Source organism: Vibrio sp. Vb0667 (genome assembly GCF_033391095.1).
On sequence record NZ_JAWPOL010000027.1, the window covers coordinates 1 to 54,295 of the forward strand.

Consider the following 54,295-nt stretch of genomic DNA (forward strand, 5'->3'; position numbering starts at 1 on the left):
CTACACGTTGGTTTTAGTGTTTAAGGTGGTATGCGGCGGCTTTTGTATTGCGTTGCTCACCCCTTAACAGGGCGTTATGTTGTCAAAGATTAAGTATGAAGATTTTAATATTATTTATAGCGGCATTATTGTCTGGCTGTGCTGGTTTAATTGAAAGTGCTAGTTCCCCAAATTATCGAGAACACAAAGCTCGGGACAGTGTATCGCCTAGGAATCATAAAGGTTCAAGGAAAAACAAATTAGTCGGTACTGTTGTACTCACGTTTAATATTAATAGTCAGGGTGATGTGATTGACATAATAGTTACTGATTCTGTACCTAAAGGAGTATTCGATGCTGAAGCTGTGCGAATATTATCAAAACGGAAGTATGCGCCTTCCGAAAAAGGGGAAACTGGCCCTAAAAAAGCTAAGTTCGAGTTTAAAATTTGACACATAACAAACTGCTTAAGAGGGATTCGCAACGCGTGGCATTTTTGCTATGCGTTGATTTTAGTGCTTAAGGTGGTATGCGGCGGCTTTTGTATTGCGTTGCTCACCCCTTAGCAGGGCGTTATGTGCAACGAGGTTAAATGCACCTTGAGTATGTAGTAATATTAGTTTTGTGGCGTACTCTGGGAAAGAAATAATGAAGTGTGGTATTAAGTTTGAGCTTTTAGTTCAATCTCTTTACGAAGAAATGTTACTAGAGGATGAGCAAAAAATCGACATCAGGCACAATCAGAAAGTGCAAGGAGCCTCTGGTCAGAAGCATCAAATTGATTTGCTCTGGCACACGACTGTTGCTGGGGTGAAGCAAATAGTTTTAGTTGAATGCAAAGATTATAAATCTAAGGTTTCCATTTCCAAAATTCGTGATTTCTATGGTGTAGTTCAGGACGTTCCCGGTAGCATAGGTGTTTTTGTCTGTTCAAGTTCATATCAAAAAGGGGCTATAACGTATGCTGAATCTAAAGGGATTCAACTTTTTTCTGTTGAATCAATCATAGAATCACAACGTTGCTATACATCTATCCTTACAGATTTTAAATTCTATCACGTCAGTACACCGGTTATAGAGCCTTTGGTTGATATCGAGTGGTTCAGAAAAAATTATGACCAAACGGTTCTTTCTATCTTTGAACACGCTAATAGTGTTCGAGTTATCGACTCAAAACACCAATTAATAGCAACAAGCGAAGATATTGTTAAAAATATAGATCGTTCTAAACCTGATGGTAACTATGAACAGTATGTCGAATATAAAGATGCATACATCCAAATATCTGGAGGAGAATGTCCCTTAATAAAAATCAAGGGTGTGACAATAAAGTACTCGCTTTATACAACGCGACACGCAGATGAAATACGGTTGCTAGCTAGGTATATCGTAAAAAATGTCATCAGTGAGGCTGAGCGCTATTTAGGCAAAATCGTACAACGAACGTAGCACATAACAAAGCGTTTAAGACGGATTCACAACGCTCGGCATTTTTGGTTTGAATCAGCTTTAGTGTTTACGGCACAATAGTTTAGGTTGGGGGGCTGCGTTGTTCACCACTTAACGCAGCGTTATGCCTCCGAGTGCATCAGGAATAGATAGATGAAACAACATGAAATAGAACAAAAAACTTACATACTGCTCAATGGCATAGAAGTTAGCTCAGATATATTACTTTCCGATAGTATGAAGTTGATGCCCGCAGACACATCGCACCTTGATTTTAATACAGCGCTTTCAGCATGCTCGCAAGCGGATGACATAGCTGTTGTTGCAGCATTTATCCCTAGGATTACTGCTCAGCTTGAAATAAAAGCGGCTACACAAAAAGATCTAGCAATTAAAGCTTGGAACTCTTCGTGGGATATACTTCTACTTAGTGCTATCTTCAACTCTGAGATAGGGTTTAATCTTCAATCGAGTTCGGAAGCAAGTCTAATCTCTGAAAAAACTAATCTGCGTGCGACGAACCTATACTTTAAAGGTTTAACTCAAGCTTTACCGTATCAGTTGAGTGCCGAAGACACTGAATGGGTTATAAATCACTTTCATGACGCTCGATTACTATTGGATAATGATAAATTTCAAACGGCTGTACATTGTTTAGCATCTTATAGGTGGCACTCCATGCCAAGAATACAGATGGCTGTTCTATGGGCTGGTATTGAGGGGATGTTTGGGGCTACCTCTGAAATTAGGTTTCGAATTAGCCTTTATATAGCACGTTTTCTTCATCCTAATGATAGTGATTTACGAAAGGAAAAATTTGAACAGGTAAAAAAATTATATAATTCAAGGTCATCTGCAGTCCATGGCTCAAAGACTAAAGGCGATCTTGCACAATCTGTGGGTGTTTCAGCTGAGATTCTGCGAGATCTTATTCGTCAAACTGTATTACATAAAGCACTACCTAAAGAAAATGAGCTTGTGCCATAAATATTAGAGGCATAACAAAGCATTTAAGAGTGATTCTCAACGCTTGGCATTTTTCATTCCATCGTTGAGTATTGTGTTTACGGTGGCATGGTTAAGTTTTGTGGTCGCGTTGTTCACACCTTAATGCGGCGTTATGTGCTTTGGTGGAAATGAATATGGAAATCACAATCAGGCGTATTGAAACAGAAAGCATTGAGGGCAAAAGTATATTCGAGACTCTGTTCAAAGAGTATCTATCTGGATTCTCAGTTGAACTAGATCTCTCAGTAATTGCTCAGCTATTTGCGTTGCCTTATTTCCACGGATTTATCAGTTTTGTCGACAATAAGCCTGCTGGTTTTGCAGTTTGCTTTGAATCGTTCTCAACTTATCGTGCGCAAAGAGTGATGAATATCCATGATTTTATGGTGTCGGACAACTTTCGTGGTAAGGGTGTTGGCAAGGCGCAACTGAACGGTATCGAACAGTATTGTCGTGATAATGATTACCTCAAAATCACATTAGAGGTCGGTGATGATAATTTTGCAGCTAAAAAGCTCTACAGCTCATTGGACTACGAAGATTACAGAGTAGTTTTGAAAGGGCAGCAGCATTGGCAAAAGTACCTCAATTAGCACGCACATAACAAACTGTTCAAGAGGGATTCGCAACGCGTGGCATTTTCACTATGCGTTGGTTTTAGTGTTTAAGGTGGTATGCGGCGGCATCGGTATTGCGTTGCTCACCCCTTAACAGGGCGTTATGTGCTAGGAGTAAAAATGAGTATTCCAGAAAAATTATATAAATATGAATCTGTTAGTGTGCAGTCACTATTGAATCTAAAAACTCAAACGGTGTATTTCGCTCCTCCATCGGGTTTCAATGATCCCTATGATTGCGCTATTAAGGCTCAAGTTGAAGAGCCTTCGACAGAAGAGCTCGAACAGCTCAAAAGCATCTTTTTAACTAAGCCTTGGCCTGCCCATGTACTCGACAAACTTGCGTCGACACCAACAGAAGAGTTGCGCCCCATGTTAATGAGAGCAACGAGAGAAGCAAATGAACAAGTAATAGATAAGTTTATCGAAAACCGAGGTGTATCGTGTTTTTCTGAAGTAAATGATGAGTTGTTAATGTGGGCTCATTATTCCGATAAATATACTGGTTTTTGCCTTGAGTTTGCTACAGACAATGAATTGTTCTCAAAAGCCAATAAAGTTAAATATGTCGATGAACTTCCAAAGCTAAATGCGTTAAGTACTTATGGCATAAACGATCGCTCAGATGTACTTGAACTTTACTGTACGAAGTCAACATCTTGGAAGTATGAAAGAGAGTGGCGTTGTATTCATAACGAAGCTGGGACGGCATATACATACCCAAGAGAGGCACTGACAGGTGTTTACTTTGGCCCAAATATTAATCCAGATATGATCGAAATTATCTGTTTAATTTTACAAGGACAGAATCCAACGGTTAGATTTTGGCGAGGTAAACGCAGTGAAGTTAGCTTTAAAGTTGAGTTCGAGGAGTTTTTTTATACATCGTCACTGAAAGCTGAAGAGCTTGGGCTACGCACATAACAAACAATTTAAGAGGGATTCCCAACGCTTGGCATTTTTCATTCCATCGTTGGGTTATGTGATTACGGTGGTATGGTTGAATTTCGTGGTAGCGTTGCTCACCCCTTAATTGGGCGTTATACGATTTAATTTGAAGCATGAGAGATTCTTAGCAGAAATGGAAAAAATACCAGAATTAGATACTTCAAAACAGGATTGGGCTACAGAGTTTCTAGCGAATACTGACAGTGTCTCTACATTTATATTACCAGCATCAATCTCGGGAAAGTCTCTTTCGGAATATATCGCTGGTTTAAGTAATACAAATGGTGGATGTATTCTGGTTGGCGCATACTCTGAATTTGGTCTAGGCTCTGGGTTCCAAAACGTATCTCCGGAACTAATTAGAGATGCGGTCGAGCGCCTCACAAATGTCCCACACGACATCGAAGAGCATACTCCAAGATTCCAGACAGTTTACTTATTAAAAGTGTACCAATCTGAATCATTAGCCTTGTCTGATGGTAGAGCTTTCATTATCAAAGACGGTAAACCTATGTTAATGCCAGAAAAAACGTTGCTTAATCAACTTGGCTTAGGTGTCGATTCTGCATTAATCAATATGCTTTCTAACCAAATTACTAATCAGTCATTGAAACTAGATGAGCAATCTGAACACATTAGTATACTTACTCATGATCTTCGGGAGAAAGCAAAGCTAAAAAATCAGTTGTTAGGATTAACGGTTGGTGGGGTAATCGGTGCAATAATTGGTTGGGCGTTATCTATCGGGCTAGATAAATTGTTCGGCATATCATAGTGTTAGCTATTGGGTAAAATCGTATAACAAACTGTTTAAGAGTGATTCGCAACGCGTGGCATTTTCACTATGCGTTGTGTTTAGTGTTTAAGGTGGCATGCGGGAACTTCGGTATTGCGTTGCTCACACCTTAACAGGGCGTTAGGCTATTGAGGAGAATTTGAGCTTGAAAACAGTTTGCGTAGCTCTAAGTATGTTGCTTATTTCATCGCTTGTATATGCATCAGTCGTTCCTAGTTTTCAGGGGCATTATGAGCGGTATAACAATGATCAATTGGATACTGACACTGCCTTTATTGACTTAACTAAGGTGGGTTCGAACACATACGAACTATCTGGCACATCAGTTTGGGTAGGTGACTCTTCTTCTGGCCTTGTGAATTTTGGAGAAATCGACGGAGTTGTAACGTTAAAAGGTAATCAAATAGACTATGACGTTGACGGCTGTACTCTCCAAGTTTTGTTAGATCAAGATACCCTCGTAGTTAGCAAAGACAACGGTTGTGGCGGGTTAAATGTCACCTTCAATGGGACGTATGTGAGAATCTCAGAGGGTCAATAGCCTAACAAACTGTTCAAGAGGGATTCACGGTTTTACCATAAGATACTGTTTTATAGGTTCTTTTTTCTTTATGTCACCCCCTGGGGGAACATTGAGGGGAACAGCGGAAAATAACTCTTAATTGTGATTTAAATCACTATTTTTGCTTATTTTTGTTTCGGCTCTTCACCGAATAGCCTCTCAGAGCAAAATGTGCTCAAGAGGAGCAATTCAAGTTTGTGGAACTAGCTCAGGCTTCGAGATACTTTTTAAGATAGCGCCCAAGCTTTTTAAAGCGGTAGCTCTTGCCCCATTTCGTGCTGGCAACAAGTAAGAAACCATTACCAGTTGCTTTCCAACTCAAAGCAATTCTTTAGTTGTTGCGTCCGCTGTAACTGTGACAAGCTCTGCCCCGAAATGAGCTAGCTAGTTAACTGCCTTACGGCTATAGGTTAATTGAAACAACTTATTTAGAGTAGTGGGTAAATGTGCAAGCCACTAGCTTATAAGTCTTTGCCCCTTTTTGTCCTGGCAACTAGAAAGGTATCCTTCTCGGTTGCTTTCCAGCTCTAAGAAACACTTAGTAATTGCGTCCTCGGCCGCTGTAACGAGCCTATGCCCCAAAATGCGCTAGCTCCAGATCTATGACTAATCTCTCGCGCCAGTTCTTGACCTACTTTTCCTAATAGCAGATTATAAAACAAGTTGATCAAATGAAATTATACAGACAAAGTCATGGAACGAATTGAACCATTCAATGCACAAACTTTAGAGGCAGCTTGCCGAGTGCTTGCTGACACTGAAAGAGGCTTAACAGGAGCAGAGTTAGGATATTTAATTCAGGATTGCAAAATCCTTGATATCAGCCCAACGATGACCAAATGGAAGAGGTTGTTTAACGCTTTAGTTAGTGCTCAAAATACGTATCAAGTTGGTAACCATCTAATTATGTTTATTAATCGTGCATTGAATCCTGTTAACTATGCTCGTGATAAAGAAAAATTTGAATGGCGTCGGTCTGAGCTGAATGTGGTTCTGTCTTTCTCTGGTTTTCATGTCCGAGAGGATGGAAAAACTATCCGAACAGACAAAGAGACGACCCTTAAAGGAGCAAGAGAGAGAGCTGGAGCGCTAAGAGTAAAGCTTGAAGATAGAGGTGCTCACACTGAAGTGTTTAAGTATTGCCGTGCTGAATTACTCGATGAAAACTACTTTCATGCAGTTCTAGAAGCCATAAAAGGTATAGCGCAAAGAATTCGGGATATGTCCCTATTAACAACTGATGGTGCTGAACTCGTAAATACAGCATTTTCTGTTAAAAATCCTGTACTAAAAATCAACTCTTTAACTACAGAAACAGAAATAAGCGAACAGAAAGGCTTTAGCAATATGCTTGTTGGACTTTTTGGGGCAGTGCGCAACCCAGTTGCTCATGCACCCAAAATGTACTGGGTAATGAGCGAACAAGATGCCTTAGATGTTTTGTCTACCACATCATTCATACATAGGAAATTGGATATTGCTGTGAAAGTATAAATTCACTTTGGACTCATAGAACAAAAATCCCCCGCCCACTATTGATACATTATTCTCTAGCGCCTAAATTCCCTTTGTATAGGTTCTTGAGTGGAGAAAAAGCTCTAAGATCATGATATAGTGAATAAAAATATATTCGAGTGTATTATGACTGTACAAGCAATCAAAATTACTAATTTACTATCATTCGATGAACTGGTCGTCAATAACTTGAATGATATGAACTGTATTGTTGGTAGGAACAATGTAGGTAAATCTAATTTACTTAAAGTCTTAAAGTTTTTTTACAACAAATTAGAAGGAAAAGAAGAGTTGCCGCCCAAGCTCAACTCAAACTATTCATATAAAGGTTCGATATCAATAACCTTTGATATGACTAGAATCTTTAGAATCGCTAGGAAGCAACCAACCAACACGTATTTCGCATTCATCATTAGAAAACTCGTTCCATTGCATAAACGAAGTATGTTTACATTGATGCGATACGATAACGACCATACTACTTATACGTTAACGTTGAATATATATAACGATGGAAAGGTAAAGTGGTCAACAAATGATAAGCAGACGCTAAATCTGATTTTATACCTTTTCCCTTTTTTCCATATTGAACCTAGGCATATGGATCTACATGAATGGGATAGCTTATGGGATCTTATATCACGATTGAAGTCATTCAATCTGTCAAAAATAGATGATCAAACTATAATTGACTTTTTTGACAAGTCCATTAACGCTGATGGTGAAAGTTCATATAAAAACTATATATCCGAACTAAATAGCACGATTTCTACCAAACCGAGCACACAAAAAGAAAAATTATTAAGCTATATTAAGGCGGGCTTAAAAGGATATCGATTTGAGATAGATGAAAATGATCTTAAATATCACTCAGATGGTACAAATTCATTTCATTTCATTAAGACGTTTTTAAAAATATTAATTACAATTTCGCGAAGGGAGTATATAACACCGTTTGTATTTATTGACGAACCTGAGCTTGGGCTTCATCCAAAAATGAATGAGGTGTTAATTCACGATATCTATAACAGCTATAAGTACAATAACGGTCGTGATCATAAAGTAACAAGACCAAGAGTGTTTTTGACTACGCATTCACCAAATATTGTAAAAGAGATAATCAAGAAATTTCGTGATTATCAACGAGTATTTTGTTTTCAAAAGAGAAGTGACTCAACAACATCGATTCATACTCTAAATTCAACGTATGATAGTGAAAGCTTTATTAACACATTTAGCGATAATGAAGCTAGATTATTTTTTAGTGATTATATTCTATTTGTTGAGGGGGAAAGCGAATTAGAAGTATTTGGCAATATGAGGCTATCAGAGCACTTTCCACATCTAAGAAATATCGATATATATAAGAGTAGTAGTAATGTCATTGGGGAGAGAGTTAACCCTTCTTACTCTAACTCCGCGATCCCCTACATGTTTCTCTTTGATGCTGATAAGGCTATATCAGTTAAAGGTCAACCGAATAGTTTTGAATTGAAACTACAAAAAAACGGTAATTATTTTAACTTCTGGAAGAAGACTTTAGAGGCTGAGTTTAATAAATACAAACTCGGATTTAGTAAAAAACAAAAAGACAAAATGAAGAATGTTAAATATTTATTGTCGTGTGATAAAAAGAATCTTAAGGTTGATCCTACAAAACAAGATTTCTTAAAGGAAAGTGATTTTGATAAAATTTTTTCCGCCGTAAAAAAACGCTTATTGGAAAAAAATATCTACATTAATAGAACAACTTTGGAAGGATGTCTAATTCAGAAAAGCAGTGCTGAGGTTCTATATGGTTGGTTAGACAAAAAGTATGGCACTAATACTCAATCAATTATAATTAGGATTAATAATAGTAAGTTCATAACCGAAGATATGTTAATTGATTATATACGAGTTATTTTCAATGGAAAGTCTAAAGCTCTTACTGACTATAGTCACTTTAATGTTGAAGCGTACAAACAAACCATGCAAAAAGGTAATAAAGTAAACGGAAACCTAAGATACACATCTAGACACGCTAAATTGCTAATGGGTTTACTAGAGCAAGCCACTGTTAAAAATAAAGATCTCGAGAAAACAGACGGATGGACAACTAACTTTATTAACTATGCCGTTGAATATATAGAAACTCAATCTTTGCATAAGAATCAGACATTTGGAAGTACCTTCAAGGTTTACTTCCCTGAGCTTTATGATATTATTCGTATGCTTCAACCCGATAGTAGAGGGGAGATATGAGTTTTCACGAGTATCTGAGGGCTTGCCCCTCCCTCTCTTTGTTTCTGGGAGTTCGTCTTCCAGTAACTTTGAGTACAGTCCCAATAGTTACTAATCTGGTCGCGCTGATTAATGTGTCTGATAGTACACACCTACGGTGTAATAGTGTTCTTTTGTATCGGGTTGAAGCAATATAATGAATAAAAAAGTTAGTGATGAATTCTTTAATAACGCCATTCTAAAAGGTAATGTAGCACTATTAGATGATTTTTCTACCAGTGTCATTGAACGAAAGTCTGGGGCTGATATATTTTTCGAGATATTAAAAGATTCTGATCACAAAATCGTAAATGATAGAATTACAAGGTTTGTTCTATCCAAGATTCCTGTAAACTCTTCTGCTTGCGGTTTTGTCCCTGGTAAGTCTTATTATGACTTTCTAAGACCACACATCAGTGGTTATTACTTTTTAAGACTCGATATAAAGAAGTTTTTCCACTCCATATCTGTGTTGGAAGTTAAAAACCTCCTGAGTCAGTACTTCAGTGATGACAAAAAAGGTGCAAAATACTCGGCATTAGACATTGCTTATATGTCTATTACTCACAAAGTTAATAATAATTTCGACGATGATGACATAAAAGGAAAAGAAATACTTCCTATTGGCTTTTCATCTTCCCCTGTCGTTTCTAATATAATTTTTAGAAGAATCGATATTTTGATCCAGAAACTGTGTGAAGATAAAGGGATTGTATACAGTAGATATGCAGATGATATGCTTTTTTCATCGAGCAAGAGTCGATACCTCCATTCTGAGCAGTTTGAAAGAGACATCTCTATATTTGTCTCCACTCTTTCTCTTAAGTTAAAAAAAAGAAAAAGAAAGGCAGTAGAGAATACTATATCGCTTAATGGGTATGTAATTCAGAATACCAAGTTAAAGAAAAACCTGTTCTTTAATGTTTACAAACAAGATCCCATTGGTTCAATTAGACTCTCTAATAAAAAACTAAAACACTTAAAAAAACTATCTGCACTTTTAAGAAAAAATAGAGATTCTGTCTATATCATGGAGAGTATTTTTCAGTTGAACTATAACAAATTTAAAATAACATACGGCGAAAACATAAACTTCTACAACCAGTACTCTGATGACCAGTTACAAAATAAGATAAAAGGTTATCGGTCATATTTGGTTTCCTTGATTAAATACAATGAAAAATACGGATGTGTAGCCAATAACTGTATTGTCAAAGTAAAAGAGTTAGTTCGTGTTTTCGAGTCCAATATAAAATAGTTAAAGATAAAGGCGCTAGCTTAATAGCTAACGCCTGTTGCAGTCCTTGTAGTGGTTCCGTAACATTGAACATGAGTATAGATGTTATCCATATATTTTTTCATCCGAGTCGAATGCATATTGATCCTATTCGTAACACGAAAATGTCCAAAGGTGTACTAACGCAGCTCACAGAAAATACACCTTTGTTAAGAATTGAACTGTTAACACCTTACTTTAGGTATATCTAGCCAGTTGGTTGTATATTGCGGAGTAAGCATTTCTCTCCGCATGCTCCATTTCTGCTCTATGCCTTGGGAACCAACAAAAAGCGTATCAGTGCCATACCGATTATTAAGACTATCAAACACTTTCATTAACTTATCATTACTCGGAGTTTGATTTAACAGATCTAATTGTTCGTGCTGCCCATTAACTAGATCGATCAAACCGATGCCAATTTTGTAATAACGTACACCTGGTTTGAACAATTGTGTTGCTGCCTTCGTAGCAATTTTGACCAACTGCATTGAGTCAGCAGTTGGATATGCAAAATGATGAACTATACGGAAGCTCTGAGGTTTATCATCAAATGGGGAGTTGGAAGCAAAACAGAGCATAGCTTTACACAGCGACTTTTGATTTCGTGCTTTACGTGCTGCTATAGCGGCGTGTTTACTTAGTGCTTGCTTCAGTAGTTCAAGGTCGGTGATTCTTGTTCCAACACTACGAGTTGAGTAAATCTGCTTTTTATCAGCTCTAGCTGTGTCCCAGCCCTTGCAAGCGACACCATTTAATTCACGAACGGTTCTTTCAATTTCTACTGAAAATTCCCGACGTGCTTGTTCTGGGGCATACTGAGACAAATCATAAGCCGAGTTAATCCCCATATGTTTTAATCGTGTTGATATTTTTTTGCCCACTCCCCATACATCACCAACTTCTAGCTGCTTTAATATAGAGGTACGCTGATGTTCATTGTCGATAACGCAAACGCCCTTACAGCCTTGAATTTTTTTAGCTGCATGATTGGCAATTTTGGCGAGGGTTAGCGTTGTTCCCATACCTATACATACTGGTAATCGACACTCTTTCCAAACGGCTCGTCGGATTAAAGAGCCATGTTCTCGTAAGTCTTTAATGGCAGGAAAGCAGCGATGAAAGGAAAGAAATGATTCATCAATGGAGTATACATATTGCTCAGGCGCAAACCGCCCGATAACATCCATCATTTTGGACGACAAATCTGCGTAAAGTTCATAATTAGATGATAGAGCAATTACACCTTTCAACTCACACAATGCTTTGACTTCAAAGTAAGGTTTAAACTTTGCTATACCTGCTTCTTTAGCCTGACGATTAGCTGCAACGACACAGCCATCATTATTCGACAGAACGATTACGGGCTTACCTCTCCACTCGGGTCTAAAAACTTGTTCAGCACTACAATAAAAGGAATTAGCATCAACTAGGGCAAACATTATTTTCTACGAGATAAGAGTAAATAGCTTGGGCGGTGACAACGGATAGATCGAATCACTACACCTTCAATCGAAAATGTATCTTGAGCATGAATACAGATAGGCATCATTGCTTTATTTGCAGATAAGAGTGATCGACGTGTCATATCTAGCATTTTACAAACGAACTCACCATTATAATTGGCCACGATTACATCAAGGTTTTGGACGGCAACGTGACGATCTACAATCAACAAGTCACCATCAAAAATGCCAATCTCTTGCATAGATTCCCCCATTGCTTGTCCGATGAATGTAGCACTTGGATGCTCAACTAGCAGTTCATCAAGGCTCATTCCCAGTTGTCTGTATTCAGCAGCAGGGCTTTCAAAGCCTGTAATACCAGCGCTTGCTAAGATAGGGATAACTTTCATAATTAAGATAGCTGTACATATATACAGTTATTTTGGGGCTAAACAGTTTGATCGTCAAGGGCATTAGAGAGAAAATAACGCACTTATCCTACTAAGTGTTTAGGATGTATCGGGTCGGCAGTAGAGCTACCTATCGTGCATAATTCGCCAATTTCATATACATACACCGATAAAAATGCTTGAAAAGAGGGTAGGGTGTAAAGGGACTTTCTTTACGCTTCAGGTTAGTCGTCGATTGCTATTGTAGAGTTTTGATACTGAGAGTCTGGCTGAAGCATTTATGCCCCCATTCTTTGTTAATGCTATTACTCAGTAGCGAACCCTTCCATGAAAATGGTACTTGTATTCATCACAGAAGGGATGAAAGGGATCTCCCGCAAACGGTATTTTGGACGAGTCACTTTCGTGCGCATGGTTATGCAAATCAACAGAAAGGCATACCCAAAAATGGAACAACCTGTCTTTTGTCCTAACCTTAAATTTATATCTAACCACGATGGCGAATTGAAATGATTAAGCCGCTCACTACCAATTTCGTTGGGACTCTTGTTTTAGTCTATTTATCTGGCTGTAGTTACAATTCTTTTATAAATGATCAGGAAGACTATGTAGAGGAATTCGAAGACGCCTTATCTGTACTGTCAGGAGATGAAGCATTCGTAGCTAGAGCAAAAGACAATAGTGTTGTCATATTAGTTGACGAGTTTAATCATACGGAATATTTCATCGGCTTTTCGAAAGCCGACATTGTAAAGAGAAACTTAACGTGGTTTTCTGCTCGAGAGCGAATGGGGTCACTCTTCTACTATCAAGACCGTGATCGGCGAGTCAGTCCTACCATTGAGAAGTTGGAAACGGTGCTTAAGCACTTTGAAGAAGCTCAAAAAATTGCAAGAGTTGAAGAAGCACTCGCGTCCCTAGATGAAGAAATATCGGATACGCGAGTTAACGTTTTGCAAACCATGAAATTGGCTACCTATAATGCTGTTCTGCTAGAGGAGTTGGAGGCTCAGATAGATACGTTGACTTTGAAATTAAAAGGGCTGAATTCGATTATGGGTCGTGAGTCCGAGGCTATGCAATTATCTAACTCTAAGATAGAGAATCAACTCAAAACCATACAAGTTGAGTTGGCGAAAATTGATAAAGCTCTAAGTGAATTATGATGCGATTCCATTTTGTCTTTTTATTTGTCGTATTGGTACTGATGCCTGTTACAGCGCTACCTGATGTTGTTGAGAAGGAATGGCGAAAATATCAAAAAGATCTTCAGGATAACATAGCTCATCGACAAAAAATTTATAAAAATCTGTACCCAGAAACATGGAGCGATAAGTTGGCGAAGCTTGAACGTGCTCGAGATAAAGCGCTTGTCGAAATGTCTCGCTCTGCATCGGAGGCAATACTTAATCAACTAGGCTCTATGGAAGTAAATAAAAAAGCAGCACTCAAAGCAGTTGAAGCCGCTGCGTCATTTGCAGAAATGTCCAAACTGACAAACGAACTAATCAAGCATGCTAATAGCAATGGCAAGGATGCTAAACAAATTCAACGGGAGCAAACCACGAGGCAACTGATAAAAGAGCTAAATGCTGTGAATGCTATCGTTCGTGCAATTGCTCTTAGCAATCAGACTTATATTCAGTCTGCGACTGAGGCAAGTCAAAGTGCAGTGGAAGGCACTATAACCATCCAAACCCAAAGCGTTCAAAAGGTGAAGGAAATACAAGAGAAGAGGGAGAAAGCAAGAAAAGAAGCAGAAAAAGAGAAAGAAAGTGACTCAAAACTTGAAATTGATCGCACTGAAGGAAGACCTGAAAGGAAGGAATCACCGCCACCGCCGCCACCGCCACCGCCGCCACCGCCGCCGCCACCGCCGCCGCCGCCACCGCCGCCGCCACCGCCGCCGCCACCACCGCCGCCGCCATTAACGTAGTTTCGCTTGTGCTTCCCCACGCTATGCACAGTTCTAAGTCCATTCGAACTTGTCCTATATTTCTTAGGTTACGTGGTCTAACAAAGAAGGGAAGTATGTACCTCAGGGTAAATCTTACTTTGCATGTACTTTATAAAAACCTGCATGAAGTGAATTTGATATCGTAGCTCTAGGATGGGGGCTGTAGGGTATCTATTCTGAGTCGTTTTTGTCCACTTTCGAGTTAGCGAGGTTAAGCTTGATTGGTCGGACTATAGGTCAGCACAAGCACTTGTTGCTTGTGCATTCAGAAAAGTGCATTTTTGTTAGGTTATATATATAAACTGAACAAATGCACTTTTTACATTAACTGAAGCTCTTTCACCAACACACTCACTCTTTGCCTAGAGAGTCCCATTTCTCTGGCAATTTGGGATAAGTTGACTCGTCCGTTATCTTCTAACTGCTTACGGTAGAGTACACGCAAAATTTCTCTGCGCTCCACGTCTGCACCATAGCCTTTCATAGGACCCGACTTCAACGGCCGATATATGCGCTGCGTAGCTTCATACCTCGCTAAAATGCTCAGAATAGCAAACCTCAATTGACCGTTATTGAAATGATTTAATTCTTCAGAAGCTTCCCATCGTGAAGATTCACCCTCCGAGTCATCGAGGCTTTCGATAACTATGAATCCCCAACGTAGAAGAGAATTAAAATTGGAGAATTGAGTTAAATTATCGCTCTGTTGTAAGCGATGAAAGCTAGTAGGGTAGTTATTTTTAGCATAGAGAATTATCGATTCGGCATATGACTCCCAGTGTTCATCGGTTTGATAACTGAGAACATCAACTACCGCTGGGATGCTATCGTTCACCATGCTGAACAACTTAGCAGCTAGGCCTCTTTGCTTTCCGTTCTTCTTTCTATATGCATTGGAAAAATCTTTTAACTCTGAATTAGAAGAGTGTCTTTCCGTAAATGATAGAACCTTTCGTACGGCCGAGTTGTACGCTTTTTTGTTGTGAATGGAATGGTGCTCTTTACAATAGTAACTGGATGAAAATGTCCGTTTCCAACAAACAGCACACATAGGCAAACGAGTTTTGTATTGGGACTCAAAAAGATTTAATCGACCTTGCTCTTGAGCGATTTCAAAAGGTATCCATTTTTTAGTTTGGTTAGTTGCACTCCTTGCTTTTAGCAAAACGCTTTCTAACGAAAAAAGTAAGAACTCTAAATCATCATCTACTTCCACCCTCATCGGTAATTCGAATTCGTAAGCATATTGGATGTTATTTATAGCTGTGCTTAGTCCACCACAGTAGCGTATTAACTCTTCAACACTTTGTGGCTTCAGGCCTTCATATTTCCTGCAAAAAGGAATGGTATCTGAAATTAAGCTTGAATAATGGGCTGACAATTGTGGTTGAGAAAATGCTGTTGAAACCAGAATTCCCGAACTCTTGTGACACTTCTTTTTGAGGAGGTTAAACCCTTTGTGAGATGCACTAGCTTTGAGTTTTTCAAGGTTGGACATTAACTCGGTTTCTAGTTCTTTATATCTCATGTCAATAGGGTTATGTGGTTATTTGGTTGTTTTGTGCAGGATACAGAGATTCTAAAGTGAAGTCATGTTCAACACATAAGTCGAAAAACAAAAATGAAAAAACAAAATTACAACCAAACAATGTCAGTCAGCGAGCAGACTATAAGTAACTTACTTACTGACGGACATACCGAACAGACTGACCAAACTTACTTGCTGATGGAAGCATCGTTTTTAGAGAAACTGAAATTGTTGGGGTATAGCCCCAAAAAAGGAAAGCCATTTTCAGATTACTACAAAGCAATGAAAGAGGGTGAAAACTCAGGGGACCCAATTGAAAACATGACCCAATTGAATGAAGCGGTCGGCGGTAAGTTCAATAAATCTAGAGCGGCTTATGAAGCGTACTGGGAGTTCCATTCTCCAAACCTGCCGTCAGAGCCAGTTCCGCAAGATTTTTCTCAAAAACTAATGGGTTCGATTCAAATTGATATTAAAAGTATTTGGCGGCAGATACAGGAAGAAATTAACAATGCCCTAGCTGAAAAATCTGCTCAAGACGAAGATGAAAAATCAATGCTATCACTTAAGTTGATAGAGAGTGGTGAACTCATCGATGAGTTGAGGGGCCAGTTAGTAGTATTGGAAGGGAAGGCGATTGAGTCTCAAGCAAAGATGGAAGAACTTTTTGAGGCTAAAGCTCAGCTCATGCAACTAGAGCAATGTCAGATAGAAATTGAAAGCTTACAAGACAGAGATGCTGAAAATCAGAGAGTGATAACTGAGCTTAATGTCATGAATCGACAGCTAGAAATTCAAGCTCATCAACTCATGGAGCAAAACCAAAGGTTACAACAAGAATATGAGTTCTCAATGGCAGAGAGGTACCGTCTCGAAGGCCGCTTAGAACAGCATTTATCTGAACAGATATAGAGCAATCAACATAGATATACAGGCACTCAGTGCCTGCTTCAAAAAACTAGAATAAGAATAAAAATAATGAAACTAGTAGCTAAAAATCATAATTTTGCTCATTTAGTTGAGCAAGAAAGACAAACGAAAAGTATCGTTGTTAAGGCATCAGGCAAAATCAATTTCCAGTCAGAAACAGCAACAATCGTAACCCCTTTAGATAAAAAAAATCTCCAGAAAGTTTGTGAGTATTATCGATATGCAAACTATCGTGTAACCATTGCTATTGACAGCCAAAATTTTCGCAAAGACGCAGTCAGGATATTACAAGAGAATTACTTAGGGCTAGGTTGTTCTGTGTTTGATTTGTCAATTTCTGAGTCCCTCCCGCATCCTAAAAATGCAAAGCTTGAGTACTTATGTAAAGCATTTGAGTTAACGCGCTCTGGAAACCTTGCTCAGCTAGCAGCGAAGATAGCGATCATAAAAATTCCGTTTGTTTTTTCTTGTGCTAAACAGTGTGCAGCAGCATATATTCAGGATGATAGTTTGAAAGCACCTTTCATTCGATGTCTTGAGCGCAAGATAGAAAGGGTGAAGGAGGCTGTAGAGCGTGACTTTAAAATCAATTCATCTGATAACTATCAGCGAGTAGACAGCTTGAGAGGTTTAGAACTCTCTCAACTCCCGTCAACCACGGCAATTATCGCTGCGACGGGAGTGGGTAAAACAAGCTATGTATATACTCCTATTGCTCGTAGCGCTTCGGCAGATAAAAATGTGACTTATATTTCGCATTTGATTTCGTTAGTGGAGCAATTTTGTTTGGAAGTAAGCTGTGCGTCCTATCAAGAGCAAGATCTAATGAAGTTAGGACAAGCCAACAGCATGGGGAGTGTAATTAATAGTATTTGGAAACCCCATCTCTTCGAGAAGATATGCTCATCACATACTTTACTTATCGATGAGTTTGAGAAGGTCTACAAGACTCTCGTATGTAGCGAGAACAGTCGAACGATGCAAGCAGATAGAGTGTTTGATGCACTAGTTCATATTTTAAAAACTGTACCAAGGGTAATAGTAGCTGACGCTGATCTTACAGATAACTCATTATCCTTTCTCAAGCAAATTCGTGGGGAACTGTCAGTAATTGAGTGCGCAGAAAACCCTTATAAAACCCTTAACGCAACGATCTTGAACAAAAAGGAACTTTTAAATTCTAAGCAGATTCGAACTGTATTAGAGCGGGATAAAGTGTTTCTGTTTGACAATCTTCAAACACTGAAACAAGTCGTTGGTCAGCTAGGCTATCAAAATCATCTGGGTTTAGATTGCGAAACGAAAGCTTTAAATGACGGTGTACTTGTGCTGCATAGTGATAATCGAGATATGCCAGCTCAGAAAGCTTTTCTAAAAGATCCAAATCGAGAAGTGACAAAGTACAAAGCTGTCATTGCATCTCCATGTTTAGGTGCTGGTTTTTCGATTATTGAAAACTATACCAACACAGTGAATGTCATCTGTGAATCCACCTTGATACCAAGAGAGTTAGTTAATTTCTCGAGGCGATTTCGATGTGCAAAGGAATATAACTTTTGGTGTGGCGATTTGAAAAGCTCTCGTAATAACCAATCTAACGACTGTCTTGAAAAACACCGCCACTCACATCTCGGGCTACGTTATACAGAAAGGTTGAAATTCGAAAGGCAAAAGCGAGAGCTTAATGAGCATCTAGCTCTATCAATGCGATTTACACTAGAAAAGCTTGGCTTTGCAGTCTCTTGTGAAAATTCTATGCAGCACAATACTGCCGTTTCCCAACATAAAAGGCAGTTTGATATTGAATTCAAAGCCCAACAGCAAATTGCAGTCGTGAAAGCGGTTGATATAACATCGACGGAATTTGCCACCAAACAACGTTGTAATGCACTATCGTCAATAGCTTTAGCAGAGGTCAGAAAGTTTGAGATCAAAATGATCTACAACTTAGACAAAATCAATGTAGAGCATGTAAAGTTTGATGATAACTTCGATAGAGAGCTATTTGCTCACCTCCCGTTTGTGTTGGACAAATCGAGTCTTCTAAAGCTCGGTATTTATTCAAGGCAGAAAGAATACATAGCGAATATGATTTATCTCGTAGTGTTTGATGGCTATAACTTCGAAGAAGAAAAGTCGAATCACTTCTTATTTAAATCTTCTGTAGCCGACGTATTGAGAAAGATGGATGGTGATGGCCTTGGCCTCTATTTCCCACCGCACTTGAAATTCCCCAGCTTAGATAAAGCGGAGCAGACTTACAAAGCAACAAGTTATTTAAAAGCAGTGCTGGCTAAGCTTGGGTTTGTGCTTGGAAGATACGGAGGAAAGGAGCAAAAAACCAGAGTATCGGTGTCACCTCTAGCAAAAGAGTACAAAATATGGTTGCGTCGAGCCTCACTGAAGCCTGTTGCTGGCTATGAATCAAGTGATTAATGTATTAGCTATACTCGGTTTTTCTAGCACAAGTAAAGCGATGAAAGATAGGACAGAAACAATACTGTCTGAGCAAGTTCAGTTCGGTCATTTGGAAATAAAGGGCGGCACCTACCAAGTTGCTTAGTATGCTTTTAGCCATATTCCACTGAGTTGTTGCTCAGTGGAATCCTTTTACTTTTTTAAGCATAGCAGCACGTTATGCTTATCGATAGACTATCGGATTCATATGTTGATTACGGTATACTGATTAGAAAAGATAAACTGAGCGAACGCACAAAATGGTCACCAGAATCAACAAAGCTAAGCTATATAAAATTGATATTATAACTAGGATTATTCTGTCTGCGTTTAAAGAGTCAGTGATACTATGCGACCAACATAAAGCTCGCTTAAAAGAGTTTCAAGCTACTCAACTGTATCTAACTGAAGCTATTATTGAGCAGGTGGCGTAATTATGGCAATTGTCTTTAATCAACCTCAAACCATTGCACAGTTGTTGGAGCAAAAACTCACGATTCCTGAGTACCAACGCCCATACAAATGGCAGCCAAAGCATGTTAACCAACTGATTGATGATATTTTTAACCATCGTACTAAGCTTTGTTATCGGCTTGGTACGGTGGTACTGCATCAAGACAAAGATTCAGAAAGTGGGGGGGAAGGTGGCCTCAACATCGTTGATGGTCAGCAGCGCCTTCTTACCTTAACGCTACTTTGCACTATTCTGGATGGCAAAGAGAAAACCATCTCATCAACTCTGCTTGAGCACCAATTTGAATCCTCAGTCAGTATCGAAAGCCTCAAGAACAATGCGCAAATTATCTCTGAACGGGTAGCGAATCTGCCTGCCACAGAAAAGCAGGAACTACTCAATTTTGTTCTTAATAAGTGTGAGCTTATTCAAGTAACGCTGGATGACCTGAGTGAAGCATTTCAGTTCTTCGATTCACAAAATGCCCGTGGTAAAGCACTTGCCCCTCACGATCTACTAAAGGCTTACCACCTACGTGAAATGATGGACTCAACAGAGCAAAACGAGCGTCTTCACCACGTAAGCTTGTGGGAGCAGGGCGTCAACCCTGATGATGAGTCGGCGAACTTGCACACCATAATGGGGGATTTTCTGTTTCGTATGCGTCGCTGGATTGACGGTGACTACGGCATCCAGTTTAGTCGCCATAACATTGATGTATTCAAAGGCATTAACCTAGACAGTACTCAGTACGCCTATGTTGATGCAATGCTTGCGCTTGATTACGCGATTGAAACCTTCAATGCCGATCCTGCGAGAAAATGGGACAAGCAAACTAAGGGTTATCCATTCCGAGTTGACCAAGTGATGATCAACGGAAAACGGTTCTTTGAGTACATTCAGCACTATATGGCGATTCACTCTAAGTTGTTTGTTGGCAAGGATGCAAGGCTAGCTTCATTTGTAAAGGAGCACACAAAATACAGTGGCAGTAACCGCAAAGGGGATAGCTATGTGCGAAACCTGTTCTTGTGTGCGGTGATGTACTACTACGATAAGTTTGGTGATGTGGAATTAGATAAAGCAGCACAGATCTGTTATCGCTGGGCGTATTTCTTACGTCTTGATTTGCAGCGTATTGGTATGGAGTCGGTAGATAATCACGCCAAAGCTCGAAGTGGACTCTTCAGGGCTATTAGCAAAGCCGTTCACCCTCAGCAGGTACTGAACTATCAGCCCCCTTATATCCAAAAACCTAAGTTCAATAACGCTGAGGACGTGCAGGCATCAATTGAAGCAATGAAATCGGGAAGTGTAAATGAGTGATTCGAACCAAGTAGAACAGTTATCAGTTAAAGACCTTTTCGATAGTAAAACTCAATATGTAATTCCTATCTACCAGCGTAACTACGCTTGGGGTGCGACAGAGATTGAGCAGCTAATTCAAGATATCAGTGATGCCGCAGGGCTTATTACTCAATCTGATGAAACAGCTACTGCCCAACAAGCTAAATATTATCTGGGTAGCCTCGTCGTTTATCAGCGTACAAATCACACGCACCAAACTGATGTAGTGTACGAAACCATTGATGGACAGCAAAGACATACCACGCTCTCTATATTATTAGCGTATCTGAAACACCGTAAGGTGCTGGGTGCCGACAAACTCGAAGGGCTAAATATTAATTTAACCTTTGATAGCCGCCCAAAGTCTTCCAGAGCGTTAAATGATATCTATACAGGTAACAATAATGGCGAGTCTGAAGAGCCTAACATCCATGCTGCCTTTAACATTATTCAGCGTTACTTCAAAACCAAAGGGTTAGACGCAGACGATAAAACTAAGCGTTTTTTCGACTACTTGTTAGAAAGCGTCACTATACTAAGAGTTGTTGTTCCACCGCAAACCGATCTCAACCACTACTTTGAGATCATGAATAACCGTGGCGAGCAGTTAGAAAAACATGAAGTATTGAAAGCGAAGTTTATGGCTACACTCGGTGATGAGGAAAGAAGCTGCTTTTCTACAATTTGGGATGCTTGCTCGAATATGAAGCGCTATACGCAGATGGGCTTTCAATCTGACTTGCGAAAAGAAGTATTCGGTGACGACTGGCAAACCATGCCACATAGCTTTGAAGCTATACAAGATAAGCACACAAGCAAGCTGCAAAAGCAAGATGCAATGACGCTACGAGAAATTATCGCCAACAAGACATCCAGCTCAAACAGTGATGATGAAGATCGAGAGAAAGAAGAGCGTTTTGGCACTGTTATCGACTTCTCAAACTTCTTGCTTCATGTTTTAAAACTTATGAAGACAGAAGAAAACGTTTCGTTAGATGACAAGAAGCTGATCGATTCATTTATTTCTAAAGACGATGGTTTGAGGGTTGGTGCCAAAGACTTTGTGTATCAACTGCTTAAGTACCGAATTCTATTTGATAGCTACATAATTAAGCCTGATCAACACGATGAAAAACGTAAGTGGAGTTTGTTGAGGCTCAATGCTTATAAAAACGGTAATAGTCTAAGTCCTGAGTATCCAAATGCCTTTAGTGACCATAACGAAAAGATTCGCATGATATTGGCTATGTTCCATGTATCGAATCCAGCATTAGTCTATAAGCGTTGGTTAAATGATGCGTTAAGGATATTAAATAACCTAGCTACTGACAATGAAAGGTTGGAAGTCGATGGTAGTACGTACTTGATAGATCTTGAAGCTCTGAGTGATAGCTACTTTGATGAAATTTGTGGTGGTTCGAAACTTGAGTTTAGGGAGGATAATGTTGGCGTCTTGCATCAAGGGACGGGCGTCCAAAACTTCGTGTTTAATCGACTAGACTACCTACTGTGGAAGCGTCTATCTGACGATGAGTCGTTTGATGGTATAGGTAAAAAAGAACTTGGGAAGCACTTTGATGATTTCCAATTTTCATTCCGAACCTCTGTTGAACATTACTTCCCGCAAACCGATCCATCTGGCGCACGTAAGATGGACGATGTGGATCGATTTGGCAATCTCTGTCTTATTTCGCCAAGCAGTAACTCAAGACTTAGCAATTACTCTCCTCAAGATAAGAAGAAGTTCTATCAAGAGAACAATCGCGCCGAGAGCTTAAAGCAAGCGATAATGATGAGCTACGATGAGTGGGGGTCAGAAGGGGCAGGGCATGACAATATCCTTAACCATGAAGCTGAAATGATTAAAGTTCTGTGTAATCAGTAGCAATAAGTGAGGCTCTCTGAGCCTCACTTTTCTAACTACCGAATGTCTGTTGAACGATAGGGTTCTTTTCATGCTGAGTTGTTGCCAGTTCATCCAAAGGTGTAATCGAGAGGTTAAACTTATTTTGAAAAGAATACTCGAAGACAGTCAGTATTAGATGATAAAACAAGTTGCTTATCATACTGGATGCAGTGTAAATCCCCCGTTCACACTCATAAATAGCTCTTACAATCGCTTTGTCACGGGTTGAACGTATACGCTTTGCATATTCAAACCAATACTCCATTTGTGATTGCTGAGCAGCTTCATGAGCACGAGAAAACGAGAACAGCAGGTAACGATACTGCTGATGCTCGTATTCCTCTAGTTGTTTCTTGAGTTTATCAGCGTGTTCAATCGCCTGTTTCCGAATCGTCTCAAAATGAATGATGGCTTGATCCACTTCAATTTTGCACTTGTTGTAATTGGTGCTTTCAAGGCATGAAGCGTTCAGTACGCCATTTTGAATCAGTTTACCTAATGTATACTTATTGCCACTTCGTAGCGAGGATGCTGCAAAGCGATATTGATGAAATCGATAAGCAATACCTTTAAATCGAGAGTTTGCTTTGTCTGGTATTAGCTCTATTTCAATTCCTTGTTTGAGCAATGCCATTTCAAACAGAGTCAACGAGCAAGAGGGCTGCAAAGTACGAATTGCAGTATCAACTTTTCTTCTCATCATACGAATCACCGTTTTCTCTTTTTCGCCTTGTACATCAGTGTCGTAACTTGAGTGGAGTTCCCCTGAGCTTTGTAATGCTTGTAACCCTAGCGTAACTTCTTGCTCCCTCATGATTTCTTGGGCTTTGAGGTGCGATTGCCAGTTAGAAATAATTTTTCCAGTAAGTAAATCAGTCGTAGACGCTACAATATGGACGTGTTCATTGTCGGTATCGGAGTGCTTAAAAACGATATAACGAGCATGCTCATATCCTAAATGGTCCATCAGCTTCTTAATCGTGTTTCGCCATTGGGTTAGGGGTAACTGTTCCCCCTCCGCGAGGGAGACAACAAAATGGCGGAAGGGTTGTTTCGTATTAGGGTTAGCTAGGTGAGCGCTTTGTAGTTCAGCAATCGCACGGCCCCAATCAATGTCTCGGGCATCTTGGTTTCTTGCATTCAGGGGAACCGAAGCGATTTCGTTGGCGCAGATAAACTGCGATGTTCCCCCGAGTTCGTCACCCTTGGAGTGACTTGAAGAATACTCGACCAACAGCATGACGTCGTCATTTTGCTTGGCGCCATATTGAACTAACTGCGTAGCATCTTGCACCGTTTGTTTATCATTCTTACATTTCAATTCCTCAAATATCATCACTGGTGTTCTCTTGTTCAAGTTTGCGACGGTAAAGCTCACGTAAGGCACGGCTATCCAGAAATTGCATTGCTAACAGCTCGGCAGTTTGAGAATTATGTGCATCGATAGCGAGGTTTCGGATGAGTTGTAAATTCTGCTTTAGTTCATATAGAGCATCACCCAGTTGGCGGGCAGTTTCATGGTCGTAAAGGGGGTTATCTTGTTCAATGAGTGATTCCATTACATTCGCGATACATTTCGTTTGCTTGAAGTAATCGGTAATTTCTGAACTTTGTTGAGGTTTGATTGTGAGTTTTTGAGTTATGACATCTCTCAGGAACCGACTAGCGGATTTATAGTTATAGCTATGCATGACTTCAAGAAACTGTTGGTATTCGCTTTCTGTTAGATTGGTTTTTACTGCTCTGCAATACAGCTCTTTGTCAGTTTTTCGTTGTTTCTTGAAATTGGCTTTAACGGTACGAATGAGGGCTTTTACCTGCAAAAGTTCATCTTGATTGGAAGACGTTTGAGGATGTTGGTGGATGAATAGGGTATGAGCAAATGTCGTGATAAATGCTTGCTGCTCCTTGATACTGACACCTGATTCAATTGGGGAAGGTAAAACCCCTGGGAGTAGGGTCGTTAATTCATCAACGGAATAGTCATGATATTCCATCCATGATGTTAGATGTTGTTTTTGTGTTCTGGAGGTGCAGCGAATAACAGCCGCTGCGACTGTATTTATATTAATGTCCATTTTTTAATTCTCTATTTATTATTTTAATTATTTAGAGTGTATTGTTTTTAGCGATAACGCCGAAGGCTGTTATCGCAACCCTACTAAGTAGGGCAAGTTTTCGTACGTTTATTTGGAACAAATAAGAACGAGCGATATCAGCTTGTTACTGTTTTTGTTCTATCTGTTTTTATTATAACAATATAATTTATAATATTAAATGTGCTTATTTAAATAAGTAGAATATATTTTGTGTGATGGCTGGTGTAATACGGAGTTCAACTGGGGAATATGATAAGGAGCTTGTCGCATGCGACAGGGAAAGTGCGGGTTACGACATCGAAAATGCCGTTTGCGACAAGGAATTTGCGCCGCACTCTCACTACGTCTCAGCCGCTTTCATCCGCTTTTACTCTGTCTCACTGAAAGTCAGTAGGTAGTTGTCGGGACAGGTGTTATATGATTTAAGTTAAGAAGTAATAAAAAAGGAAGTGTATTCTTGATGGCTGAGTTAAATAAAAATAAGGGATGTACTTATCATTTATTTATTTTAATTACTTGGTTTGGTTATATTGTGTGATATTTAATATATGGTGCGTGTATATTTTTTACGTTGTTAAATATATAAGGTTTGTATATTTTACTTCATGAAATTAATGCGAAAAATTGATTGCTTTTTACTTCTAAATACGAATATTATATTTGCAACGGCTCCTGTAGTCATAAAAACAAGAATAAACGGAGGCGTCCAATGACGCTTATACACCCAATTAACCAATTAAAAATAGAAAAAAAAGTCGATGTGTTAAAACGCGTTGGCTTATCCCAAGCCACGCTTCACAGACGTATAAACGATGGCACATTTCCGCCTGCCGTGCAACTGGGTCCCAAGGCTGTGGGATTCATGTCGCATGAAGTCGATGCGTTTCTTATTGCATGTGCTTTGGGAGAAGATAAAAAGCGAGTTGTATCTGAGCTTCTTGCGCAGCGACAAGCGCTTAAACAAGCGAATCCCTTATTGCAGTACATGAACTTTCACTAATCTATCTTTTAGTTCTGTGCATACGTTGCACAGAGCTTGCTCAACTTCAGTGGTAATTGCAAGATTCTCAACGACTTTTGCGCTCAAACTGAGGAGGATAAAAAACTCTTGACATTAAAGCACAGGCTAAGTTAGCTTGATAAGGCTTCCAAATCGCTCTGCTCTTTGAAAGCTCTGAATAATAATATAACAGCAAAAATAATAACGATAAAAACAAGATAAGTGGCTGAAAGCCATCAATAAAAGTTATTACGTTGTCACTCATTATTACTTCGGAGGAAACATGAAAGAGTTTAACGTCTTAAAGAAAAATCGAAAGTATTTTGCTGCATCGCTTAATGGCTACAAGTGCAGAATCTTAATCGATGAGCTGTCCCAGAATCTCTCAATCGGTACGCAACTGCTGGATGTCGAAGACATCTCCATTCGTTCAAAGTATGGAACCGACCTCATATTCAAACTTAAATCCTCGATTGAGGAGCAAAATGAGTCTGGTTTTATTACTTTAAACAGCACTTACAATACTTATCTCGTTGATAAATGCCGCGCTCTGGGTGGACAATGGGATAAGTCCAGTGAGTGTTGGGTTTTTAGCGGCCTTATCGAAGAAAAGGTTGATGAACTGGCTTATATTTTCAATTCCTCTCTCGTACCCGTCGAAGTGACGATTCATGATGACTATGATGTGTACGAAGAAAAGGGGACACTGTGTTGCCTTGGTTACCCAGTCGCACGCGCATTTGACCGTGATTCAGGAGCAAGAGTTGAAGAAGGGGTGGGTGTCGTAGCGGGCGGCTTCACAAGCGGTGGTAGTAAGAAAAATTGGGTGACTCAAGCCAAATCTGGGACAGTGTTTCGCTTTGAGGTGGCAGAGCAAGTGCTCATCCATTTTTCTGAGAAAGAGCCTCATTACCACTTTAAAGCTATCTGAAAATAAGTGATATAAAGTGGTTGCCACCACGTCTTGATGAAACTGAGGCCGTACTTAACAACGCTATTGTTCATAATAGCGTTGTTTTTTTCCAAGTTCTTCATGGGATGCCGCAACTGCGTTTGTCTTGTATGACATATTCATGCCAAGTTATCAGAGTTTCATATGTGAGGTCTGATGGTTTTAAGTTGACCCAATTTTAGTAATGATTCCTTGTTTATATTAGTTCAGTTACGATTTGTCTATCCTTTTTTCTTGTATGTGCAGGTATTCGTAGTCCCTTTTCGGTAAGTAGAACATCCCCAGAAATTGCCATACTTACCTTCCCAAAGCTTCATCTCACCACCGCAGTTTTTACATATTGGACGTTCATCGTTACAACTCTTATCTATACAGACTTGGAACCCGCTCTTAATACCTCGGCTCATCGGGCTGCCACATTTGCTGCATGGTGTTTCCTTGTTCTTACAGCGTGGATAGAGAGAACAAGACAGAAATTTACCATACTGACCTAACTTGGGGCGTAAAGTGCCTTCACCGCATTGATGGCAAGAAATTTTATCGGATTCTTTTTGAATAAGAGAAACATCAAATTCGTTGGTTTCTATAGGGTACTTAGCTTTAATCAGCTCGGTAACAAAATCACTAGCATCCGTCATATCAACAAGCAAATAAGCTCTGTGTTTTGCACGAGTAAGAGCAACATAGAACAAGCGGCGTTCTTCAGCATGTTCGAATCTATCTCCCTGTGGCAATAATGCATCCACCAACGGTGGAGTTTGTTTCTCTGAGGGAAATCCATGCTTACCAGTGGTAAGCCCCAGTACAATTACATACTCAGCCTCTTTCCCCTTGGAGGCATGGAAAGATTGATTCTCTATGTTCAAAGTCGGGAACTGATGCTTCAAAGTCCTTAGCTGGTGTAAATCAGGAAGTTGGTGCCAGTAGCGGGCAAGCAAGTATACCTTGTTCTTGCTCGGTTTCTGAGACGTGAGCACTTGATTAGATATCGAAATGAGCGCCTTTTCTAATGCCGACTTTCCTTGTTCATTTCTTCCTTGACGAACGATACTCACCGCAGGTTTATCAACTTCAACAAGTGATACTATGTCTTTCTTTAACTGAACGGGGTTTTGTGTGACAAACCGAGTCGCGACATCACCAATTGAGCTATTGAATCGGAAGGTCATATCCAAAGTAGTTTCAGATGTAGAGCCAAAGTAGTTGGAAAACGCTGTGGTAAGACGCACATCGGCACCGCTAAAGCGATATATCGCTTGCCAGTCATCACCAACGCAAAACAGTGATGAGCGTTGCACACTATCCCTAAGAGCCTTAACAAGCCTGGCTCTCGGTTCTGAAATATCTTGAAATTCGTCGACTAACAGATATTTCCAAGGAGACTGGAATTGACCTGTTTGTACATACTTTAACGCTTTTCCAATCATATCGTTAAAGTCGATAACTTGATGGTCTCGCAGGTACTTCTCATAGCTGTGATACAGCGGCATTAATAACTCAAGCGCTTTTGCTGTTTGCTTCGAATCAATCGATTCTTGGATGATTTTGTTTACGCCAGCGTCATCAAGGCATGCTGCTTTATACATATCAACTAGCGCACCGAGTAGCTTAGCTAGCTCAGTTACCCGACCCATCTGCTCCAAGCTGTCTAACAAAGCACTCTCGGAAACTGGTTGAGTTTCCACACCATGCTTATCTAACTCCTTTTCTAGTGCTATGAGTAGGGTGCCTTGCTTGTGTTGGTGGTAAAAAAACTCGATGTAACCTGTCCCATATTTCTTATGGGTTTCACGCTTCCATTTGATACCTGCATGATAACTCTCTCTGTCTATGTACGGTGCGGTATTACCGTTTTCATCAATGCCGTAGTATTCGATATAAATATCATAGTCTGGGAGATAGAAATCTGGCTCATACTGGCGATATTCCGCTGTTGCAACGTCGAAGCGATATTTAGCCTCATACTCGTAGTTGACACCTTTACGAAACAACCAGTTGGCAATAACTAGCTCGCCATAGCTTTTAACTTGCTCGCCTCGCATAGAACGAATGTCGTTATCATTGAGATATTTGAGATATGAGCCGCGGGACTCAAAATCCCAAGGGTTTTTATCTACGTAGTAGTAGGAGCTAAAGTAATCGAGTAATGCCTTTTTGTAACTGCTGTCAGACATCAAGGCCTCGACTTCATCGTGCATCCATTTGGCTTTCATCTTGGCGCTGTCTTCGAGCTTAGACAGACTCGGTGCCTTACCTTCAACGGATGAGATAATCCGTACGCCAATACTATGAAAGGTACTAGCTTTCACGTCCTCAAAACCTAACTTGTCTTTGATTCTCTCATCCATCTCTTGGGCTGCGATGCGGCCATAAGCTAATAACAAGATATCACTAGGATTAGCTTGTCGACTTTTGATGAGATAACCTGTTCTTCCTACCATGACACTGGTTTTGCCTGTACCCGCACCAGCTAATAGGAGGTTGTTGTCATTATCGGTAACGCAAGCGATTCTCTGCTTATCAGTTAGCGGGTTGGATTCCACACGATCAAAGAACGACTTGTATTGAGCGAGCTGCTTTTGCACATACCGACTTCGTATTTTTTGGACATCCGAAGCGCTCCAACTACTGATATTAGTGAGTTGTGATGCTGTGATTTGAGCTAGTTCTGAGAGACCTTGTACTTTGTCCCAACCTTTCCAACGCTTTAATTCATTACTGGCAGTTGTTCTAATTATCTCAACAGAAGAGTCTCTCAGAAATCTTGATGTGCATTGAAGGTATGCATCACTGAGAAAATCTTGCAGGCGCTTCGCACTTTGATTTGCCCAAGATGGGAAAAGTCGTTTTGAATACCTAAACGGTGTAAGATAGCCAAGCATACGATAACGGTAAGTTTGTTCTTGTGAAACTATGACTAAGCACCCGCCATCAATAGCGAGTGACAGGTGTGGTGGATGATCAAGCTCCGCCCAGTTAAAGTGAGCATCTTCTCCTCCTTGAGCAACATGAATCCCATTATCGTCCACTGTTACCTCGATCTCTTTGTTAAAGAGACGGGCAATTGGATTCGTAGTAAGTGTCAATAAAGTCATTGCACGTAAGCCAGTATATTTACTATTTGTCTCGAAAATTTTTTGTAGTTTACCGTAATGCTTGGAGAGTTGTACTTGAGCTTGGTTAAGCTCTGGGCAGGCACTCAGTTTATGTACAGAAAATTAGCGGACATCTAACTGATGATATTGCTCTAGGGACGTTTCTCAATTTTAAAAGTGTTATAAATAGCTAGCGCAAACGTGTCCCAAAGTGTGTTTGAAAATACTAAATATTTTTGTCTTCCGACATTCACGTCCATCTCCTGAGTCTATTGTGTGTCCTGCCTGAATAGAGACCCAACACATTAGCCTGTCGAGCGTTTGACATACTTCATGTTGTTGCTGGTGGAAGGTATGAACAAGAAACACTACGTGGGTCATATCATCCCCACACCAAGAGATTTTCCAAGCCTAACTTTAACGTAGGGTCGATAGACATGGTTAAAGCTCTTATCAATGCCAGTTTTGAGAATCAAAGTAGCATTGTCACTAATGCCCACAGAGCAAGCTTTGTTTCAAGACTGATGTTAAAGCACTACAAAGCGATTGGTAGCGCAAACACGACCATAGTAGACAGAATGGTGACTTTTATACTGATACATTGCCTCACTCAATTGACTCATTGCATCATTTAAGTGGGCTGGTCATGAGAAAACTGATTATCTATCAGTACCTTAAGTGTATGGGGTGGTGGGGGTTAAATTCCATCTCTTTGAAAGCCTATATATCAAGCTCTTGTGTTTTCTAATGTTCTTACCTAGTCAACTAAACCTCTTAATCCTAGCTATGACTGATTACCCCTGTACGCGGGTAAAATTAACTTTAACCCCTTAAGGGGTTAAAGTGCTAATATCCTCTGTAGGGGTTAATTGACATTGGAGGCAGATATGCTCATAACAAGTCCGAAGCAACTGGGAATATACTTGCGTGATGTTCGCAGGAATCAAAGGCGCAACCAAACCAAAGTCGGCGATATTGTTGGTCTAAAACAGACCACGGTATCAAAACTTGAACGTGCTCCTGCCTCGTCGAGTATCGAAAGTCTGATGCGTCTGCTGTCATCACTAGATCTTGAGCTACATATTCAAGACAAAGCTGTAAGCCGTGAACATGCAAAGCTTCGTGACCCTGATGATTGGTAAAATCCTATAAAACAAAGCCAACTGTATAACTAAGTTGTTCTCTCACAATCATCATCGAGTTAGCAAATCGATGGTTACGCGACCAGTTTATTTTTGCCCAAAAATGTGTCGGCATCGCTGGTTACTCAGATTTGAACACGTGATTTCGAAATACTTGAACTAGTGATGGGCAAATGACAAAATCAGCGCCTGAGCGGCGCGTTCTTAGTCCACGCTAATAAGCCAATGAATTTGTTTATAATTCATAAAAGTGTGATATATTTAACGTAGTTGACTAGAGCATATTGGTCTGAAAGCGCTACCGATGGTCGCATCTGTGCCACTTACGAAATCACTGACTACGTAAAAGCAGAAGCTTGTCTGACAGCAAGCTACCCATTGACTAGCAAGACCCAAAGAGAAGGCACTTCAACATCAACTACAACCAAGAAGGTATCGAGCATGAAGAAATCATCTAAATCTCTGAAAAAACTTGGTGCAGTTGCTGGCTTATCTTCAGCGTTACTAGGGGGTTCTGAACTACAGGTTCAGACCAATGCGTTTTAGTCTTCATCTACCGAGATAAAAATCCCGTTTGCATTCCATAATTCAATGATTTTCCTAGTTTTCTGAGTGTTCCAGAAGCACTTGCCAAATAAGATGAATCTCGCACCTTCTAGATCACGTCTTTCAGTTATCTTAAAAGTGTTTGAAGAGCTTATCTCTATGTCTTTTGATCGGAATTCCCACATCATCACAGTCGGTAGGGTTTAACCATTCAAGGTCACTAGCTCATTTCTGTCCATCAGCGTGCTGGCGAGACCTAGTTAGCAAAGGTTTGCCCCTTTTCGTGCTGGCAACTAGGAAGGGATCCTTCTCGGTTGCTTTCCAGCTCTAAGAAACACTTAGTAATTGCGTCCTCGGTAGCTGTAACGAGCCTATGCCCCTTTATGAGTTTGCGCAATAAATCGCAGTTAAATTTAGCTAGAATCTCACCTTACATTTGCTTATGTCGGATCACGGAGCAGTAGTCCTCACTTTCTTCCAAACATAAGCAGAAACGGCTTTCTTTACAAGTAATTTGCGTCTGCATATTCATGCAATATCACCGAGAGATATTGAACTAGAAACTGTACAAATTACTCCCTCCCGAAAGAACGTGCTCGACCTGATCTTTCATTAGTAGGTAATTTTCTTCTACCGAACGGCCATATTTTTCTGATGTATCGACCTCTACAATTGGAATATCAAACCACTTAAAAACTTTGTGATATGCTGATTCAACACTATTATTTTGCGTAACTGCATCGCCGTACCACTGAACTGTGCCACCTCTGGTCTCTATTCTGTTGTTTATTGTTTCAATATCAGCTTTAACAAAAATTATCACTTCTGGAAGAAGTATTTTTTTATTAATTTTAAGTGTGTCAAAAATATTTTTGACAATATCTTCCCCAAGCATAATTGTTTGGTAAGCCAAAGTTGAAAATACATATCTGTCTAATATGATATCTTCATCGTTTAATACTTTCGAAACCTCGTTACTCTTCAATAAGTTATTTAACAAAAAAAATAGAAATGCACTCTCTTTTGACTCATAGGAGTCAATGACCTTTCTTAGATCATGAGCTTCAGGGACTACCGCATTATGAACGATAGTATTCATTTCTTTCGCATATAGAGAGCTTAATGTTGTTTTTCCACATGCATCTAACCCTTCAAAAACGATAAATTTATTCATTTGTTCCTCATCTAATATTTTGTGATTATTTATAGCTCCTATAATAAGGAACCTAGTTTTATTTATTTTATTTTTGTTAATAGATTTTATGATATTTCTACAATGTCTATATTGGTTTCTTTATATCTTGAAGCAAACGTAATTGGATTAAACTCTATTTGAGAAAGAGCTTTTTCCACACCGCATGAATTAATGCATTCGCTGTATTTATACCCAGATTTATTGGCAGTATTTTGGTAAAAGCAACCCTCTGGACTAATCATTAAGTATGATTCTGTCATAGTAGAATTAGACTCAGAATACATAGGTAACCCTAATCCACTATGTCTATGAACAAAATTATCGAACTGTTCTTTGGAAATTAGTAGTTCATTATCACCATAAGGCATGACCTGTAATACTTTCCATTTGTATGGATTTAGACTAGAAATTAAATTAGAGAAATCCTCTTCCCAATTAAGACTGTTAATTACAGTATTAATCTTTGTTTTGATTCCTGTTTGTGACTGTGTGAGGCTCGCTAGAGCATATGTTAAATCATTAACACCAAAAGAGTTTCCTTTTCGATCGTTTCTTCCTATTTTCATACGTGTACTTAAGTACTGACTGTCAAAGCTGATTCCAATCATGTCTAAAGTATCTTTCGGCAACGGTGATTTTCCATGAATTAGGTAATGTCCATTAGTTATGGTTGAGGTTTTAAATCCTTTTTGTTTTGCAAGAACCAAAGCGGTAACGAACGTATTTCCTAACATCATTGGTTCCCCTCCTGCAAAGTTAAGACGAACACTTTCGTACCCCAGCTTTTCTTTTAAGACTGGAGTGCCTTTGATGAAGTAGTCTGCTAGCTTATCCAATAAGTTAGCGATTGCCTGTTCTGAACGATGGAGTTCTTTGGGGCGTCCCCATTTTGCAAAACAGTATTTACAACTGTAATTGCAGACTTCTGTCATGTGCCAATTGATTACCAGTTCTTTTGTTTTTCTAGATTGTGCTGTTGTCATGCTTTTTATTCTCAGGTATTCAGATGGCTTCAGTATGATAAAATCGGCTCTGTAGAAAAATGAAAAGCAAAATCCCCCCCCTCAATTTTCTTTTTCTAGCGGGAAACGAAACAATAAAAGGACATTCAGTGGCTACTTTTCCAACCTTCGAATCGGTACTTCTTCAGATTGCTAAAGCGCTTGGCGCTAATGGACAGATGACTTCAAAATCGAAAAGCAAGTTTAAATATGTCGAGATGACGATGGATAATTTATCTAATACTTGGGAAAGTATTTTGGGTGATATAGCGGATGCTTTAGGGCTTGATGAAAGAGCGAAAAAAGATCTGATCTCCAATGTTGCAGACGATTACTTGATGCATAAGAACATCGAGCTTAATGTTTATTCTTCAAAGGCGTCACAAAGAAAAATCGTTTGGCATTATTTAGCCAGGGTTATCATACCAGCTCTAGCGAGACATACGGTATTTTGGCAAATTGAATCAAAAATGGATGAAGGTATGCCTGGCGGGCGGTTTTGGTATCTTCCAGCCGTAGATTCTCCGATTGAACCTACGCAACTTCTTCTCCCTGTACCGCAAGTCTTGAATTGGCTTATCGACTTAATCCAAAACACCAAAACATCTATTGCTAATAATTTAAACAACGATCTAGATAGTGTGGATAAATACGAAAAAGTATTAAGGAACCTTTACAATTGGCAAAAATCCAAGAGTACCCCTGAAATATCAAGTATCGAGAAAACGTTTTCGGACGAAGTGAATATACAGTTTGGTGGCTGTTTTGAGCCTGATGAAAAGTCTTCGCAATTTGAACAGGCTCTAGATTTTATTGAAAAAAAAGGTTTGTCTTATGATGACTTACAGCATGAAATAGATATTTCTTGTGAAGACTTAAAGCGAATATTAAGGAGTGAATGCCCAGCAGCGGAGCAGCAAGATTTTGTACAGAAACTAAAAGTACGATATCAGGCACCAAGCTCTGAAGTGATACGTATGAGGTTGCTGATAGCCAGAGCTATTCAAGAGGGGTATGAGCAATTAGTTAAGTATTTAACACCTGGAGTCGATAAGCTATGTTTTGACTTAAATGAAAATAAAACACTCCAATTAGTTGAACTTTACAACTACGTATATAATATGACTTTTAAAGCCCATATTAAAAAGGGAAGTTTAGGAGACCATGCGGAAAATAAGTATTTTGAAGAACAACTTCCTTCTTTTTATAGGTATGATTTATTGCGACTTTTTACCTCAGACAATGAACACGATATCCCATGGAGTACTTTAGATAGAATTAATTGTATTTTTAGCCGTTCTGGAGAAGAGGATATATTAGATAATGTCTTTCCTACGTCTCAAGATGAATTTAAAAAAATGTGTAAACTTATAAAAGAAGAAGGTGATTATTCAAATAATTACCTTATGCGTAGAGATGTTTTAATAGATAAGCTAAAACAAAACAAAGCTCCATTTAAACAATTACAGAATATTGATGATTTTGAGCTAGTATATGGGGCTAGAATCGTTCAGATGAATCAATATTCAAATCCTAATATAGGTGAAATGATTGTTGAAAGGTTAAAATCTCTAGAAGCCACGCCTACAGAGTCGATGAGGCGAATATTATTTGAACTAGAAACTCATCTACTCCTTAAGAAGTTTGGTTCAAAAACCGAAGAAAAGGTATCTGCTTTACTAGATGAGGCGAAAAACTGTGATGATTTTGAATTTTCAAAAGCAAATATACTACGTTATGAAGCACTTCATTATATTGCACAGAATAAGCTTAAAGAAGCAGAAAAAAATCTTAATTTGGCTATCGATGAATGTAAGAAATACAGCTTTGGAAAGTTTAGAGGATTGTTAGCTAGAGATGCATTCGCATTGGCTATAGCAAACCAAAAACTCATTCCTAATAATCACGAAAAGTACTTTAGAGACATGTACTACTGGGGCGGACTGAAAGGAGAATCTAATATTTATGACGTTTCTCGTGAGTTACATGAGTATTTTTGGGACAAGTTGTATCAATGCTATCCTAACTATCAACCGCTTTTTGCTTCTTGTTCTAGCGATATGGAAAAGTTTAGTCGTGATTTCGCAGAGTGTATAAAAAATGGATATTCTATTGAGCTAGTACTTAAAAAACACAAAGCTTTAAAAAAGAAACAACTGAAATATCCACAAGCAGATAGCATCATTTTGCTAATGATGAAGATGAGCTATGAAATGCGTACTAAATTAAATTCTTATAAACAGATGGTACAAGTCGATATTGCTAATGAAATTAGTAATGTATTTAGTGCGATGGTTACAGGCATCAGGAAAATCATCGAATTATGGCCAGAAATCGTTAATATTACAGACTTTAAGTATCAGACGCCTTTGATGTTTGCTGCAAACAACAAAGATTATCAAACGGTAAAAGCATTGTTGAAGGCTAACGCAGATCCGAATCTTCAAGATTTCACGGGTAGAACAGCCCTTCATGCAGCAGCAGCTAGTCGATGTTTAAAATCAGCTTATCTCATACTAGAGTATGGTTGTGATGCAACGTTAATTAACGAAGAAGGTGCAACAGCGTTACATACGGCTACTCGCATGGGCGATCTGCCTATAATTGAACTATTAATTGAAAAGAGACCTGAGCTACTAAAGATTGAAGATTCAAAAGGAATAATACCTGAGCAATTGGCCAGAGAAATTGCCAATAATCCGCTAGCTTACGACGTTCTGAAAAACTTTCTCTTGTCTGAAGGCCGTAGTATTGTCAGACACGAGACTTATAAGAAAATCTTAGAGGTTTTTTAATGGTAGATTTAGTTATAAGTTTCGATTTGAGTTGAAATTTATTTCAGGGTACAAGTATTTCTAAGGATGATCTGCATGTTATGCTGAAAAAGTGCATAACATGAATCTAACACAACTGGTTGAAGATGGAAGTTTTTGTCCATTTTCTTGAATCTCAGGAACAGTGATAAGCAATGCCTGATTATGCTTTTGGATACTAAAAGTTATTAATAGGGTGAAAGTTAGTCCGTCGACGTAAATTAAAAATGTCCAGAGATGTGCCAGAACTATCACTGCTGGCACACTTATGCCCCAAAACGTTTCAGGAACCATGGTAAACCACATAGAATTAGCTAATGAGCAACTACCGTGGAATCTTCAGTAGTTGCAGAATCTGCTACAACTCTTCCATGCCCTAATTGTCCAACAGGCTGTTGGACAAACTCTAGTATCCAATTTTGCAAGAGGGTCTTGCACAAATGCGAAACAACCTGTTTCGTGAATTATTTCTGCCCCCAAATTTCTTAGTGCAATTACTCATTGATATCCCATTCATGGTGTTTTGCCCAACTAATACTTATCTGAATCTGACGAATTGAGTGGAATGAATACTAGAAACTTGTAACAATATAAAAGCTAGACGCATAAGAATAACGCCTCATAAATGAGGGCATGATTGAATAGACATGCCCTCTGGTATTATTTTCCAACACCTAATAGTTATTAAGCGAAGATATACTCATTCGTGTCATAGTATGGGCCGACACCAAATTTTTCATTATTCAATTCTTGACAAACTTTTGAAGAAGTGATGATAACTTGATAATTGCTTTTTTGATCTAGTGTTTCCATTAAGTTTTTCTGTAGGCGGTGGCTTCTAGAAGCATTAAGATCACCACATTCAAAGTCCAGAATCATAAAATTGGGAAGTCTTGATTCGACATCGGAAATTGCATGATTGAGCATCGAGATCTGCAAACTACTCTTCTTCACTACGTTAGAACTATCAGAAAATGTCACTCGTCCCCCAACTGACCATTCATCTTTCCCAAAATTAATCTCGTCACTTAACGCTGAAGCTTCTCTAAAATTGTGCTCGTTACCTAGGTCAGATTCAAGTAGCTGTTTGGCTGTTTTAGAAATAGATTGAAGAACCCTGAATCTTCTTTCTTTGCTATTTCTTTCATTCTCTTCAATTTTTCTATTAATTTTCAACAGTTCGTCTTCTTTTATCTTTTTCTCTTTGAGCAAACTATCAATCTTTAAATATGTTTCTTTGTCACTTATTTTTTCGTCTAGTTCACTTTCAAGCTTGCTGATTTTCTTAGAATACTCTTCAATAACTATTTCACGTTCATTTGTTGAACTAGATATATTACGAAGTTTTGACTCTTTATCTCTTAAATTTGATGTGTTCTTAGCAAGTAATTCATTTACTTCTTCCAAACTAACATTCAACTTATTAATGGTTTTTTGGTTCTGCCTTTGTTGATATTTTAATTCAGAGAGAGTCTCCGTATATTTTTCTTCTAAACTGTGTTCTGGTATGTCATTCTTGCATAGACTACATTTACACTCTTCCGTTTCAACCTCCTTTATGGAGGAAAAACAACTAGGGCAATATGTAAAGCTCATCTCACCTAAAGAGATAAAGGTATTCTTAGATTCGCGTAAAGACTTCAATCGAAAATCAAGGCTTTTTTCAAATAACATGCAGTCAGTTATTTCTGACTTTATATATAACCTTTTCTCTTTAAGGTGAGTAATGTTATATGTCATTTCAGCAATATCTTGTGAAATAACAGCTATGTTATCTGTAAAGCCCTCTGGTAACGAAGTTGAAGACATACTAAGCTTTCTGTTTTTCTCTATGACACATATCTCAAGTTCGTTTTGCTTGTTTGTGATTGCGTCATCATAGTCTTTGAGTGAAGTTAGTTCATCAATCTCCAAAATACGCTTATAAGATTTAATATCAGATTCTATTGAGTCGATATTTCGGGTCAACTTCCACTTTTTTTGTCTACTTTCGTAAAGAGAAAGATCATCTAGACCAAGAACAAAATCTCCAATAGCTTGCCTAGTACTAGCACTATCATATCTCGCATCAACCTCGCTTCTGAAAATTTTTGTAGAATCAGATGACTGGCTTAAATATAAAAGCCTTAATACTTGGTGCATCGTTAAGTTGTTGCTATCAGACGTAATTGATTGTCCCCATCCCAAAGCTTCAAAGAAAAACTCTGAGAAGCTCATTTTGTTTTCACTCCGAGTAGGGCCAAGGTGGTGCCAACCTTCCTCTGTGCATATACTTTCTTCATAAGAACCATCAAATACGTCTATATAGGGTTTCTTATTTTTAGTATCAATGGCTCTAACAAGAGTTAGTTGAGTATCATCAATAGAGACTTCAGCGATAACCTTATTGTATTTTTCAATAGGCTCCTTCCATTCTCTATCTTTTAGCTCTCCACCAAGGGCATAGAATATGAGATCTAACAAGGTAGATTTACCAACAGAATGCTCGCCTCTTATGACGTTAATGCCCTCATGAAATGGCTGGTCATACATAACCTTGTCACCTTTAAAAGCGATGAAGCGGTTAATCATTAATCTTTTATAGGTCATACCTGTACTCCATTAAACCAGATTTCGATTTTAGACCAGACTCACCATGTAATTTTAAATCTTTCATTTTTGTGGTGATAATCTGGAATTCTATTGATTTTCGAAACTCATCGATTTTTATTTGCTCAACCAAAGAATCTGGTAACTTATGATGTTTTATTTTAATTAGGTTATCATTGGTGTATTCAATAAGGTTTTTTGAAAGTAAATTAATTAATACATTTGTTCTTATGGTTTTTAATTCAAAAAATATTTTTCGTGGATTATCAATATACTCATAGCTATCAGGTATTTGATGTAATTTATTATATAGAGTTGTGTTTTTTCTTGGCCATTTGTCTATGTTTTTTAACTGGCTAGGGAAAAGGTGATAGAAATCGGCAATATGAAGATAATTGATATTTACTGGCATTCTACATGCACTCAAAATACTAAGTAATCTATAAGCACAGTGATTAGCATCTTTATATGGATGATATATTATCATTATTTCCACCTCAAATGACACTTGCCAGTCAAAAAGTAAAGCATACCTCTAATCATTTCCATTGACATTGGTTGGACAACAAGTATTTCCTCGTACAAAGGACTTATTATCTTATCTTGAATCTCATTATCGATTTTGCTATGACTTTCTTGTTGTACTATAAGTGGTTTTATGTAACTTTTAAAATAGGAATTTATTTTGCTCAAACAATGAAAGTACACAATCTGTTCTTTATCAGATAGCTGTTTTCTTGATACTTTTCTAGAAAATCTACTTTCCAAATACTCAGCATCTTCTAATAAGTCTATTCGATCGCCTTCTATAAGCTTATTTTCTAAACCTATTATTTTTCTGCCAGGTCTAGGAGACAAAAATTCCTGAAACTCCTCGATCATATCTCGGTAAGCTGGATCTTCCTTAGCTAGCTTTTGTGAAGTATCGATCAATGTGAGCAATGCATTTTTCTGAAGCAATACTGATGAAGACTCAATCGATATTGGTACATTCATCGATCTATCAAGTATGTCCTCTCTAAGTTTTCTTTCAAAAAGAGGCGTCGTAGTATTCGATTCTAGCTCGGCGATTAAGTCTTTATCTATTATTGTACAAGATACATCATTGATTCCGCAGGAATCAGTAATTATACCTATTAGTGCTTCCTCGCCATTCCGATCAATAAAAACAGGGCTTCCAGAAAAACCTGTTACTTCAAAGTTTTTCTGTTCTCCATGAGCATTAATATTCGATTGAATATTAAACTGGACATTATTTCCTGTTTGGAATGGAGTGCTGAGAATTAGTCGATCTTCTGTTCCACCTTTCCATGCTTGATACTTATCATCGAACTTGGAAAACTCTTGAACTTTTACTTTAGTATGATTGGCATCAGTGGAAACTTTTACAATGGCAATATCATTTGTTGTTGATTGACTCACTTCAATTGCCGATAGTTCGATTGAACCAGACCTTATTGCCGTTACTTCAGTAGGTGCGATACAAGTATTACACTTTTTGTCAGCACAGTTATCATAATCAACGCAAAAAGAATGTTTGCTAGAAAGAAGAAACGTCTCATCGTCATTACTAAAGAGTAAGGCGCTACTGTTGGACACGACCTTGCCTCCTAAATTTATCTCCAGATCTATTGTTCTTTCTTTAAAATTCATATTTGAATTCCAAATAGTCTGCATCTGGCTTAATAAAATGTATACCCATACTATTCTCTAGCATATTAACTTTACCACTATTTTTAGTAATATAAATTTTAGAATTATTATTATCTAAAACTCTAAAGATAGTCGTTGGTGAAGGGTGGTTATGATTGTTGTCAGCATTTGAGCATATTAGAAAATGGTCGCACTCAAAAATACTTAAAAGTTCGTTATTTGTATTCTTATCACTTCCATGATGTGAAAGCTTAATAAGATCGTACTTTATTTTAGAAGGATTACTTTTTTCGTAGCTTTGTATAACTGTTGTAGGGTGCGCATCGCCTAAAAGTAAAATTCTATAGCCATAAAAAGTAATATCTAAGGCAAGGCTAGAACCATTGGGTTCCCTCCTATCTTCAACAAAACTGCTATCATCCTTAGCCTGCTCTCGTTGCTCATCTATAGACAAAATTGCTTTATTTCGAGCTACTTTGATATTTCTCTGTTTCTTTTGCTCTTTTTGGATCCAAGTTGAGTACTTTTCTAGCTTTTCCCTATTTGGAGACCTAAAATCAATATTAAATTCGTCAAACTTCTTTCCAAGGAAGTAACCATCTTCGGAAAGTTCAAGAGGTATAATCTTATTATTAATCATACCATTTAGTTCAACATCCTGATTTAGTGATACCTTAACGTTACGAGATTGGTGCAAAACCCTATCAATATAATCGTGATGATTGAAAATAAACTTTTTTATTTCAATGCCTTCATTTATAAAATGCTTAAACCCACCAATATGATCATCATCATTATGAGTAACGATTGCAAGATCTACCTCTCTATCAGATATGAGTTCCTTGATCGTCTTTGCCAGATTTTTACTAACTCTTGATGACTTTGGGCCAGAATCAACCAAAACCGTGTAGTTCGTATTATGATTTACTAGTAAAAGGCAATCGCCATTTTCGGCATCCAGAGCATAAAGGGATATAGAGTTAGACATTTTCAATATTCAATCTTTCGACAAGGTATGATGTTCAAGTAATTTCGAAACTCAAGGGTCTCGAACAATTAGTCACTTGCACTTATAGGTGCATTATATGGTAACCGTCTCATAATGACACACTTAAATCACTGTAAGTGTGAGCAGTGTTCTCTTTGTTATCATAGTGTTATATGCTCATGGGCTATATGGGGGTTCTGAGAGGAGGTTGTCAATATTTTAGGGATGACTCTAATCTGCACTAGCAGCTAGACTGAATAGGGAGTTAAGCAACTTTGCCATACTTCAGATAATTCATGAGTCACTAAATTAGCAATCTCATTGACTCATTTCTGTCCAAAAGAGAGTTAAACAGCTTTCTTGTAAGAAAGCTGTATCTCTAATTCGAATAAGATGTTTGAGACGTTCAAGGCACCTAAGTTGGTATTGTGGTGTTACGTGTGTTTCTCTCAATCAGGGTTTTAAAATCAAGAATTTTTCTCTGATTTCTGAGTTTGGTCATTGCTTGTGCATCATCCACCACACAAATCCCAGCGGCGGTGTTCTGGCAAAACTGAGAAGCCAGGCAACGTACCTCGATAACTGCGGCTTTATCGCGGCGATGCGCTCGTAAGGTCAGGAGTGATTTCGGTTCGTCATACTCAATAAACTCGTAGTCTCGAAACAGTAAAGCAAAACTCACCGCCGCTGCTTCGGTGTCCGTAGCAGGAACGGTGGCATAATGGCTTCGGGTTATAGGAATAGCATGAATAGGGTAATCATCATTGAGTAATACCGACAGGTTGGGATGCATGTCAGCAATATGCCCTTGAATGTAATCTCGTCGTATATCTTGATAAAATTTCTGATATTGGAAGTACGAGAGCGTAATGCCGTTGCTAATATCCCAATTGTTATCTCGTAGTAAATCACTAAAACAGTAATCATCAATCTTCAACAGTTGCTTGAAGTTGTCAAAACCACCCAACGTCCGTTGGATTTGTTTTTGGCTCACACCACGTTTGAGCAGGTCGGCTTCATTGAGATACGGTTCAGTGCGTAATATCGTGGTGACCAGCTCAATTAGACCGATATCCACGGCACTAATACCTTGCATCAGAAGCGGCGCAAAGTAGTCGGAATGGGAGTAAGCCAGGCCTTCATCTAGTGCTGAAATTACGCTAAGGCGTATGGGGTTAGTCATCATCATGGTTAAACTCCTAATTAAGAGAAAAGGGGACGTGTCAGGCTTGGGGTAGTGTAATAACCTCTATAGATCAGCCAGCGGAAGTAAAAACGAATGGCGTCAATACGTTGTTTTTGCTCTTTGTGGCATATGTTCGATTGGCGAAGTGTCTTACGATATTGACGAATGTCTCGCGTCTGTATGTATAACCTTTCATTGCTGCTGGAGTGGTTGTCGTCAACGAAGCGTAAAAAATGATGAAGGTAATCTGTAATCTGATTGAGTCTGAATCTAGGCATCCCTGACTGAGCACGCTCTTCCATTAATTCACTTAACCAATTGAGGTATGGAAAACGAATGTCCTCTTCTGCATTGCTCAAGTCTAGAGGGGGCAAGGTTGGGAAATCGTCTGTTGACGGTTTGTGTTTGTAAGCACGAAGCACAGGAAAATGTTTAGCCATTAAATGGATTTGCACTAATAATTGCTGACTCAATGACGGAGAGTCGGGAAGGTCATGAGGGGTGTTTTTGAAGAAGCACTTAGCTTGCAAGCGCACTGCTTTCGCTCTGTTTATTGCATACTGTAGTTCATCTGTTTTCAGTGCCACAAAATAATGAGACCTAGTGTGACCTGAGATTCTTAATAATAATGGCGGTGTGATTTTGACTTGATAAATGCCATGCTGATTGGTGGAGATATGATGGGCGCTAAGCTGACGGTGTTGCTTTATTCCGATGTTTTCAGTTTGATGAGTGACGGTTTGGCGGCCTTTTCGACGTATACGGCGCAGTGCTTGCATTTCACCAAAGCGAGGATGTTCGCTGATGGGTTTTACCTCAAATTGGCTTAAGTGAGCTTGATGTAAGTTCGAATTTGGCATAGGCGTGATTCCTTCTTGGCTGAATTTAGGATGCAGAAAGCTGCACCCTAAACTAGTTGAGGGGGTCATAAGTGACGGTGAGTTAATGAATTGGAGCTAAACTGTTTAGGCTCAGTAGTAATACCTCAGGTAGAGGTGGGTTATTACGCGCTCCGTCTACACTCGGTACGGTACTGTCCCGCAACGGAATAGTATTTACCTGTTGATTTGACAATATAATCGCTCCAGCACTGATGAATCTCATATCGCTCATTGAGATACAAAGCACTGTTGTATGAGGCACGGGTCGTATTTGGATCTAAATGGGCGAGACACATTTCAATGGCATCTACTTTGAAGTTAGTGTTCTCGTTGAGGTAGGTACTTGCGATACCTCGGAATCCATGACTGACTAAGCGTCCTTTTAACGTGGTGAGGTTTAATGATGACGTAACAGCGTATGGGCTGATGTGAGGAAACTTAGTGTTCTGTTTATCAGATGGGAATACATGCGCCTGGTCTCCTGAAATGGGCTTCATAAAGGCTAACAAGCCGAGCGTATATTCGTTCAGTGGAACGAGATGCTCACGCGCACCTTTAGTGTAAAAGTTAGGCACCGTCCAAAGCTTCAACTTAAAGTCAATGTCACACCATCGCATCGCGGCGAGTTCAAACGCTCGTGTCATCGTGTGGAGTTGCATTTCAAACGCGCAGCGAGTGACTAATTTCATATTGTGTTTTGACATGGTAGCCATTACCTCTGCTAACTCATTAGGAGGGACAGCAGGCATATGCGTTACCTTTGGCTTAACAAACTCATCTTTGATATTTGCTAACCAGTTACTCTTGATGTAGGTTCTATTAATAGCAAAATACATGATTTGGTTAACAAAAGTACAAGCGCGTTTTACGTTTTCTAGTTGTCCTTTTGCTTGAAGCGGTTTGATGACTTCAATCACGGCGGTGGTGGTAATAAGGCTCAGAGGTATGTGGCCTAGCTTTGGGTATAAATGACGCTTGAAGAACAAGCGCTTTCGATGACTTGTTCTCACCTTATTCATAATACGCTTGATTTCTTCTTCACCAAAACCTGTACCATTCTTTTCGGCTTCCTTCTGAGCTTCTTCAAGTAACTTTTTACGAGTGATCGTCTCTTTTCCTTCGTCTCGTTCAAGCATAAGCTCGGCAACCAACTCAAAGGTACGCTCACTGACAATGGCTCGGTCAAGTTTTTGCTTATCACGATAGATTTTCGGATCAACGTTATTTGCCATCTGTGTACGAAGCTCTTCTGCTATTTTTCGGACTTTGGCGAGTGTTAGGTTAGGGTATGAACCAAGCCCGATTTTCTTGCGTTTTTTGGTGTTAGATTCTGTATAGATAAATAACCAGTTCTTTGAGCCATTATTACGTACTCTTAAGTAGAGGTTTCCTCCATCCGATAGTGTGTATTCTCTATCATTTGGTTCTGCTTTTTTAATTTGTGTGTCTGATAATTTATAGATAGCAGCCATGCTGTTACCCTCCTTTATTTGTGTGTGTCCCCTGAACTTATCAATCGGTTTAGGGGTACGCAAGGGGGGACTAGAGCTGTGAGATGTAGTGAGAAACAATGATTGTGAAAGAGTGTTATTCTATTTTAAATCAATTGGTTAGGTGGTTGTGTGAGAGTTGGTGAGACCTAATGAGTCGTGTCTAGGAATTCTCAAGAGGGATTCGCAACGCGTGGCATTTTCACTATGCGTTAGTTTAAGTGATTAAGGTGGTTTGCGGCGGCATCGGTATTGCGTTGCTCACCCCTTAACAGGGCGTTATGCGTTTACGAGGAAATTATGGCATCAGAAGTACAAAATTGGTTATCAGGTAAATTAGAAAACACGAGACTTGATGACGGTGTTACATATACAGCTATCGCAGACTTTTGCGTAATGTGGGCTGTGTTTGAGGGGACTGAGTTGGCAGATGCTGACTCTGCTGTTGATGAACTCGCTTATGTGGCTTGTCGATTAGTTAAAGACCACATTGATTTTTCTGAGGAATTGGCGTTTTGGTCGAATCGATATATTGAAGAAGGTGCAACGAATAAGCCATTCGATAAACTAGGCTTTACTCATAAACCGCACATTAAACTAGTGTCGGATGTATTGTTGGGCAATCAAACAGATGCTCTAAAAGTAGCTCACGCAATATTGTTGATAGTTTATCGACTCAGAAATAACTTGTTCCACGGAAATAAGGATATTACTCAGATCCATAATCAAGTAACCAACTTAGATATGGCATCTAAGGCATTGATAAATGTTGCTACAGTCAGTGGAAGGTATGTCTTTTTGAACAACGCATAACAAACTGTTTAAGAGTGATTCGCAACGCATGGCATTTTTACTATGCGTTGCGTTTAGTGTTTAAGGTGGTCTGCGGAGGCTTCGGTATTGCGTTGCTCACACCTTAACAGGGCGTTATGGGGCTCTCGGGTTTTGAGAAAATAGGTAAATATGAAGAAATCAGTCTCGATTGAACAAGTAGTCAATGTTCTGTTTGTTTTGTCATGTATCGTCGTTTTTTGTCATGATGTTTGGTGGTCGGATCTACCGGAAATATTTGATGGAGGGTCAGAGCTTTTAACATCAATATACAACTTAGCAATAGGCTATGTTGTCAGCTTTGTGTTCTATTTACTGGTTGTTCGATATAAGGAACATAGAGACTCTGCATATGTAAACAAGGTGACGTTGCCTTTTATTGAACAAATAATTGAAAGCTCAAGTCTTGTTAACGAGTGTATTGTAAATGATGAGTCAGTAAAAAAGTTAGATGCTGATTTGATTAGAAGTAAGATGGAGATGTTGAAATATACTGATTATATTCCAAAAATTGCCAAAACTTTTCTTTATAGCGCAACTACGTGGGATGTCTTCTTAATCCAAGAAAAGCAGAGAAGCCAAAAAAACATCAAAAGGTTATTTGAGTTTGTAGCTCACCTCGAACCAAAACTGATCGAGACCGTAACAAGGTTGGACTCGTGTAGTTACTATATATCGTTGGTATTTGTGAGTCGTTATAGTGATGAAATGAAGGATACCTCGATGAGCGAATTAGCAGACTCTTTAGCTAAACATAATGAAATTATTGATGAGCTAAGAGTGTTCGTCGACAAACGAAAAGCCCCACAACAAAGCGTTTAAGACAGATTCGCAACGCGTGGCACTCTCAGTTCAAATTAGGTTTTGTGTTTAAGGCGCAATGGTTTAGGTTAGGTGAAGGCGTTGCTCACTACTTAACGCGGCGTTATGTTTAAAAGAGGTTAACGGTGAAATTCTACAAATATATGGCATTAAACAAGAACACACTTGATGCTTTTATTAATGAGTATTGTTGGTTTAGTTCACCATCTGCCTTTAATGACCCATTCGATTGTGGACTCATAAAGGGTGACAAAATGAAAGAGTTTTTCCTCGAAAGTAAGAAAATCCTTTGTCTTGCTAGAGATCATGATAATTTACTAATGTGGTCCCATTATGCGGATTCTCACAGAGGTATTTGTGTTGAATACACTCCATTTAGTACTGAAGAAATCTGTAGCTTGAAAGAGCAGGGAGTGTTTGGCGATTTTCCTAATGATCGACTTTGTATTGTGCAAAATGCCCGAAAGGTTGAATACAGAACAACAGAACAGATAAACAACTATCTAGATGCATTGCCTGACACTGATCAAGAGTTTTTGTCTTTGCACCAACAAAAAATCGAAGAAGGTTCGACTGAAGATTTTTATGCAACAATCAGTAGTGCTTTAACTATAAAGCATGAGTCATGGGCATACGAAAGTGAGTACCGTATTATTCATGATGGTGAAAACCGAAACACTCATCCAGGAAAAATTACCAAAATATACATTGGAGCGAAGGCATCGCCACAGGACAAGCGAACACTTTCGATGCTAATTGATGAAAGCATAGAGTTGGTTTGTATGGACTTCTCCAAAACTAAGTACTCATTGACAGAGCGTTCTTTGGAACCAAAGGTTGATTTTGCAGGACTTGGTCTTTACTTCAAAGAATAAACATAACAAACAATTTAAGAGTGATTCAGCACGCTTGGCATTTTTGGTTTGGGTCTAGTTTAGTGATTAAGGCGTTCAAATTGGGTTATGTGGTCGCGTGCTTCACACCTTAATTGGGCGTTAGGCTACTTAAAGAGGATAAAGTGAACATTAAATTATTTTCTGCTTTGTTCGCGCTATTATTTCCATTATATGCTCAAGCTATTAATGAAGTCCGAGATGATATGTTTGGCTTTAACTATATGCTACCAGAGTCAAGTGTGTGTATTTCCGCTAAAGAGTCTGATAGTAAGCTAGTTTACTGCGAGTGGGTTAAGGGTAATGGCTATACTGGGGACGTAAATTCCTACTCTTGTATGATTTCTGAATTTGAGAAGTATATCTTTTTTAAAAGTCGTTCGGTGTGTATTGAGCAACTTGAAATAATGCGAAGTAATGCTCCGTAGTCGTAGCCTAACAAACTGTTTAAGAGGGATTCGCAACGCGTGGCATTTTTACTATGCGTTGCATTAAGTGGTTAAGGTGGTATGCGGCGGCTTATGTATTGCGTTGCTCACCCCTTAACAGGGCGTTAGCTCACTCATCGAAGATAATTTGTCTGATGGAAGATTTACAGGTCGTAGTGCCTTATAAGGTTGGCTACATAAGTGTATAATTCCTAGAATAATTTTCTATTGAGGCGTCATCGTATCATGCTTGGTTGGCTTTTTTTCTTTCTTTCCTGTGTTGTTTCGTTTGTCAGCGGTTTCAAGTTTTTGCTACCAGTGATGGAGTCTTCACCGTATAAGGCGTTCATGTCGCTCTATAATGAAGATGCTTTTGAGGTCTTCCTTCCCGACATTCAGTGGTACTTCATGAGCAAGATGCTTAGCTCTATGCAATTGGTGATAATGGTATGGGGAATACAGTTTTTTATTATTAGCTACCTGAATGTCGAAAAAGATCTAGTCAATAGACATTCAAAAAAACTCAGCTACTTTAAAAGTGCTATTGTGATCCAGTCTTCTGTCATGGGCTCTTTTATATTAGGAGGTGTTTGTGATGCAATTAGTCGTTCAGGAGGGGTATTAATGTGGTGGGATAGCATTGCTATTTCGGTACTACTCATCGCATTACCAATTTTGTTTAAATATAGAGATATATTTAAACTAGGTTACCGTAAGGGTAGCTTTCAGGACAAACACAAAACAACAATAACATGGTGTCTATTGAGCCTTGCCGCTTCGCTCTGGTTATACGTACAGTTTGTTCATGACTTCATTGAGCTTTATGCAATGTACCAAAGCGTGAGCTAACAAAGCATTTAAGAGTGATTCCCAACGCTTGGCATTTTTCATTTCATCGTTGGGTTCAGTGTTTACGGTGGCTTGGTTGAGTTTCGTGGTAGCGTTGCTCACACCTTAATGCGGCGTTAGTATTCAGGAGGAAAATTAGTGCTTCATCAGATAGACAAATATCAGTGTTCTGCTTGCAACATTAAATCCAAACATATTACCGTATTGATTAGGAACCCAAGTCCTTTTGCTGGTGTAAAACATCAAAAGCGTAAAGAGTTTATTGCTGGGTTAATCAAAGGCTGGGCAGTTGGTCCATTTTTAGCTTCTATGGATGAGTTTTCTCGACATACGATCTGTGAAAACTGTGGTATCAAGACGATAGAGAACTGACAAATAAGACTTCTTTTTAAGTTCGGTGTAACAGGTTGGGTCTGAATACTAACAAACTGTTCAAGAGGGATTCGCAACGCGTGGCATTTTTACTATGCGTTGGTTTAAGTGTTTAAGGTGGTATGCAGCGGCTTTGGTATTGCGTTGCTCACCCCTTAACAGGGCGTTAGGGCTACAAAATTGGAGTGCAGATATTGAACATCTTTAATAATTCCGAAGTTAACATGTGTATTGGGGAGCTATCAATTTCAGACAAGCCTGTTGATGTCCTAGAGGCTTGGGGGAAGCTTAATGGTCAGTACCCTAATTTGAGTAGTGTGATTCAGCTCGATAACTACGATAGAAATGTATTACCTCAATGTGTCCAAAAACACACAAAGAAGCCAGATAATTACTTAATCCCTTATTTTAAGTCAGATAAGCTATATTTCATCGACGATGAAATGATTAAGAATATATTCATTAAAGGAACTAATGTATTTCCAATAGATCACTCAGTAATGATGGACTCAAATATCTGTTCCTATATCGACAGTCTTGTTAGAGGGAAGCCTCTAGGTACTGTCGGACCCAAGCTATTACCTATCATTGATGATCTTCTGCGTGATGGTCTTAACTTTGATTTTCTTTTCTATATGATTGAAAATATTAAGCACGTTCTTCCATCTGCTAATTTCTCAGCAAAAAGTAAACTGGAATTTTGGAAAAGTCTGAATATTAACTTTAGGAAAAATCTTGTTAGTCTTCATTACTTTTCAAGTATTGACAGTAAAGAATATAGTCGGACATTAAGACCTAATTTCCTTCTATCTTATAGACAGTCTGCTCGACGTGCTATTGATGCTACATTTGGGTTTTACATGTCAAGTGAGGGTAAAAACTACCTATCGCAGTTTGCTGATTTTCAAAGAGTAGTCCTGCTGAGTATTATCGGAATGTTACGGATAAATTTATCATCTAACAAGAATGGCAGAAATAAAATGCTCGAATTTTTCGACTTCATGCACAGTGAAGTGGGAATTTATATGGAGCGAGAAGCGATATTAGCACATGAGTATTTCTGTGATTCAAAGTCGCTGCCGATACTAAAGAAAATCCAAAAAGGTGGTAACAAAAAGAAACTTTTAAAGAATTTGGATAACATTGCTTGGGATATGATAACCCCTAGACTAATGGAGCGCCTGATGTCTTCTGGTTTAGGGGCAAAAACTGACTATTTCATCCCCATTTTTATGACATTTGATGAGGATCTTAAGCATATGTTGGAGTCTTTTCAGGTCAAGCTAGTTATATACGATAAAGATAGTGGAGGCTTGCTGTCTATTCCTGAATGTAACTCCGCGGACTATTTTGAGAACGCTGGGCTTAAAAACTGTACGGACTACTTTTTTAGTGAAGTCAAAAAGAAAGAACGGCATAGTAGAAGTGTACACACTAGAGAAAGTATTTTGCCTGTATTGTTTAGTGAATATCGGAAACTCAGGCAAGCAATATAGCCCTAACAAAGCATTTAAGAGTGATTCCCAACGCACGGCATTTTTCATTCCATCGTTGGGTTTCGTGTTTACGGTGGTATGGATTAGGTTAGGTGGTAGCGTTGCTCACACCTTAATGCGGCGTTATGTTTTTCTTCCCAGGTTGAAGTTATGGATTTTGAAAGTAGCCTTCTAGATATTCATCACCTATACGGCAATCAGCTTTCTGATGAGCTTATAGAGTTTTTTACTGCTTATGCTGGTAGTGAATTATCCGAATTAGAAATTGAACTTACAGTCAATTACTACGGAAACATCACTCAGCAAGAATCTCTTGAAAAGATATGCAGTAGTCGCGAAGTTATCGAGATTCATCAATATCTCGGTTTCTTGGAAGATTATGTGGTGCACTTTGAAATAAGCAAAGATTTTGTAGAAGCACAACATTTATACCCGGTTGCTTTATCGTATGATTCTTTATACTTAATTTCCCTGTCGGGAGTACACAGCGGGAAAGTTTACCATGCAGACAATGGTGACTTCGGTATTGGAGTGGTATGCAATAGCCTAAAAGATTTTAAGAAATTAGTTGGGTTGTTGTAACTAATTTCTTAAAAACATAACAAAGCATTCAAGAGGGATTCACAACGCTTGGCAATTTTGGTCTGAACTAGCTTTAGTGTTTACGGCACAATGGTTTAATTCGGGTGGTGGCGTTGTTCACCCCTTAATGCGGCGTTAGCATACTTTGATAGGAGTTAAGATGACTACGATAGTCGAACAAATTGTTAATCGTGAAATTGACTCGGTCATCGTGTATGAATCTGACCAAGTTATAGCTTTTGCAGATCATGACCCAATCAACTTTGGACATATTTTAATCTGTCCTAAGACTCAATATCGTACTTTCATCGACCTGCCTGAGTCTGTGTTTTTAGAGATCACCGACGTTGCAAGAGATTTATATAAACGTATAGAAGCTAAGTTCAATCCTGATGGTATCGGCTTTATGCAAAATAATGGAGAGGCACCTCATTTCAACGAGCTCGATCACTACCATTTGCATATTTTCCCTAGGTTCCATGGCGACCAGTACGGTTGGGTTAGTAGTGAACTTGGAATTCAAACTATGGATAAACTAAGAGAATCACTTAAAGAACTATGAGCATTGAAAAAATATGCTAACAAATTGTTCAAGAGTGATTCGGCACGCGTGGCATTTTGACTATGCGTTGGTTTTAGTGGTTAAGGTGGTATGCAGAAGCTTCGGTATTGCGTGCCTCACACCTTAACAAGGCGTTAGTATTCAGGAGGAAAATTAGTGCTTCATCAGATAGACAAATATCAGTGTTCTGCTTGCAACATTAAATCCAAACATATTACCGTATTGATTAGGAACCCAAGTCCTTTTGCTGGTGTAAAACATCAAAAGCGTAAAGAGTTTATTGCTGGGTTAATCAAAGGCTGGGCAGTTGGTCCATTTTTAGCTTCTATGGATGAGTTTTCTCGACATACGATCTGTGAAAACTGTGGTATCAAGACGATAGAGAACTGACAAATAAGACTTCTTTTTAAGTTCGGTGTAACAGGTTGGGTCTGAATACTAACAAACTGTTCAAGAGGGATTCGCAACGCGTGGCATTTTTACTATGCGTTGGTTTAAGTGTTTAAGGTGGTATGCAGCGGCTTTGGTATTGCGTTGCTCACCCCTTAACAGGGCGTTATGCGTTTCAGAGGTAATATGGAATATCTTCACTTAAAAAAAGATGCTTCACATATTCCCGTACTCCAGGTTGGGAAGTTTCGCTGCATAATTGTGGCTGAGGAAGCAGTAGCTGAAAGCTGGCAATCGAAATTGAGTTCTTGGCTAGTCGAGGGTGGTTGCTTATATGCTTTAGCTTGGGGTGTTAATGCCAGTTCTTGGGATACATCTATAGATATAGCTAATATCACTTACGTCGGAGGTAGCGATTTGAATGATGCAAATTTGGTTGTAACAACTTGGCACGATGATGAGCCGCTGTCAGAAGTCTTTTGGTTTGCAAAACATTTAGCATTACATCCTTACTATGAACTTAGAGATACTGTAGTTGTTCATATCTCTAGCGGTGAGCCTCGCAAACAAGAGTTCGTCGAACTTTTAAAAAACGCATAACAAATTGTTCAAGAGTGATTCGGCACGCGTGGCATTTTTACTATGCGTTAGTTTTAGTGGTTAAAGTGTTATGCGGAAGCTTAGGTATTGCGTGCCTCACACCTTAACAAGGCGTTATATTCATCGGGAAAACTGGAGATAAATGATGATGAACATACAACTAGAAAAACCAGTCTTCTATCGGAATGAGTTTGCTTTGAGGTTTGAGTTAGGCCCTGATGACGTCGACATATGGTTGGATGACGACCGAAAAAATTATAATGAACAGTATTTTGAAATTGCGATGAGTAGAGCGCTTAGTATCTATGAAGCAGCATTTAAACCTTCGGATAAGATCAAAGTCTGTTATCAAATTTTTTCTGATGGACGGAAGAAAATTAGAAAAAGTGACTACTTCTTTAAACTGTTCAAGCCTCTGTATGATAAAACGTTAGATTTTTCGGAACATCGAGATATTTATATCGAAGATCTAGAGTACAAAAGACACTGCTGGAAAAGAGTCACCATTTCCGATGTGACCGTGTCAGAGTTAAAAATAAAACCGATCATTCAGGCTTGTATTGACGGTGACTTTGGTGATCGTGGACCAACCCTAGCAGGGCAACTGTTTATAATTAATTGTGATAAAGAACTGATTTATCACATCTATGATGACCGAGGCCTAGATGTTGCCGCCAACAGTAAAGGCGCTCTAGAAGGCCTCTATCAAAATCAAAACCAGTTGTTACTCGATTATGATAAGCAATATATGGATAGTTTGTTCAAATGAATATAACAAACTGTTTAAGAGTGATTCGCAACGCGTGGCATTTTTACTATGCGCTGCGTTTAGTGTTTAAGGTGGTATGCGGGAGCTCCTGCATTGCGTTGCTCACACCTTAACAGGGCGTTATTTCCGCAACGGATCTCTCAGGCTGAATGTACGTGATTGTAGCCTAAGAGTGAAAGTGGCGGGGTAATAGGGTGGAAAAGCGGCGAAAAGGGCGAATATTGG

General features: G+C 39.0%; 46 protein-coding genes. 31 read left to right on the top strand and 15 right to left on the bottom strand.

Annotated features, from left to right (window positions below; genetic code table 11):
• Positions 1-95 precede the first annotated feature (95 nt).
• The 9 genes from R8269_RS18755 (at position 96) to R8269_RS18800 (ending at position 10,394) form a co-directional block, all read left to right on the top strand.
• Positions 96-431, top strand: a complete 336-nt coding sequence (locus R8269_RS18755; RefSeq protein ID WP_054577394.1) for a TonB family protein — start codon at positions 96-98, stop codon at positions 429-431.
• Positions 432-627: 196 nt separating this feature from the next.
• The gene (locus R8269_RS18760) at positions 628-1,428 is read left to right on the top strand and encodes a restriction endonuclease (protein WP_258644129.1); all 801 of its coding nucleotides are present in this window, start codon (positions 628-630) and stop codon (positions 1,426-1,428) included.
• A gap of 153 nt (positions 1,429-1,581) precedes the next feature.
• Positions 1,582-2,415, top strand: a complete 834-nt coding sequence (locus R8269_RS18765; protein ID WP_054577361.1) for a HEPN domain-containing protein — start codon at positions 1,582-1,584, stop codon at positions 2,413-2,415.
• A 155-nt stretch (positions 2,416-2,570) separates the two neighbouring features.
• A complete protein-coding gene (locus tag R8269_RS18770) occupies positions 2,571-3,029 on the top strand; it encodes a GNAT family N-acetyltransferase (RefSeq protein ID WP_054577362.1) in 459 nt (152 codons plus the stop codon).
• 144 nt (positions 3,030-3,173) lie between these two features.
• A complete protein-coding gene (locus tag R8269_RS18780) occupies positions 3,174-3,977 on the top strand; it encodes a DUF2971 domain-containing protein (RefSeq protein ID WP_215810246.1) in 804 nt (267 codons plus the stop codon).
• Between the two features lie 157 nt (positions 3,978-4,134).
• Positions 4,135-4,776 carry a hypothetical protein gene (locus R8269_RS18785; RefSeq protein ID WP_017635391.1) on the top strand — a complete coding sequence of 214 codons (642 nt, stop codon included), beginning with the start codon at positions 4,135-4,137 and terminating at the stop codon, positions 4,774-4,776.
• Positions 4,777-6,052: 1,276 nt separating this feature from the next.
• Positions 6,053-6,853, top strand: coding sequence for a TIGR02391 family protein (locus R8269_RS18790; protein ID WP_318222612.1), 801 nt, complete (start codon positions 6,053-6,055; stop codon positions 6,851-6,853).
• Positions 6,854-7,000: 147 nt separating this feature from the next.
• Positions 7,001-9,118: a retron Eco8 family effector endonuclease gene (locus R8269_RS18795; RefSeq protein ID WP_318222613.1), complete on the top strand. Its 2,118-nt coding sequence runs from the start codon at positions 7,001-7,003 to the stop codon at positions 9,116-9,118.
• 175 nt (positions 9,119-9,293) lie between these two features.
• The gene (locus R8269_RS18800) at positions 9,294-10,394 is read left to right on the top strand and encodes a reverse transcriptase domain-containing protein (protein ID WP_318222614.1); all 1,101 of its coding nucleotides are present in this window, start codon (positions 9,294-9,296) and stop codon (positions 10,392-10,394) included.
• Between the two features lie 203 nt (positions 10,395-10,597).
• Here R8269_RS18800 and R8269_RS18805 read toward each other — a convergent pair whose 3' ends face one another.
• Complete coding sequence (locus tag R8269_RS18805; RefSeq protein WP_140162634.1) at positions 10,598-11,854, bottom strand: Y-family DNA polymerase; 1,257 nt, start codon at positions 11,852-11,854, stop codon at positions 10,598-10,600.
• On the bottom strand, positions 11,854-12,267 hold the full coding sequence (locus R8269_RS18810; RefSeq protein WP_318222615.1) for a S24 family peptidase: 414 nt from the start codon (positions 12,265-12,267) through the stop codon (positions 11,854-11,856). Before R8269_RS18810 ends, R8269_RS18805 begins: the two co-directional genes overlap by 1 nt.
• A 509-nt stretch (positions 12,268-12,776) precedes the next feature.
• Here R8269_RS18810 and R8269_RS18815 point away from each other — a divergent pair.
• Together R8269_RS18815 and R8269_RS18820 are read left to right on the top strand one after the other, a co-directional pair.
• Positions 12,777-13,433, top strand: coding sequence for a hypothetical protein (locus R8269_RS18815; RefSeq protein WP_318222616.1), 657 nt, complete (start codon positions 12,777-12,779; stop codon positions 13,431-13,433).
• On the top strand, positions 13,430-14,203 hold the full coding sequence (locus R8269_RS18820; RefSeq protein WP_318222617.1) for a hypothetical protein: 774 nt from the start codon (positions 13,430-13,432) through the stop codon (positions 14,201-14,203). The genes R8269_RS18815 and R8269_RS18820 overlap by 4 nt, the downstream gene beginning before the upstream one ends.
• A 340-nt stretch (positions 14,204-14,543) precedes the next feature.
• Here R8269_RS18820 and R8269_RS18825 read toward each other — a convergent pair whose 3' ends face one another.
• The gene (locus R8269_RS18825) at positions 14,544-15,722 is read right to left on the bottom strand and encodes a helix-turn-helix domain-containing protein (RefSeq protein ID WP_318222618.1); all 1,179 of its coding nucleotides are present in this window, start codon (positions 15,720-15,722) and stop codon (positions 14,544-14,546) included.
• Positions 15,723-15,845: 123 nt separating this feature from the next.
• On the opposite strand from R8269_RS18825, the gene R8269_RS18830 reads away from it, so the two are divergent.
• From R8269_RS18830 to R8269_RS18845, 4 genes are all read left to right on the top strand, one after another.
• Positions 15,846-16,664, top strand: coding sequence for a hypothetical protein (locus tag R8269_RS18830; protein ID WP_025574269.1), 819 nt, complete (start codon positions 15,846-15,848; stop codon positions 16,662-16,664).
• A 66-nt stretch (positions 16,665-16,730) separates the two neighbouring features.
• Entirely contained in the window at positions 16,731-19,118 is a 2,388-nt protein-coding gene (locus R8269_RS18835) for a hypothetical protein (RefSeq protein WP_318222619.1), read from the top strand.
• A gap of 457 nt (positions 19,119-19,575) precedes the next feature.
• Positions 19,576-20,919 (top strand): DUF262 domain-containing protein, encoded by a 1,344-nt coding sequence (locus R8269_RS18840; protein WP_025574271.1) that lies wholly within the window; start codon positions 19,576-19,578, stop codon positions 20,917-20,919.
• Positions 20,912-22,825, top strand: coding sequence for a DUF262 domain-containing protein (locus R8269_RS18845; protein WP_025574272.1), 1,914 nt, complete (start codon positions 20,912-20,914; stop codon positions 22,823-22,825). The genes R8269_RS18840 and R8269_RS18845 overlap by 8 nt, the downstream gene beginning before the upstream one ends.
• 31 nt (positions 22,826-22,856) lie before the next feature.
• On the opposite strand, the gene R8269_RS18850 is transcribed toward R8269_RS18845, so the two are convergent.
• Together R8269_RS18850 and R8269_RS18855 are read right to left on the bottom strand one after the other, a co-directional pair.
• A complete protein-coding gene (locus tag R8269_RS18850; RefSeq protein ID WP_025574273.1) occupies positions 22,857-24,182 on the bottom strand; it encodes a relaxase/mobilization nuclease domain-containing protein in 1,326 nt (441 codons plus the stop codon).
• Positions 24,172-24,924: a chromosome segregation ATPase gene (locus R8269_RS18855; RefSeq protein ID WP_318222620.1), complete on the bottom strand. Its 753-nt coding sequence runs from the start codon at positions 24,922-24,924 to the stop codon at positions 24,172-24,174. Before R8269_RS18855 ends, R8269_RS18850 begins: the two co-directional genes overlap by 11 nt.
• A gap of 730 nt (positions 24,925-25,654) precedes the next feature.
• On the opposite strand from R8269_RS18855, the gene R8269_RS18860 reads away from it, so the two are divergent.
• On the top strand, positions 25,655-25,945 hold the full coding sequence (locus tag R8269_RS18860) for a helix-turn-helix transcriptional regulator (RefSeq protein WP_065771937.1): 291 nt from the start codon (positions 25,655-25,657) through the stop codon (positions 25,943-25,945).
• A 283-nt stretch (positions 25,946-26,228) separates the two neighbouring features.
• Positions 26,229-26,876 carry a hypothetical protein gene (locus R8269_RS18865; protein WP_025574277.1) on the top strand — a complete coding sequence of 216 codons (648 nt, stop codon included), beginning with the start codon at positions 26,229-26,231 and terminating at the stop codon, positions 26,874-26,876.
• 242 nt (positions 26,877-27,118) lie between these two features.
• Here R8269_RS18865 and R8269_RS18870 read toward each other — a convergent pair whose 3' ends face one another.
• Complete coding sequence (locus tag R8269_RS18870; RefSeq protein ID WP_258519503.1) at positions 27,119-29,992, bottom strand: UvrD-helicase domain-containing protein; 2,874 nt, start codon at positions 29,990-29,992, stop codon at positions 27,119-27,121.
• Between the two features lie 887 nt (positions 29,993-30,879).
• On the opposite strand from R8269_RS18870, the gene R8269_RS18875 reads away from it, so the two are divergent.
• Positions 30,880-31,134, top strand: coding sequence for a helix-turn-helix domain-containing protein (locus R8269_RS18875; protein ID WP_025574279.1), 255 nt, complete (start codon positions 30,880-30,882; stop codon positions 31,132-31,134).
• A gap of 270 nt (positions 31,135-31,404) precedes the next feature.
• Entirely contained in the window at positions 31,405-31,680 is a 276-nt protein-coding gene (locus R8269_RS18880; RefSeq protein ID WP_140132958.1) for a hypothetical protein, read from the top strand.
• Positions 31,681-32,236: 556 nt separating this feature from the next.
• Here R8269_RS18880 and R8269_RS18885 read toward each other — a convergent pair.
• Both R8269_RS18885 and R8269_RS18890 read right to left on the bottom strand, forming a co-directional pair.
• Complete coding sequence (locus tag R8269_RS18885; RefSeq protein ID WP_206936759.1) at positions 32,237-32,854, bottom strand: deoxynucleoside kinase; 618 nt, start codon at positions 32,852-32,854, stop codon at positions 32,237-32,239.
• An 86-nt stretch (positions 32,855-32,940) separates the two neighbouring features.
• Positions 32,941-33,858 (bottom strand): viperin family antiviral radical SAM protein, encoded by a 918-nt coding sequence (locus R8269_RS18890; RefSeq protein WP_025574283.1) that lies wholly within the window; start codon positions 33,856-33,858, stop codon positions 32,941-32,943.
• Between the two features lie 128 nt (positions 33,859-33,986).
• Between R8269_RS18890 and R8269_RS18895 the strand changes: the two genes are divergently transcribed.
• Positions 33,987-36,671: an ankyrin repeat domain-containing protein gene (locus tag R8269_RS18895; RefSeq protein WP_318222621.1), complete on the top strand. Its 2,685-nt coding sequence runs from the start codon at positions 33,987-33,989 to the stop codon at positions 36,669-36,671.
• A gap of 702 nt (positions 36,672-37,373) precedes the next feature.
• On the opposite strand, the gene R8269_RS18900 is transcribed toward R8269_RS18895, so the two are convergent.
• The 7 genes from R8269_RS18900 to R8269_RS18930 all read right to left on the bottom strand — a co-directional run bounded on the left by R8269_RS18900 (position 37,374) and on the right by R8269_RS18930 (position 45,458).
• On the bottom strand, positions 37,374-39,278 hold the full coding sequence (locus tag R8269_RS18900; protein ID WP_025574287.1) for an AAA family ATPase: 1,905 nt from the start codon (positions 39,276-39,278) through the stop codon (positions 37,374-37,376).
• Positions 39,268-39,765: an ABC-three component system middle component 5 gene (locus R8269_RS18905; RefSeq protein WP_025574288.1), complete on the bottom strand. Its 498-nt coding sequence runs from the start codon at positions 39,763-39,765 to the stop codon at positions 39,268-39,270. The genes R8269_RS18900 and R8269_RS18905 overlap by 11 nt, the downstream gene beginning before the upstream one ends.
• Positions 39,765-40,931 (bottom strand): ABC-three component system protein, encoded by a 1,167-nt coding sequence (locus tag R8269_RS18910; protein ID WP_025574290.1) that lies wholly within the window; start codon positions 40,929-40,931, stop codon positions 39,765-39,767. The genes R8269_RS18905 and R8269_RS18910 overlap by 1 nt, the downstream gene beginning before the upstream one ends.
• Positions 40,921-41,919: a ComEC/Rec2 family competence protein gene (locus R8269_RS18915; RefSeq protein WP_318222622.1), complete on the bottom strand. Its 999-nt coding sequence runs from the start codon at positions 41,917-41,919 to the stop codon at positions 40,921-40,923. The genes R8269_RS18910 and R8269_RS18915 overlap by 11 nt, the downstream gene beginning before the upstream one ends.
• 415 nt (positions 41,920-42,334) lie before the next feature.
• On the bottom strand, positions 42,335-43,108 hold the full coding sequence (locus R8269_RS18920; RefSeq protein WP_025576608.1) for a hypothetical protein: 774 nt from the start codon (positions 43,106-43,108) through the stop codon (positions 42,335-42,337).
• 14 nt (positions 43,109-43,122) lie between these two features.
• Positions 43,123-43,965 carry a hypothetical protein gene (locus R8269_RS18925; protein ID WP_318222623.1) on the bottom strand — a complete coding sequence of 281 codons (843 nt, stop codon included), beginning with the start codon at positions 43,963-43,965 and terminating at the stop codon, positions 43,123-43,125.
• 143 nt (positions 43,966-44,108) lie between these two features.
• Positions 44,109-45,458 (bottom strand): tyrosine-type recombinase/integrase, encoded by a 1,350-nt coding sequence (locus R8269_RS18930; protein ID WP_025576606.1) that lies wholly within the window; start codon positions 45,456-45,458, stop codon positions 44,109-44,111.
• 318 nt (positions 45,459-45,776) lie between these two features.
• Between R8269_RS18930 and R8269_RS18935 the strand changes: the two genes are divergently transcribed.
• From R8269_RS18935 to R8269_RS18995, 11 genes are all read left to right on the top strand, one after another.
• Positions 45,777-46,289: a hypothetical protein gene (locus tag R8269_RS18935; RefSeq protein WP_215810247.1), complete on the top strand. Its 513-nt coding sequence runs from the start codon at positions 45,777-45,779 to the stop codon at positions 46,287-46,289.
• A gap of 150 nt (positions 46,290-46,439) precedes the next feature.
• Positions 46,440-47,129, top strand: a complete 690-nt coding sequence (locus R8269_RS18940; RefSeq protein ID WP_215810248.1) for a hypothetical protein — start codon at positions 46,440-46,442, stop codon at positions 47,127-47,129.
• Between the two features lie 125 nt (positions 47,130-47,254).
• On the top strand, positions 47,255-48,004 hold the full coding sequence (locus tag R8269_RS18945) for a DUF2971 domain-containing protein (protein ID WP_215810249.1): 750 nt from the start codon (positions 47,255-47,257) through the stop codon (positions 48,002-48,004).
• 692 nt (positions 48,005-48,696) lie between these two features.
• The gene (locus R8269_RS18950; protein ID WP_005377028.1) at positions 48,697-49,299 is read left to right on the top strand and encodes a hypothetical protein; all 603 of its coding nucleotides are present in this window, start codon (positions 48,697-48,699) and stop codon (positions 49,297-49,299) included.
• Between the two features lie 138 nt (positions 49,300-49,437).
• The gene (locus R8269_RS18955) at positions 49,438-49,671 is read left to right on the top strand and encodes a hypothetical protein (RefSeq protein WP_005377029.1); all 234 of its coding nucleotides are present in this window, start codon (positions 49,438-49,440) and stop codon (positions 49,669-49,671) included.
• Positions 49,672-49,865: 194 nt separating this feature from the next.
• Positions 49,866-51,167: a hypothetical protein gene (locus R8269_RS18965; RefSeq protein WP_031778950.1), complete on the top strand. Its 1,302-nt coding sequence runs from the start codon at positions 49,866-49,868 to the stop codon at positions 51,165-51,167.
• A 150-nt stretch (positions 51,168-51,317) separates the two neighbouring features.
• Positions 51,318-51,749, top strand: a complete 432-nt coding sequence (locus R8269_RS18970; RefSeq protein ID WP_031820161.1) for a hypothetical protein — start codon at positions 51,318-51,320, stop codon at positions 51,747-51,749.
• A gap of 160 nt (positions 51,750-51,909) precedes the next feature.
• Complete coding sequence (locus tag R8269_RS18975) at positions 51,910-52,311, top strand: HIT family protein (RefSeq protein WP_017636213.1); 402 nt, start codon at positions 51,910-51,912, stop codon at positions 52,309-52,311.
• A gap of 156 nt (positions 52,312-52,467) precedes the next feature.
• Positions 52,468-52,701, top strand: coding sequence for a hypothetical protein (locus R8269_RS18980; protein WP_005377029.1), 234 nt, complete (start codon positions 52,468-52,470; stop codon positions 52,699-52,701).
• A 186-nt stretch (positions 52,702-52,887) separates the two neighbouring features.
• Positions 52,888-53,301, top strand: a complete 414-nt coding sequence (locus tag R8269_RS18990; RefSeq protein WP_053350691.1) for a hypothetical protein — start codon at positions 52,888-52,890, stop codon at positions 53,299-53,301.
• Positions 53,302-53,443: 142 nt separating this feature from the next.
• Positions 53,444-54,070, top strand: coding sequence for a DUF3885 domain-containing protein (locus R8269_RS18995; protein ID WP_246540835.1), 627 nt, complete (start codon positions 53,444-53,446; stop codon positions 54,068-54,070).
• The last annotated feature ends 225 nt before the right edge of the window (positions 54,071-54,295 follow it).

What these genes read in the sequence shown, in the direction of transcription:
- R8269_RS18755 (WP_054577394.1), top strand. Translation starts at nt 96, where the DNA reads ATGAAGATTTTAATATTATTTATAGCGGCATTATTGTCTGGCTGTGCT.
- R8269_RS18760 (WP_258644129.1), top strand. Translation starts at nt 628, where the DNA reads ATGAAGTGTGGTATTAAGTTTGAGCTTTTAGTTCAATCTCTTTACGAA.
- R8269_RS18765 (WP_054577361.1), top strand. Translation starts at nt 1,582, where the DNA reads ATGAAACAACATGAAATAGAACAAAAAACTTACATACTGCTCAATGGC.
- R8269_RS18770 (WP_054577362.1), top strand. Translation starts at nt 2,571, where the DNA reads ATGGAAATCACAATCAGGCGTATTGAAACAGAAAGCATTGAGGGCAAA.
- R8269_RS18780 (WP_215810246.1), top strand. Translation starts at nt 3,174, where the DNA reads ATGAGTATTCCAGAAAAATTATATAAATATGAATCTGTTAGTGTGCAG.
- R8269_RS18785 (WP_017635391.1), top strand. Translation starts at nt 4,135, where the DNA reads ATGGAAAAAATACCAGAATTAGATACTTCAAAACAGGATTGGGCTACA.
- R8269_RS18790 (WP_318222612.1), top strand. Translation starts at nt 6,053, where the DNA reads ATGGAACGAATTGAACCATTCAATGCACAAACTTTAGAGGCAGCTTGC.
- R8269_RS18795 (WP_318222613.1), top strand. Translation starts at nt 7,001, where the DNA reads ATGACTGTACAAGCAATCAAAATTACTAATTTACTATCATTCGATGAA.
- R8269_RS18800 (WP_318222614.1), top strand. Translation starts at nt 9,294, where the DNA reads ATGAATAAAAAAGTTAGTGATGAATTCTTTAATAACGCCATTCTAAAA.
- R8269_RS18805 (WP_140162634.1), bottom strand. Translation starts at nt 11,854, where the DNA reads ATGTTTGCCCTAGTTGATGCTAATTCCTTTTATTGTAGTGCTGAACAA.
- R8269_RS18810 (WP_318222615.1), bottom strand. Translation starts at nt 12,267, where the DNA reads ATGAAAGTTATCCCTATCTTAGCAAGCGCTGGTATTACAGGCTTTGAA.
- R8269_RS18815 (WP_318222616.1), top strand. Translation starts at nt 12,777, where the DNA reads ATGATTAAGCCGCTCACTACCAATTTCGTTGGGACTCTTGTTTTAGTC.
- R8269_RS18820 (WP_318222617.1), top strand. Translation starts at nt 13,430, where the DNA reads ATGATGCGATTCCATTTTGTCTTTTTATTTGTCGTATTGGTACTGATG.
- R8269_RS18825 (WP_318222618.1), bottom strand. Translation starts at nt 15,722, where the DNA reads ATGTCCAACCTTGAAAAACTCAAAGCTAGTGCATCTCACAAAGGGTTT.
- R8269_RS18830 (WP_025574269.1), top strand. Translation starts at nt 15,846, where the DNA reads ATGAAAAAACAAAATTACAACCAAACAATGTCAGTCAGCGAGCAGACT.
- R8269_RS18835 (WP_318222619.1), top strand. Translation starts at nt 16,731, where the DNA reads ATGAAACTAGTAGCTAAAAATCATAATTTTGCTCATTTAGTTGAGCAA.
- R8269_RS18840 (WP_025574271.1), top strand. Translation starts at nt 19,576, where the DNA reads ATGGCAATTGTCTTTAATCAACCTCAAACCATTGCACAGTTGTTGGAG.
- R8269_RS18845 (WP_025574272.1), top strand. Translation starts at nt 20,912, where the DNA reads ATGAGTGATTCGAACCAAGTAGAACAGTTATCAGTTAAAGACCTTTTC.
- R8269_RS18850 (WP_025574273.1), bottom strand. Translation starts at nt 24,182, where the DNA reads ATGATATTTGAGGAATTGAAATGTAAGAATGATAAACAAACGGTGCAA.
- R8269_RS18855 (WP_318222620.1), bottom strand. Translation starts at nt 24,924, where the DNA reads ATGGACATTAATATAAATACAGTCGCAGCGGCTGTTATTCGCTGCACC.
- R8269_RS18860 (WP_065771937.1), top strand. Translation starts at nt 25,655, where the DNA reads ATGACGCTTATACACCCAATTAACCAATTAAAAATAGAAAAAAAAGTC.
- R8269_RS18865 (WP_025574277.1), top strand. Translation starts at nt 26,229, where the DNA reads ATGAAAGAGTTTAACGTCTTAAAGAAAAATCGAAAGTATTTTGCTGCA.
- R8269_RS18870 (WP_258519503.1), bottom strand. Translation starts at nt 29,992, where the DNA reads ATGACTTTATTGACACTTACTACGAATCCAATTGCCCGTCTCTTTAAC.
- R8269_RS18875 (WP_025574279.1), top strand. Translation starts at nt 30,880, where the DNA reads ATGCTCATAACAAGTCCGAAGCAACTGGGAATATACTTGCGTGATGTT.
- R8269_RS18885 (WP_206936759.1), bottom strand. Translation starts at nt 32,854, where the DNA reads ATGAATAAATTTATCGTTTTTGAAGGGTTAGATGCATGTGGAAAAACA.
- R8269_RS18890 (WP_025574283.1), bottom strand. Translation starts at nt 33,858, where the DNA reads ATGACAACAGCACAATCTAGAAAAACAAAAGAACTGGTAATCAATTGG.
- R8269_RS18900 (WP_025574287.1), bottom strand. Translation starts at nt 39,278, where the DNA reads ATGACCTATAAAAGATTAATGATTAACCGCTTCATCGCTTTTAAAGGT.
- R8269_RS18905 (WP_025574288.1), bottom strand. Translation starts at nt 39,765, where the DNA reads ATGATAATATATCATCCATATAAAGATGCTAATCACTGTGCTTATAGA.
- R8269_RS18910 (WP_025574290.1), bottom strand. Translation starts at nt 40,931, where the DNA reads ATGAATTTTAAAGAAAGAACAATAGATCTGGAGATAAATTTAGGAGGC.
- R8269_RS18915 (WP_318222622.1), bottom strand. Translation starts at nt 41,919, where the DNA reads ATGTCTAACTCTATATCCCTTTATGCTCTGGATGCCGAAAATGGCGAT.
- R8269_RS18920 (WP_025576608.1), bottom strand. Translation starts at nt 43,108, where the DNA reads ATGATGATGACTAACCCCATACGCCTTAGCGTAATTTCAGCACTAGAT.
- R8269_RS18925 (WP_318222623.1), bottom strand. Translation starts at nt 43,965, where the DNA reads ATGCCAAATTCGAACTTACATCAAGCTCACTTAAGCCAATTTGAGGTA.
- R8269_RS18930 (WP_025576606.1), bottom strand. Translation starts at nt 45,458, where the DNA reads ATGGCTGCTATCTATAAATTATCAGACACACAAATTAAAAAAGCAGAA.
- R8269_RS18935 (WP_215810247.1), top strand. Translation starts at nt 45,777, where the DNA reads ATGGCATCAGAAGTACAAAATTGGTTATCAGGTAAATTAGAAAACACG.
- R8269_RS18940 (WP_215810248.1), top strand. Translation starts at nt 46,440, where the DNA reads ATGAAGAAATCAGTCTCGATTGAACAAGTAGTCAATGTTCTGTTTGTT.
- R8269_RS18950 (WP_005377028.1), top strand. Translation starts at nt 48,697, where the DNA reads ATGCTTGGTTGGCTTTTTTTCTTTCTTTCCTGTGTTGTTTCGTTTGTC.
- R8269_RS18970 (WP_031820161.1), top strand. Translation starts at nt 51,318, where the DNA reads ATGGATTTTGAAAGTAGCCTTCTAGATATTCATCACCTATACGGCAAT.
- R8269_RS18975 (WP_017636213.1), top strand. Translation starts at nt 51,910, where the DNA reads ATGACTACGATAGTCGAACAAATTGTTAATCGTGAAATTGACTCGGTC.
- R8269_RS18990 (WP_053350691.1), top strand. Translation starts at nt 52,888, where the DNA reads ATGGAATATCTTCACTTAAAAAAAGATGCTTCACATATTCCCGTACTC.
- R8269_RS18995 (WP_246540835.1), top strand. Translation starts at nt 53,444, where the DNA reads ATGATGATGAACATACAACTAGAAAAACCAGTCTTCTATCGGAATGAG.